This is a genomic window from Azospirillum sp. NS33 (genome assembly GCF_059703765.1).
The window spans coordinates 110454-165700 of sequence record NZ_BAAKJB010000006.1 but is presented as its reverse complement, the minus strand read 5'-3'; the positions used below and the strand labels follow the sequence as shown (position 1 = coordinate 165700).

Here is a 55247-nt window from a genome sequence, read left to right as displayed (position 1 = left end):
GACGACCTTGAACTCGCGCTTCAGGCCGTCGGTGCTGGTTTCGGTAATCTGCATTGGAGCGGAAGCCTGTTTCGTTGTCGGCCCGGCGGCGCCCCCTGGGAACGGCCCGGAACCGCGGTCTGCGATCGATTCAAACACTGCCGTGGTGCGGGCGAAGGGACTCGAACCCCCACGACCGAAGTCACCGGAACCTAAATCCGGCGCGTCTACCAGTTCCGCCACGCCCGCCTCGGCCGTGACGGCGCAAGCCCGGCCATCGCCCGGGCCCGACCGCCAGCGTGAAGCGGTCTATAGCATAACGGTTTCCCGGCAAACACCCAAAATGGCCACGCCCCGGCGCCGCGCCCGGGCGCCGCCGGGGTCGCGCCGAGGCCGGCCGGGGCGTGGGCCGCGCCTCCGGCGACCATCACCCCGTTGCCACCCCTTACCCCTGGGCGCCCTTGGCCAGGGAGCGCAGCGCCGACGACGCCGTGACCCGCCCCTCGCCGGTGTAGGCCTCGTGGTTGGACTCGATGTCGCCCAGCCGGTAGCGGTAGTTGATCATCAGGCCGCAGGACTGGGCGATGCCCTTGGCCGAGCGGTCGCCCATCCAGTTCAGCCGCTCCATCCGCGCCCCGTTGGACAGATGGAAGTGGGCCACGGGATCCCGCGCGCGGGGCCGGCCGCCGTCGCGCGACGGGCCCGGCACGGCCGTCAGGTAATGGGCGCACAGCCGGGTCAACGGCGGCTTCACCGCCTTGCACAGCGCCTCGTCGTCGGGCCATCCGGGCAACGCCAGGGCGGCCGCCAGGGCGCCGGCCGGCGGCGCGGTGAGTCCAGCGTCGCTCTCCCCGCCGCTTTCGCGGCTGTCCCGTTCGGCCCACCCGTCGGACAGGCGCTCGGCGATGCGCTCGGCCTCGCTCCCGCTCAGCACCGCGTCGCCGCGCGCCGCCAGCTCCCCGTCGAGCCAGCGGCGGAAACCCGGGATCGGCGACAGGGTGGCGAAGGTCTTGAGGTTGGGGAACTCGGCGGTCAGCTCGTCGGCCACGCGCTTGATGAGGAAGTTGCCGAAGCTGATTCCGGCGAGCCCCTTCTGGGCGTTGGAGATGGAGTAGAAGATGGCGGCGTCGGCGGATTTCGGGTCGCACACCGGGGCGGACGGGTCGAGCAGCGCCTGGACGTTGTCGGACATCCCCGCCACCAGGGCGACCTCGACGAAGATCAGCGGCTCGTTGGGCATGCGCGGGTGGAAGAAGGCGAAGCACCGGCGGTCGCTGTCCAGCCGGTCCTTGAGATCCTGCCAGCTCCGGATCTCGTGGACCGCCTCGTAGGCGATCAGCTTCTCGAGAAGCGACGCCGGGCTGTCCCAGGTGATCCGCCGCATCTCCAGGAAGCCGACGTCGAACCAGCGGCGCAGCAGGCTCTTGAGATCGTCCTCCAGGGCCTGCAGCAGCGGCTCCCCGGGCGCCATGCCGAGCAGCTCGGCACGCCGGTCCACCAGGAACTTGACGCCCTCGGGCAGGCCGTTGAACTGGGTCAGCAGGGTCAGGCGCGGCGGTTCCAGCGCGGCGCGCAGGGCCCGCTCCGCGCGGCCGCGCGCCACCGGGTCCTCGGCGGCGTGGAACGCCTGCACGGCGGCGTCGACGGTCGCCCGGTCGACGTCGAAGTCGCGGGCCAGCACCATCAGGAAGTTGCGCCGTCCCTCGGCGTCGAGCGCCAGGTAGGTGCGGCCGAGCTGCGCCGCCCGCGCCCGCGCCGACACCTCGCCGCCGCGCGATTCCAGGCAGGCCTGCATCTGCGCCCTCAGGCGCTCGGCGTCCTCCTTGGGCAGGTGGGGGCGCGGCGCCGCGCCGACCGCCACGCGCGCCGACGCCGCGATGTCGCGCCAGCGCGCCCACAGGCTCTCCCAGGCGCGGTCGAGAAGGCCGGCCGCCGCCTCGTCGCCCGACGGCGGCGGCGGACCGGCGGGTGGCGGGGCCACCGGAGAAGTGCGGTCGTCCATGGCCGGGACTCTGCGCTTTGCCGCCGGTGCGGGCAAGTGCCAAGCACACCGCCCAGCCGTGCGATCCCCGCCGCACCGCCGGCCGCCGCCGGCACCGCCCAGTATCCCCGCCCGCGACGCCCGGCGCCCGGCGGACGGCCGTCGGAAGGACCTGGCCTCGAGAAATACCCCGCACCCGGAGCGCCTATTTCTTTTGCGCCCGATGCAAAACCCCTCGCCATGGATCATACTTCGGCAGGTCCGGGTGTGGTGGCGCGTGAATTTTTGCTTGCCGGTACTTCGGACCTAGGACTTTGGTCGAAGCCCTTTTAGCGAGAGAGATAGTGCACGTCAAAGTAGATATCGAAGTAGGTAGTGCCTTGCGATGAATGCAGCCGCGGCCGCCGGACGCTATGATGCAACGGTCGGCTGCACCGCACCGGCCCCCCCGCTCCGGCCCCCCGCTCCGGCCCACAGCCGCGGGACGCCGGCGGCAGCGGACGAAACGAGGAATGGACGCCCGCCGCGAACGCGGGCGGACCGGGGGGGACGAACCCCTCCGCACACACAGGGAGAAGCACGATGGCGAGCCACACCTTTCACGCGCTGCCCGGCCCGGCGCTGTCCGGTCCGGCAATGGTCGAGCATTTGCTCGACGACCCCATCCTCGACCTTCTGCTCGCCCGTGACGGGCTGAGCCGGGCGGATGTGCGCGTCGTCATCGCCGCGGCGCGTGCCGGGCGGGCCCGGGCGGCGGCGGCCCCCTGTGCCCTCGCTCGCGCCGCCTGATGGCGCCGGCGCCCCCCTTCCCGTTCCTTGCACCCCGCGGCACACGCCGCGGAAGGAGCCGTGTCGTGCCACTCCACAGCGATCCCGCGACCTTCTCCATCACCGCCCTCCTGGCCGACCAGGTGACGCTCATCGCCCGTCACGAGGGGGTTCCGCCGGGGGCGGCTCGGCTCCTCTTCGACCGGCTGGCGGCCACCCCGGAGGGGCGCCATCGTCTCCTGCGCATCTTCGAGCGCGAACAGCGCCGCGAGCCCGACCCGCGTGAGATCGCCAAGATCGCCCAGGTGCGGGCCCACACCGCGGGCTGGTTCGCCACCGACGACGGGGCGCCGGGGACGCGCGCCGCGGCCTGACCGCGATCACCGGCTGCGCCCGCCGGCCCGGGCGCCCCGATCCGTGCGCCTCGGCACCGGCGCCCCGGCTCAGGCGGCCGGGCCGGCCGGCCTCGGGCGGCGGATGGTCGGGCTCACGCCGCCTCGGACAGCGCGCGCAGCACCGTCGGCAGGGCCTCCGGCAGGTCCTCCGCGATCAGGCCGGGGCCGACCGCGCGGGCCGCTTCGCCGTGCAGCCAGACCGCCGCGCAGGCGGCGTCGAAGGCGGCCATCCCCTGGGCCAGCAGCCCCAGCGCCAGCCCCGCCAGCACGTCCCCCGATCCCGCGGTGGCCAGCGACGGCGGGGCGTTGGCGTTGATGACCGCCCGCCCGTCGGGCGAGGCCACCACCGTGTCGGCCCCCTTCAGCAGAACCACCGCACCGCACCGCGCCGCCGCCGCGCGGGCGCGCGCCAGCTTGGCCCCGGTGAGGTCGAACAGACGCGCGAACTCCCCCTCGTGGGGGGTGATCAGGCAGCGCTCGTCGAGGCGGTCGAGCAGGTCGTCGGGAGCGTCGGCGAACACCGTCAGGGCGTCGGCGTCGAGCACGCAGGCCTTCTCCGCCGCCAGCGCCGCCAGCACCCGTGAGCGGGTGGCCGGCTCCGTGCCCGCCCCCGGGCCGAGCAGCACCGCGTTGCGCCGGGCGTCCTTCAGCAACGCCGCGAACGCCTCGGGCGGGCAGGCCACGGACACCAGCCCGGCGCCGGTGCGCAGCGCGGCGCGCGCCGCCAGCCGCGCCGCCCCGGTCATCCGGCCGCCGCCCAGCACCACGGCATGGCCGCGCGCGTATTTGTGGGCGTCGAGGGCGGGCCAGGGAAAGGCGGCGCGCCACAGGGCGGGCCCGTTCTCCCATTGGCGCGGCTTGATCTCGGCCAGCACCCCCGGGGGAATGCCGATGTCGGCCACCACCGTTTCGCCGCAGAGCCCGCGCCCGGGCAGCAGCAGATGGGCCGGCTTCTTGCGGAAGAAGGTGACGGTCAGCGCCGCCTGGGGCGCCACCCCCGGCTCGGCTCCGCCCAGAACGGCGCCGGTGTCGCCCAGCACGCCGCTGGGAACGTCCACCGCGACCACGGTCGCCCGGCGCGCCACCAGCGCCTCCACCAGCGCCCGCGCGCCGCCCTCCAGCGGGCGCGACAGGCCGGCCCCGAACAGCGCGTCGACCACCAGCGGGTCGCCGTCCAGAAGCGCGACCGCGGGCTCCTCCACCGGCCCCGTCCACCGGGCGGCGGCGGCGGCGGCATCCCCCTTCAGGGCGTCGCGCTCTCCGGCCAGCGCCAGCGCCACCGGCCAGCCCGCCTCCTGGAGACGCCGCGCCACGACGAAGCCGTCACCGCCGTTGCTGCCGGGTCCGCACAGCACCACGGTGCGCCGGGCCGGCCACCGCGCCTGGATCTCCCGCGCCACCGCCGTGCCGGCGTTCTCCATGAGCACGCCACCGGGCACCCCCGCGGCCACGGCGAGGGCGTCGGCCCGGTACATCTCGGCAACGGTCAGCAGCGCGCTGTCGAGGCCCATGGCGCGATCCCCCCGTGGCGGTCCTCTTGGTTCCTTGGCCGGCAGCGTGCGGCACGTGGCGCCCAGAATCAAGGAAGGGCTGCCGCCGCCCCTGCCCGTCCAATGGGCAGATCACGCGCGGCCGCGCGGCCGCGACGACGGCGCAACCGCCTGCAAGGGCGCGTCACCGCGACAGGGCCCCTGACGCGGACGGGCGGCCACGGGACCGCGATGCGGATGGGGAGGGGAAAGGGGACTGGGGCGACGGATGGGATTCGAACCCACGACCACTCGGACCACAACCGAGGGCTCTACCAACTGAGCTACCGCCGCCGCAGTGGAGGCGTTCTATGCCCCAAGCCCGGCGCCCCGGTCAAGGGGGTTTTTGCCGGGGCCCGGTGTTTTTTCCCGTGGCCCCGGCGACCGGCGGTCCGCCCCGGGGCGGCGTGGCCCGGCTTGCGTCGGCTGCCCAAATATCGTTCACTTTGCCGCGTTCGGAAGCAGGCACATGCCGTCTCCTTTGGCATCGCCCGAAAGGAGGAGGCGATCGGTGCCGTTCGAGTGGCCCCCCGCCGCTGGCACGATCCATGCTTACCCGAAGGTTCGCTGGCGGTGCGCGGACGGCGCCTGCCGGCGTTGGCACCTCGTACACGAGAGACCCATGAAGAAGATCGAAGCCATCATCAAGCCGTTCAAGCTCGACGAAGTGAAGGAGGCGCTTCACGAGGTCGGCATCAAGGGCATCACCGTCACCGAGGCCAAGGGCTTTGGCCGCCAGAAGGGCCATACCGAGCTCTATCGGGGCGCGGAATACGTGGTCGACTTCCTGCCGAAGGTGAAGATCGAAGTGGTGATGGAGGACGCCCTGGTCGAACGCGCGATCGAGGCGATCCAGCAGGCCGCTCACACCGGCCGGATCGGCGACGGCAAGATCTTCGTCACCCCCGTGGAGGAGGTGATTCGGATCCGCACCGGCGAAAAGGGCGCCGACGCGATCTGATCGGTGGCGCCTGCGGGCGCCCGATCGGCCGACCCCTCCTTTACCGTTCGTGACGAGCCCATCGGTCATGCCACTCCTCGCCGCCACACACCGTCCGCCTTGTGCCCCGACGGTGACATCCCCGGATCCGAGACGGTGCCTGCGGGCCATCCGAACGGTGCCGGATTGTGCGGGGCGGGGAGCCGTGACATAAACAACGCCGCCAGCGCCGCACCCGCCCCGCAAGGCCGGACCGACGTTCGCGGGAACCAAACCTTCTAAAGCGTGGAAGATACGATATGTCCGACATCAGCAAGGTCTTCGACCTGATCAAGGAGCACGACGTCAAGTACGTGGATCTCCGCTTTACGGATCCGCGGGGCAAGCTGCAGCACACGGCCCAGCACGTGTCGACGATCGACGAGGACGTCTTCGAGGACGGCATCATGTTCGACGGGTCGTCGATCGCCGGCTGGAAGGCCATCAACGAGTCGGACATGGTCCTGCAGCTCGACGCGACGACCGCGGTCATGGACCCGTTCGCGGCGCAGCCGACGCTGAACATCATGTGCGACGTCTTCGAGCCGTCGACCGGCCAGCCCTACGACCGCTGCCCGCGCGGCATCGCCAAGGCGGCCGAGCGCTACATGGCGCAGGCCGGCATCGGCGACACGGCGTTCTTCGGCCCCGAGGCCGAGTTCTTCGTGTTCGACGACGTGAAGTTCCAGGTCGACATGCACAAGGTCAGCTACTCCTTCGACTCCGAGGAAGGCCCTTACACCTCGGGCAAGGAGTACGAGGACGGCAACCTGGGCCACCGCCCGGCGATCAAGGGCGGCTACTTCCCGGTCCCGCCGATCGACTCCGCCAACGACCTGCGCGCCGAGATGCTGAGCGTGCTGGCCGAGATGGGCGTGCCGGTCGAGAAGCACCACCACGAGGTGGCGCCGTCGCAGCATGAGCTGGGCATCAAGTTCGACACGCTGGTCCGCACCGGCGACAACATGCAGCTCTACAAGTACGTCGTCCACAACGTGGCCCACGCCTACGGCAAGACGGCGACCTTCATGCCGAAGCCGGTGTTCGGCGACAACGGCTCGGGCATGCACTGCCACCAGTCGATCTGGAAGGAAGGCCAGCCGCTGTTCGCCGGCTCGGGCTACGCCGACCTGTCGGAGCTCGCGCTGTTCTACATCGGCGGCATCATCAAGCACGCCAAGGCGTTGAACGCCTTCACCAACCCGACCACCAACAGCTACAAGCGTCTGGTGCCGGGCTACGAGGCCCCGGTGCTGCTGGCCTACTCGGCCCGCAACCGCTCCGCCTCCTGCCGCATCCCCTACGCGACCTCGCCGAAGGGCAAGCGCGTCGAGGTGCGCTTCCCGGATCCGGGTGCCAACCCGTACCTGGCGTGCGCCGCCATGCTGATGGCCGGCCTCGACGGCATCCAGAACAAGATCCACCCCGGCGACGCGATGGACAAGAACCTGTACGACCTCCCGCCCGAGGAGCTCGCCCAGGTCCCGACCGTCTGCGGTTCGCTGCGCGAGGCCCTGGACAGCCTGAAGGCCGACAGCGCCTTCCTGCAGAAGGGCGACGTCTTCTCCGCCGGCATGATCGACGCCTACATCGATCTGCGCATGGAGGAGGTCATGGCCTTCGAGACCAGCCCGCACCCGATCGAGTACAAGATGTACTACTCGATCTAATGGTCTGCCGCCGCGGCTTTCCGGGCAGCCGGAGCGCCGCGGCGCAGATCTCGGTCGCCTCCCCGGCGGCACGACAACGCCGGAGCGGGTTCGCCGCTCCGGCGTTTTTGTGCGTCCGGTGTTGTCGTGCGTCCGGTGTTGTCGTGCGTCCGGCGCTGTCGTGTGGCCGGCGTTTCAGACGAACGCGATGTCGCCGTCGTCCAGCGCCCGCACGCCGACGATGCGGATCGCCAGCAGTTCCCCGTCGTAGCCGTGCACATAGGCGGTGAGCGCGTCGGCGCCGGCGTCCGCGGCGTAGGCGATGGTGCCGGGGGTGGAGCGGAAGCCGCCCGCCGCGACGATGGTGGCGGTGCCACCGCCGAACCCGGTCAGCTCGATGCGGTCCTCCCCGTCCACGAAGTCGGTGATGGTGACGCCCGGGTCGGTGCGGGTCGGATCGGACTCCCCGGCGCCAGCGACGATGAACCGGTCGGCACCGTCGCCGCCGGTCACCGTCGGCCCCCATGGCGGTCCTGAGTAGGGAGCCAGGGAGGCCGCGATGTGGAGGTCGTCACGGCCGGCCCCGCCGTCCATGACGTCCTGGCCGCCACCCCACAGGGTGTCGTCGCCATCGCCACCGTGCATCCAGTCGATCAGCGGCGACCCCTTGAGCAGGTCGTTGCCCTCCCCGCCCTCCATCCGGGATCCGTAGCGGGCGAAGCGGGAATAGGGCAGGTCGTCCCACGCCGGCGCCCCGGTCGCATCGATGGTGTCGTTGCCGGCGTCGCCGTGGATCCCGCCGATCCGCGTGCCCGTCAGGTCCAGCCAGCCGCCCATGGTGTTGACGATGACGAGGTCGTCGCCGGCCCCGCCGTAGACGGTGTCGGCCTGCTCGCCGACGCTCATCACCGTGTCCGCCGTCCAGATGGTGTCGTCGCCGTCGCCGCCCAGCAGCAGGTCGCTGCCGTTGCGCCCGAACAGGAAGTCGTTGCCGACGCCGCCGTCCAGGGTGTCGGCGACATCGCCGCCGGCCAGCCCGTCGTCGCCCTCCTCGCCGAACACCAGGTTCGGCTCGCTGGTCAGATAGCCGCCCTCCAGGATGTCGTCGCCGGCGCCGCCGTAGATGGTGTCGGCCCCCGTGCCGTCGAGCACCCAGTCGTTGCCGTCGCCGCCGTAGGTGAGGTCGTCGCCGCGGTTGCCGCACAGCCAATCGTCGCCGGCGTCACCGACGATCGTGTCGTTGCCCTGGCCGCCGAAGATGGAGTCCACGCCGTCGCCGCCGACCACCAGGTCCGACATCATGTTGCCGTAGAGCGCGTCGTTGCCGAGCCCGCCGGACACCAGGTCGTCGCCCTGGCCGCCGAACAGGGTGTCGTCACCGGCGTCCCCCAGCAGGGTGTCGGCCGCGACGTTGCCGTACTGGACGTCGTTGCCCTCGGCCCCCGACAGCAGGTCGTTGTCGTACCCGCCCCACAGGGTGTCGTCGCCGCCGCGCCCCAACAGGGTGTCGTTGCCGTCGGCCCCCTCGATCCAGTCGCCGTCCGCGCTGCCGTTCAGCCAGTCGTCGCCGGGTCCGCCCGTGATCGTCGCCATGCCCCGTCCTTCTCCCGCACCGGGCGACCGCCCGCCTTCGGGGAGAGATTATCGTATGCGTGCGGTTCTTCAACCCTGGGCCGCCGTGACCAAACGCCGGGGGCCGTGGCATACTGCGGCGGTCCGGTCCCCAACAGCGTCTGCCCTCGGCCCCATGCCCCACCGCTCCCGCTCCCCTCGCACCCCCGCCCTGATCGCCGCCCTGTGCGCCACCCTGTGCGCCACCGCCGGTCCCCCGACCGCCGGGGCCGCCAGCGTCTCGGCCGCCCAGGCCGAGGCCAAGGAGGCGGCGCGCAGCGGCAACTGCACGCCGACCAAGGTCGAGGTGCTGCGCTACGCCGTCGGCCGCGAGGCGGAGACGGTGTTCAAGGTGAACTGTTCCGAGGACAAGGACGCCTTCGTGCTGGTGCAGTGCCGCTCGCGCACCTGCGTGCTGCTGCGCTGAGCGCATTCACCCCTTGTTAACGCGGGGCTGCGCGCAATGGCCCGATCCCGTCCCCAGCGCCCGCGCACCGGAGGTTCCATGCCCCTGCCCCGCCGCTTCGCCCGCTCCGGTCCGGCCGGCCTGCTGGCCGCCGCGGCGCTGCTGGCGGGCTGCACCACCCCGGTCGTGGTCGCCGGCACGGCGGCCGACGCGGTGTCGCTGACCTCCACCAGGAAGACGCTGGTGGATCACGCCGCGTCGGCGGTGACCGGGATGGACTGCTCGGTCATCGGCCTCAACGAGACCGGGCGGTACTGCACCGAGGCGATGGTGGTCGACCGCTCCAACGTCTACTGCTACCGCACCCTGGCGGACGTCGACTGCCACCACATCCCCGACCCGTTCCGCAACGGGCAGACCGCGCTGGCCAGCCCGCCGCCGGTGCTGAAGCCGGCGGGCGAGCGCGGCATCTTCGACTGAACGGCCGCCCCGCCGGACGCCGGGGCGGCGCCGTCAGTCGCGGTGCCGGTGGGAATAGACGAAGTTCTCGAACGTGTTCTCGGCGACCCGGAACCACAGGTACTCCTCCTCCCGGAACGCCTTCCAGGACTGGTACAGGGTCCGGAACCGGGGATTCTCCGCGGCGATCTCGTCGTAGAGAGCGAACGCCGTGTCGTGCGCCGCCGCCATCACCTCGCGCGGGAACGGCCGCAGCACGGCGCCGCCGCCGACCAGCCGTTTCAGGGCCGCCGCGTTCAGCGCGTCGTATTTGGCCAGCATCCAGGTGTTGGCCTCGGCACAGGCCTGCTCGAGCACCGCCCGGTAGGGCGCCGGCAGCGCCGCCCAGGCGTCGAGGTTGATGAGCAGCGGGATCTGCGCCGACCCCTCCCACCAGCCGGGATAGTAGTAGTGCTTCGCCACCTTGTGGAAGCCGAGGCGCTCGTCGTCGTAGGGGCCGACGAACTCCGCCGCGTCGATGGTGCCGCGCTCGAGCGCCGGATAGATGTCGCCGCCGCCGATCTGCTGCGGCACGACGCCGAGCCGCTCCAGCACCCGGCCGGCCAGGCCGCCGATGCGCATCTTCAGCCCCTTGAGGTCGTCGAGCGAGGCGATCTCCTTGCGGAACCAGCCGCCCATCTGCGCCCCGGTGTTGCCGGCAGGGAGCAGGGTGACGTTGTAGTCCTTCAGGAAGGCCCGCACCATCGCCAGCCCGCCGCCGTGGATCTGCCACGCCATGTGCTGGCGCGCCGTCAGGCCGAACGGCAGCGCGGTGTCGAAGGCGAAGGCCGGGTCCTTGCCGACATAGAAGTAGCTGGCGGATTGCCCGCACTCCACGGTGTTGTTCTGGACCGCGTCCAGCACCTGGAGCGGCGGCACGATCTCGCCCGCCGCGTAGGCCCGGATCTGGAAGCGCCCGCCCGTCGCCTCGGCCACCCGGCGGGCCACCATGTCCGCGGCGCCGAAGATGGTGTCGAGGCTCTTGGGGTAGCTCGACGCCATCCGCCACCGCACCTCCGGCCCGCCCTGGGCCGCCGTCGGCCCGGTCACCGCCATCGCCCCGGCCATCGCCCCCGCGGCCGCGCCCGCCCCGGTGCCGAGAAACGCCCGTCTCTTCATCCGTCGCCTCCTGCCGTTCCACGCCCCGCTGCGGAGTCTTCAGCGCCCCGCCCTGGCCGGCCATTAGGAAAGCTGGCGCGCGCCGGCGCAAGGGAGAACGCCTCCCGAAAAAGACATTATGTACGTGTTGAATATTTTCGGGTTGACGGAATTTCACACACTGCTTAGAAGTGGTTTCACGCGCCGATTTGAGCAAACAGCTTGCGGGCGCGCTACAAATGCAGCTAAAGCGCCGGGCGACCGCCCAGCCGCCGGGCTGCGGCGGGCGAGATCCTTCCCCCGCCTCCCGACAACGACCAACCGGCCGCCGCCCAAGGCGGCCGGACCTCCGGAGGTTACCCCCATGTCCCTGTTGCTGTCCCGCCGCGCCCTGATCGCCGCGGCCCTGGCCGCCGCCGCCACAGCCGCCGCCCCGTTTCCCGCCGCCCGCGCCGGGCAGCCGGACGAGATCCGCCTGGACTACGCGTACTACAACCCGGTCTCGCTGGTCCTCAAGGAGAAGGGCTGGCTTGAGGAGGCGTTGGCGCAGGACGGCATCGGCGTGCGCTGGGTGCTCAGCCTCGGCTCCAACAAGGCGCTGGAGTTCCTCAACGCCGGCGGCATCGACTTCGGGTCGACGGCGGGCGCGGCGTCGCTGATCGGGCGCATCAACGGCAACCCGATCAAGTCGATCTACGTCTATTCCAAGCCGGAGTGGACCGCCCTCGTCACCCGGCCCGACACCGGCATCGCCCGCGTCGCCGACCTCAAGGGCAAGCGCATCGCCGTCACCCGCGGCACCGACCCGCACATCTTCCTGGTGCGCGCCCTGGCCGACGCCGGTCTGACCGACCGCGACGTCAAGCTGGTGCTGCTGCAGCACCAGGACGGCCGGCTGGCCCTGGTCAACGGCAACGTCGACGCCTGGGCCGGGCTCGACCCGATGATGGCCCAGGCCGAGCTGGACGGGGAAGGCACCCTGTTCCACCGCAACGCCGCCGCCAACACCTGGGGCATCCTCAACGTCCGCGAGGCCTTCGCGGCCGAGCATCCCGAGCTGGTCGCCCGGGTGCTGGGCGCCTACGAGAAGGCCCGCGCCTGGTCGCTGGCCAACCCCGACGGGCTGAAGGCCATCGTCGCCGCCGCCGCCCGCCAGCCCGAGGCGGTCATCGCCCGCCAGCTCGAGCGCACCGACCTGACCAACGCCGCCATCGGCGCCGCCCAGGAGCGCACCATCGTCGACGCCGGGCTGGCGCTGCAGCAGGCGGGGGTGCTGACCGCCGACGCCGACGTCAAGGCGGCCGCCGCGGCGCTGATCGATCCTTCCTTCACCGCCGGCCTGAAGCCGTAAGGGGGGCGCGGCGGTGACGATCCTGACCGACAACGGCGCCGCCGCGCCGGCCGGGCGGGGGGAGGCGGCGCCGGCACCGGCGCGCGGCCGCGCCCTGCCGGCGGCGCTGGCCGGGCTGATCGTGCCCGCCGCCCTGGCCCTGGGCTGGGAGGCGGCGGTGGCGCTGGGCTGGAGCAGCGGCCGGCTGCTGCCACCGCCCAGCCGCATCGCCGCCACCCTGTGGGACCTCGCGCGCTCCGGAGACCTGGTGGTGCACGTCGCGGCCACCTTGTGGCGGGTCGGCGCCGGCTTCCTGTTCGGGGTGCTGGCCGGCACCGCCTTCGGCGCGCTGACCGGCTATCTGGCCTCGGCGCGCCGCCTGCTCGACCCGACCTTCCAGGCGCTGCGCTCGATCCCGTCGATCGCCTGGGTGCCGCTGTTCATCCTGTGGTTCGGCATCTTCGAGACGTCCAAGGTGATCCTGATCGCCGTCGGCGTCTTCTTCCCGGTCTACCTCGCGCTGTCCGGCGCCATCCTCGACGTCGACCGCAAGCTGGTCGAGGTCGGCCGCATCTTCCGCCTGTCCGGGCCGGCGCTGGTGTGGCGGGTGCTGCTGCCGGCCACCCTGCCCAGCTACGTCATCGCCCTGCGCACCGGCCTGGGGCTCGGCTGGATGTTCGTGGTGGCGGCCGAGTTCATGGGGGCCAGCGAGGGGCTCGGCTTCCTGCTGGTGGACGGACAGATGACCGGCCAGCCGCAGACCATCATGGCCGCCATCGTCGCCTTCGCGGTGCTGGGCAAGCTGACCGACGGCCTGCTCGCCGCCGCCGCCCGCCCGTTCCTGCGCTGGCAGGACGGCTTCACGCCGGGAGGCTGAGCCATGCTGACCGTGGAGGCCCTCTCCAAGCGCTACCCCAACGGCCACCTCGCCCTCTCCGGCATCGACCTCCAGGTCCGCCCGGGCGAGATCCTCGGCGTGGTCGGCGGCTCGGGCTGCGGCAAGAGCACGCTGCTGCGCGTCATCTCCGGCCTCGACGCCGCCACGACGGGCCGCGTCGTGCTCAACGGCGCGCCGGTCGCCGCGCCGCGCGCCGAGATCGGCATGGTCTTCCAGGAGCCGCGGCTGATGCCGTGGCTGCGCATCCGCGACAACGTCGCCTTCGGCATCCGCCACCTGCCCAGGGCCGAGCAGGTGGCGCGCACCGAGGAGGCGCTGCGCCGGGTCGGGCTGATCGACGCCGCCGGGGCCTGGCCGCGCGAGCTGTCGGGCGGCATGGCACAGCGCGTGGCGCTCGCCCGCGCCCTGGTGGGGCGGCCGTCGGTGCTGCTGCTGGACGAGCCGTTCAGCGCGCTGGACGCGTTGACACGCTACGACCTCCAGGACCACCTTCTGGAGCTGTGGTCGTACGAACGGCCGACCATGGTGCTGGTCACCCACGACATCGAGGAGGCGCTGGTGCTGTCCGACCGGATCGTCGTCATGCAGCCGGCCCCGGGCCGCATCCAGACCGTGGCGACCCCGCCCCTGCCGCGGCCGCGCGACCGCGTCGACCCGCTGTTCGAGGACTGGAAGCACCGCCTGCTGGGTGAGTTGAGCCGGTCCTTCCGCGAGCGCCACCACGGCGACGAGGCCTTCCCGGCCGCCGCCATCTGAAGAAAGGTCCGAGGAGAGGAATGGACGCCCAAGCCCTGCGTGCGCTGCAAGCGCCGCTCAAGGAGACCTACAAGGACAACCCCGAGGCCGCCGTCGTCACCCTGAGAGCGAAGGGGGAGCTCGACGGCGCCGCCATCGCCTGCAAGGTCGAGACCGGCCGCGCCCTGGTGGAGGCCGGCCTGCACCCCGCGACCGGGGGGCCGGGCACCCAGGCCTGCTCGGGCGACATGCTGCTGGAGGCGCTGGTGGCCTGCGCCGGCGTCACCTTGAAGGCGGTGGCCACGGCGCTCGCCTTCGATCTGCGCGGCGGCACCGTGTCGGCCGAGGGCGACCTCGACTTCCGCGGCACGCTCGGCGTCTCCAAGGAGGCCCCGGTGGGCTTCCGCGCCATCCGCCTGCGCTTCGACCTCGACACCGACGAGCCGCAGGAGCGCATCGACAGCCTGACCAAGCTGACCGAGCGCTACTGCGTGGTCTTCCAGACCCTGGCCAGCCCGCCGCCGCTCTCCCTGGCGATCGCAACGGGGGCCGGCGGGACGGCGTAGCGCACGGCCCCGGGGGGTGGCGCCGCGCCGCCCCCCGGTCAGAACAGCCGGCCGCCGTTGGGCACGGCGAGGTCGGGCCGGATCAGCACCACCGCGCCGTCGGCGTCGGGCACCCCCAGCACCAGGCATTCGGAACGGAACTTGCCGATCTGCTTGGCCGGGAAGTTCACCACCCCCATGACCCGGGTGCCCACCAGGGAGTCCGGGGTGTAGTGCACGGTGAGCTGGGCCGAGGAGCGCTTGGTGCCGATCTCGGGCCCGAAATCGACGGTCAGCTTGTAGGCCGGCTTGCGCGCCTCGGGATAGGGCTCGGCGGCGACGACGGTGCCGACGCGCACGTCGACCTTCAGGAAATCGTCGAACTGGATCGTCTCGGTCACGGCGCACCCCCTCCTGCGGTTGTCCTTCGCACGAGATCCTGTCGCGCCGGTGCCGGGATCGCAACCGTCTCGGCGGCGCCGGCCGCCGATTTCCGCTCCCGGGCATGCGAAGGGCCGCCCCGGAGGGCGGCCCTTGCGTCGCGCGCCGGGGCGCGCTGGATCACTTCTTGGCGTGGGCGATGGCGCTCTTCAGCTCGTCCAGGCTCTCCGACACGCGCTTGGACAGCACCTCGGCCGCCTCGGCGTTGGACTTCGCCACCATCTCCGACAGCTCCTTGGTGTTGGACAGCGTCTTCTCGAAGGCGGCCTTGATCAGCTCGGCCTGCTTGGCGACCTTCTCCTCCGGCGAGCCGGCGGCGGCCATGTCCGACATCATGCTGCCGGCCTCCTCCAGCGCCTGGCGCATGATCTCCGCCTGGCGGCGCAGCACGGCCTGGAGGCCCTCCATGGCGAGCTGGTTGGCGGCGGTCACCGCCTCGATGTTCTTGCGCTGGCTGGCCAGCATGGACTCCATGTCGACGCCGGGCACCTTCATCTCGCCCAGCATCTTCGAGAAATTCATGTCCAGAAACGGATTTCCGGTCTGCATCGCCATAGTGCTCATCCCCGCATGAGAGGTGTGCCGGTTCCCCGGCACCGCCGCCGGTTGCATCCACCCCGCCCATCCGCGCGCGGCTTCAGCGATCCGCACAAATTATAGACAATCTTGCTGCATTGCAACAACGAACGATCGGCATCGTCCGCCGCGGCATCCAGCCGCATCGTCCGCCGCGGCATCCGGCCGCATCAGACGGCCGCGGCGGCCGGGTCGGACGGCGGCGGCGGGGCGGGCGCCGCGGGCGCGGCGGCGCGGCACAGGGTGGTCGCCCACGACTCGGCGCGGCGCAACTCGGCGTCCAGCGCGGCCATGGTGCGCCCGAGGTCGGCGGAATCGTCCTTGAGGAACACCCGCGCGGTCCGCGCGTACACGCCGCACAGCCCGGCCACCAGGACCGGCCCGCCGCGCCCGTCGGGGTCGATGCCGGCGGCCCGCAGCATCCACGCCATCGACCGCGCGAGCTGGCACGAGACCGCCAGCGCCGTCAGCGGCTCGGCGGGAAGGCCGCGGGCCACCGCGGCCAGGCCGGGGCGGTGCGGAACAAGCGCGTCGAAGCGCCGCATCAGCGCATCGAACAGGCGGTCCCGCGCGCTGTCCTCGCCACCCCCGGCGCCGTCCGCCGCACCGCCATCCACCGCACCGCCATCCATCCCACTGCCATCCGCCAGCACGGCCGCGTCGGCCTGGCGGGACACCCCGGCGAGAAGGGCGGCGCGGGTGGGGAAGCGGCGGTACATCTCGCCCAGCGGGACGCCCGCGGCGGCGGCCACCGCGACCAGGCCGGTGCGGCGCCAGCCGCGCTCCGCGGCCATGGCCATGGCGTGGTCGAGAATGCGGCGGGAGAGCGCGTCGTCGTGCGTGGCGGCGTCCATGGCGGGCTCCTCGGCTGGCGCAAGCGTCACCGCACCATCTGGGGCGGCGGCGGCGGCGCGGCAAGCGCGGTTGGCTGCGCCGGCCGCGATCTGCTATGGGAACGGTCCTCCTCACCGTGCCCAGGCCCCATGACCGAGACCCGCGGCTTCCTCAACGTCTCCCGCTCCCTCACCGGCCGGCTGTGGCAGGCGCGCGCCTGCGACGAGCGCATGGCCTGGGCGCTGGCCCAAGGACGGGGGCTGCCGGAGATCGTCGGCCGGGTGCTGGCGGCCCGCGGCGTGACCGAGGAGGCCTGCGACGACTTCCTCGCCCCCACCCTGCGCGCCCTGCTGCCGGATCCGTCGCGCTTCCATGACATGGACGCCGCGGCGGCGCGCATCGCCGCCGCCATCACCACCGGCGAGGCGGTGTGCGTGTTCGGCGACTACGACGTGGACGGCGCCACCTCGGCGGCGCTGCTGCGGCGCTTCTTCCGCGCCGCGGGCCGCGACCTCAGGGTCTACGTGCCCGACCGCATCACCGAGGGCTACGGCCCCAACGCCGCCGCCCTGCTGCGCCTGAAGGCCGAGGGCATGCGCCTGGTGGTCACCGTGGATTGCGGCGTCGCCGCCTTCGCCCCGCTGGAGGCGGCCGCGCAGGCCGGGCTGGACGTCGTCGTCATCGACCACCACGCCGCCGAGCCGCGCCTGCCCCCGGCCCTGGCCGTGGTCAACCCGAACCGCCTGGACGAGGACGGGAGCTACCGCACCCTGTGCGCCGCCGGGGTGACCTTCCTGGCGGTGGTCGCGGTGAACCGGGCGCTGCGGGCCGCCGGCTGGTACGGGCCGGACCGGCCGGAGCCCGACCTGATGGCGTGGCTGGACCTGGTGGCGCTGGGCACGGTGTGCGACGTGGTCCCGCTCACCGGTCTCAACCGCGCCCTGGTGTGCCAGGGGCTCAAGGTGATGGCGCAGCGCCGCAACCCCGGCCTGGCCGCGCTGGCCGACGTGGCCGGCGTCAAGGAGCGGCCCGACGCCTACCACGCCGGCTTCGTGCTGGGGCCACGGGTCAACGCCGGCGGCCGGGTCGGCGCCGCCGACCTCGGCGCGCGCCTGCTCTCCACCGACGACCCGACGGAGGCCCTGGAGCTGGCCCGCCGCCTCGAGGACCACAACGGCGAGCGGCGCACCGTCGAGGCGGCCGTGCTGGAGGACGCCATCGCCCGCACCGAGGCGCTGGGCGCGGCGGACGGCGGGCTGGTGTTCGTCGCCGGCGAGGGCTGGCACCCCGGCGTCATCGGCATCGTCGCCAGCCGCCTGAAGGAGCGCTACGGCCGCCCGGCCTGCGTCGTCGCCCTGGTCGAGGGGCCCGACGGCCGCGTGCTGGGCAAGGCGTCGGGCCGCTCGGTGCGCGGGGTCGACCTCGGCGCGGCGGTGATCGCGGCGCGCCAGGAGGGATTGCTGCTGGCCGGCGGCGGGCACCGCATGGCCGCCGGCTTCACCGTCGCCGCCGAGCGGATGGCCGAGCTGCGCGCCTTCCTGGCCAGCCGGGTGGCCGAGCAGATCGCCGCCACCCCCCTGGTGCCGACCCTGGAGCTGGACGGCGCGCTGGCGGTCGGCGCCGCCTCGGCCGGATTCGTGGAGACGCTGGCCCGCCTCGGCCCCTTCGGCACCGGCAACGCCGAGCCCCGCTTCGCCGTCGCCGACGCCCGGGTCGTGCGGGCCGATGTGGTCGGCACCAACCATGTGCGCTGCATCCTCTCCGGCAGCGACGGCGGCCGTCTCAAGGCGATCGCCTTCCGCGCCCTGGAGAGCGAGCTGGGCCGTGGCCTGCTGGCCTCGGGCGGGGCGCCGCTGCACGTCGCCGGCGTGCTGCGCGCCGACCGCTGGAACGGGCGCGAAGGGGTGCAGCTCCTGATCGACGACGCGGCGCGGCCGTAGCGGCGCGGCCCGGCACGCCCCTGGTCAGGCGAAGCGCCGGGCGCCGGCCACGCAGGCGACCACCACCACCGTCGCCCCCACCATGCTGCCGGCGACGGGCTCGCCCAGCACCAGCCCGGCAAGCGACAGGCCGAGGAAGGGCTGAAGGAGCTGCAACTGGCCGACGCCGGCGACGCCCCCCAGCGCCAGCCCGCGGTACCAGAAGACGAAGCCGACCAGCATGCTGAAGACGCAGACGTAGGCGACACCGAGCCATGCCGGCGCGCCGACGCCGGCCAGCCCGGCCGGCACGGTCCACACGGTCAGCGGCGCCATCACCGGAAGCGCCACGACCAGCGCCCAGCAGATCACCTGCCAGCCGCCCAGGCGGCGCGCCAGCCGGGCCCCTTCCGCGTAGCCGAGCCCGCACAGCACGATGGCCGCGACCATCATCAGATCGTCCCCGCCCCACGCGCCGGACCCGTCGCCGCCCCCACCACCGAGGCCGAGGGCGAAGCCCGCGACCGTCGCCCCGCCGACCGCCGAGAACAGCCAGAAGGCGGGCCGCGGCCGTTCGCCGCCGCGCAGCACGGCGAACAGCGCCGTGGCCAGGGGCAGCAGCCCCACAAACACGGTCGAGCGCGCCGCCGTCATCGTCTGGAGCGCACAGGCCGTCAGCAGCGGGAAGCCCACCACCACGCCCAGGGCCACCAGGACCAGGGCCGGAAGGTCGCGGCGCGCCGGGCGGGGCTGGCGCAGGGCGGCCAGCAGCGCCATCGCCAGCAGCGCCGCGACCACCGCCCGCAGGGAGGTCAGGAACAGCGGCGGGAGATCGGCGACCGCCACCCGGGTCGCCGGGAGCGAGCCGCTGAAGATGACCACGCCGACCAGCCCGCTGCCCCAGCCTGCAGCCCTCCCCCCGCTCCGCCCCTCGGTCCCCTGTGCCATCCCCGCGCCCTGCCCCGTGTCCGTTCCGTCGGTGCCTCCGGAGTACCGGGTCGGGCGTGGGGGCGCCAGAAACAGTGGCATACAATTTTGACAATCTGTATGGGTAGACTGTTCAGCACACTTTGCCGAGGTCACCCATGGCCGAGCGCGACGGAACCCGCACCGCGGCGGTGATGGACGCCGTCCGCCGCAAGATCGCCAGCCGGGCGCTGGGGCCCGGGGACCGCCTGCCCTCGGTGCGCCGTTTCGCCGACACCATGGCCGTGTCGCCGTCCACGGTGGTCGAGGCCTATGACCGGCTGGCCGCCGAGGGGGTGATCCGCGCCCGCCGCGGGTCCGGCTTCTACGTCACCGGCAGCGACCTGCCGCCGCTCGCGCTGGCCGGGACGGGAGGGCCGCGCGAGCGCGCGGTCGACCCGTTCTGGGTGTCGCGCCAGTCCCTCGACGCCGACTCCGCGCTCGCCAAACCCGGCTGCGGATGGCTGCCGGCGGCGTGGATGCCGACCGCCGCCCTGCGGCGCGGGCTGCGCGCGCTCGCCCGCGCCGACGACCGCGTCCTGTCGGAGTACGGCGGCGCGCGCGGGTCGCCGGCGCTGCGCCGGCTGCTGCTGGGCCGCTTCGCCGAGGAGGGGATCGCGGCGACGGCGGACCAGATCCTGCTGACCGCGTCGGGCACCCAGGCCATCGACCTGGTCTGCCGCTTCCTGCTGCGGCCCGGCGACGCGGTGCTGGTCGACGACCCCTGCTACTTCAATTTCCAGGCGCTGCTGCGCGCCCACCCCGTCCGCCTCGTCGGGGTGCCGATGACGCCGGAGGGCCCCGATGCCGCGGCGTTCGAGCGCCTCGCCGCGGCCGAGCGGCCGCGTCTCTACGTGACGAACGCGGCGTTGCACAACCCGACCGGCGCCAGCCTGTCGCCCCAGACCGCCCACCGCGTGCTCAGCGCCGCGACGGCCCACGGCGTCACCATCGTCGAGGACGACATCTACGCCGATTTCGAGCCCACGCCGTCCCCGCGCATGGCCGTGCTCGACGGGCTGCACCGCGTCATCCGCATCGGCAGCTTCTCCAAGACGCTCTCCGCCTCCCTGCGTTGCGGCTACATCGCCGGCCGGGCCGAGTGGGTCGACGGGCTGGTCGATCTCCAGGTGGCCACCGGCTTCGGCGGCCCCAGCCCCGTCGCCGCGGAGGTGGTCGCCGGCGCGCTCGCCGGGGGTGGATACCGCAAGCACATGGAGGCGCTGAGGCACCGCCTGGCCCGGGCCCGCGCCGACGCCGTCGCGCGCTTGGCGCCCCTCGGGCTGGTGCCCTGGACGCTGCCGCGCGGCGGATTCCTGTTGTGGTGCCGCCTGCCCGACGGCCGGGATTCCGCGGTCCTGGCGCGGCACGCCATGGCGCATGGGGTGCTGCTGGCGCCGGGCAACGTGTTCAGCGTCTCCCAGGCGGCGGCCGGCTTCCTGCGCGTCAACGTCGCCCAACTGGACGCGCGGACCATCGCCGTGCTGCGGGCGGGGCTGGCGATGCCTCAGGACGCCATCGACGACACCCCGGCGGCGGAATCACGGTAGCGCAGGGGCTGCTCGGCCGCCGCGTCCGCCTCGGCCAGTGCGGCGACCCGGTGGTGCAGGGGCGACAGCTCGCACACCGGGTCGGTCTGCCCGGCGTCGCCGGCGATGGCCAGCGCCTGGCAGCGGCAGCCGCCCCAGTCGATCTCCTTGCGGTCGCACTCGCGGCAGGGCGAGGGCATCCAGTCGGTGCCGCGGTAGCGCACGAACGCCTCGCCGTCGCGCCAGATGGCGCCCAGCGACCGCTCGTGCACCGTCTCGAACGGCAGCCCGGGGATGGTCTCGGCGGCGTGGCAGGGCAGCACCTTGCCGCTGGGGGTGATGTTCATGAAGCGGCGCGCCCAGCCGCCCATGCACGCCTTGGGACGCCGCGCGTAATAGTCGGGGACCACGTAGTCGACCACCAGGCGCCCCTTCAGCGCCGGCAGCCGCGCCCGCACCCGCTGGTCCATGTGCACCAGCTGCTCGCGCGACGGCATCAGCGCCGCCCGGTTCTGCAGCGCCCAGCCGTAGTACTGGACGTTGGCCACCTCGATGCGGCCGGCGCCGAGGTCCAACGCGAGGTCGAAGAAGTCGTCGACCCGCTCGATGTTGTGGCGCTGCACCACCGCGTTGACGGTCAGCGCCACCCCCGCCTCCACCACCTCGCGCGCCGCGCGCAGCTTGCGCGCGTGGGCGCCGGGCATGCCGGCGATGCGGTCGGCCTCGCCGTGGGTCGGGTCCTGGAAGCTGATCTGGACATGGGACAGGCCGGCGTCGCGCAGCCGCTCCAGCCGCGCCCGGTCCAGGGTGACGGCCGAGGTGATGAGGTTGACGTAGAGCCCGGCCTTGGCGGCGTGGCCGACCAGCACCTCCAGGTCGCGGCGCACGCAGGGCTCGCCGCCGGAGAAATGGATCTGCAGGGCGCCGAGCGCGGCCGCCTCGTCCAGCACCCGGCACCAGGTGGCGGTGTCCAGCTCACCCGACGTCGGCTCCAGGGCCAGCGGGTTGGAGCAGTAGGGGCAGTGCAGCGGGCAGCGGTGGCTCAGCTCCGCCAGCACCGCGACCGGCGGTTCGAGGCCGGGAGGGGTGGCTCGGTCGGTCATCGGATCACGAATCCCCGGTTGCGCAGGTCTTCCAGAAGTTCCAGCACGTCGCCGGCGATGTCGCCACGCGGCGCGTCGAAGGCACGGGCCAGCCGGTCGATGCCGGCGCCGACATCGGCGCCCTCGGCCTCGGCCGCGCAGGCCCGCACCGCCTCCAGCGAGGTCTCGTCGAGAACGACGACGCGCTCCGGCCCCAGCAGCACCCATTGGCCGCGGGTGCGGTCGTGGCGCAGGATGACTCCGGGCGCCAGGCGGACGCGGTCGCTCTCGGCGACCGGCGTGGCGGCGTTCACCGCCGGTACTCCGTGGCCGTCCGCCCCTCGGGCACGAAGGCGCCGGGCGGAATCAGGCCCGGCGTCACATAGGCGTGGTGCAGCGCGTCGAGCTGCGCCCACAGCACCTCGGTCTTGAAGCGCAGGGCGGCGATGCAGGCCTGCTGCTGCTCGGCGGTGCGGGCGTGCTCCAGCACGTACTCGAGCCCGAACTGCACGTCGCGCGGCGCCTCGTCGAGGCGCTTGCGGAAGTAGGACAGGGTGCTGGGGTTGGCGAAGGCGTAGTTCTGCTCGAACCCGGCGATGCGCTCGCGGTGGATGCCCGGCGCGAACAGCTCGGTCAGCGAGGACGCCACGCCCTCCAGCAGGGTGCGGTAGCGCACGAGGGAGACGTAGGCGTCCACCGCGAAGCGGGTGGCCGGCAGGATGCCCTGCAGCGAGCGGACGTAATCGCGGTCCAACCCCAACCCGTCGGTCAGGCGCAGCCACCGCTCGATGCCGCCGACCTTGGTCTCGTCGGCCTGCCCGTCCTCGCCCAGCCCGTCGTGGTCGAGCACCCGCTGCATCCAGTTGCGGCGCAGCGCCGGGTCGCTCATCCGCGCCATCAGGGTGAGGTCCTTGCGCGGAATCGACACCTGGTAATAGAAGCGGTTCAGGGCCCAGGCCTGGACCTGCCCGTGATCGAGTTCGCCGCCGTGCAACAGCCGGTGGAACGGGTGCAGATCATGATACTGCCGCTCGCCGACGGCGTAGAGGGCGCGCTCCATCTCCTCGCGCGAAAGCAGGCGGGTCATAGGGTCAGCTCCATGCCGTCGTGGGCGATCGTCCATCCCGCGTCCTCGGCGGCCCGGCGCTCGGCCGAATCCTCCAGCAGCGCCGGGTTGGTGTTGTTGATGTGGATGAACACCTTGCGGGCGACGTCGAGGCCCTGGAAGGCGGCGATGCTGCCATCCGCGCCGGACATGCACATGTGGCCCATGCGCTGGGCCGACTTGGTGCCGGCGCCGGTGCGGGCCATCTCGTCGTCGGTCCAGGTGGTGCCATCGAACAGCACCAGGGGCGCCCCGTAGAGGCGGTCGGCCAGCCAGGGCGGCAGCGCCGCGCAGCCGGGCATGTAGTAGAACGCCGTGCCGGCGGCGGGGTCGGCGACGCGCAGCGCCACCGTGTCCTCGGGCACGGAGCCGAAGCCGGGACCGGCGCCGGCGTCCTCCAGATAGAGCGCCACCTTGCCCGGCACCGCGAAGGCCTCGACCTCCAGCCCGAGCGGTTCGCCCGCGGCGTCGGCCGGGTGGAACGGCGTGCCCAGGGCCACGCCGCGGCGTGGCACCAGATCGGCGTTCAGAACCTGGAACACGGTGTTGGCGGCCAGCACACCGTGGACCCGGGCGGTGGCGTAGACGGCGAAGGGCTGGCTCTCCCGCAAGGACAGGAGACCGGCGACGTGGTCGATGTCGGCGTTGGTCAGCAGGGCCGCGGCGATCGGGCTGTGGCGCAGGCCGGCGCCCGCGGCCGGGTGCATCGACGGGTTGGCCTGGATCTGCGCCCGCAGGTCGGGCGACGCGTTGAGCAGGAGCCAACGCGCCCCGTCGGCGGTCACGGCCAACGAGGACTGGGTGCGGGGCCGGGCCAGCGGGTCGCCGGCCCGCGCCCGCCGGCAGCCGGGGCACGCGCAGTTCCACTGCGGGAAGCCGCCGCCGGCGGCCGACCCGAGGACGAGAATCTTCATGAACGCGTGTCCCGTGGCGTCGGGTCTCCGGTGCGGGCTGCCCGCCGGTCCATGGCGACCGGGACCGGCGGGCGGCCGCGCGGCTCGGGCGGCTCGGGCGGGATCAGAGATCCGCGCAGGCGTAGGCGTTGATCTCGTTGCCGACGGCGATCTCGACGATGGTGGGCTTGCGCCAGGTCTTCATGATGGTCGCTCCTTCCTCTGGGTGCGGCCGCTGCGGCGGTGACCGGATCGGACGGCCGCGCGGTGTTGTCCGGTCAGCACCAGTTAAACGCACGCGGGCGCATCGATCCATGCGACTTTGGTACGACCCCGTAAGTTAAGCTTGCAACACTGAGCAGGTGCAGCACAGTCTCCGCCGCCGCCGTGGCCGGCCGTATCGCCCGGTCCCGAGCAATGTCGGGGCCCGCCGCGCGTCAGTGCCTGGACGTCACGGCAGGATTTCAATCGGCGTTGCGTGGGGAACGACCCGCAAAATTGCCAGAACTTCCCGGTCCGTGATGGCAATACATCCCGCCGTCCAGTCCAGAAGGCGGTGCGGGGAGGCGCGCCACGGTGCGGTCGGCGCGCCGGACCGCGGCGAGGAGCCCCCCGTCACGCGCGACCGCCGTCGCGCCATGCGGCCTCCGTCAGAAGGCCTGCCCGAGGCTGAGGTAGAGCTGCCACGTCGCGTCCTGCGGCTCCGGATTCAGGGGGACGGCGACGTCGACCCGCAGGGGACCGAAGTCGGTGTAGTAGCGCAGACCGAGGCCGGCACCGTATTTGAGGTCACCGAAGGTCGGAAAGGCGCTGTCGTAGACCATGCCGGCGTCGAGGAAGGGGACGACGCCGATGCTGTCGGTGATCTTGACCCGCATCTCCACACCCAGTTCCAGCAGCGAGCGCCCACCCACGGGATCGCCGTCGGCGTCGCGCGGGCCGACCTTCTGGAAGCCGTAGCCGCGCACCGAGCCGCCACCGCCGGCGTAGAGGCGTTTGTCCGGCGGGATGTCGTCGACGCCGGCCCCGAGCACGCTGGCGAGGTTGGCGCGGGCCGCCGCGACGTAATTCCCGTCGCCGCCGATGTCGTGGTAGGCCGAGCCGGTCAGGCCGGCCGCGTAGAACGGGCTGTCGAGGTTGCCCCCCACCGGGACCCAGGGCGTGGCCGCGGCGGACACCCGGAAGCCGGTGCTCGGGTTGAGCAGGCTGTCGGACGCGTCGTAGCTGACCGACAGCGGCACGCCCAGCAGCGCGGTGTCGTAGCTCCGGGTGTTGTTCTCCACGGTGCCCCATTCCCCCGCCACGCCGTAGCTCACCGTCAGGTCGTCTGTGATGCGGCGCTCCAGGGCGCCGGTCAGGGAGGTGACGACCCGCTCGTAGGCCGGCGGTTGCTCGGCCACCACCGAGACGTTCACCGCCAGGGTCTGGTGCACCGACAGGAAGTCGGGCTTGCGGAAGCGCACGTTGAACTGGAGGTCGGGAAGCTCCAGGTCGCTCGACCCCGCGGTCTGGGCGTTGAGGCGGCCAACCTGGGCCTGGACGCGCAGGTACTCCGCCCCGCCGAACAGGTTGCGGTGGCCCCAGTAGGCCTGGGTGCCCAGCCCCTCGGAGGTCGAGAAGAAGACGCCGGCGCCGAGGAAGCGGCGCTTGCGCTCGATCAGGGTGAGGGTGACAGGGGTGACGCCATCCGGCCCCGGCTCCTCCGCCAGGTCCACCCGCACCGTGTCGAACACGTCGAGCTGGGCGATCTCGCGCTGCGCCCGCTCCATCAGCTCCGGCCGGTACTCCTGCCCCGGCGTCCAGGGCAGACGGCCGCGCACCAGGGATTCGTCGACGCCCTCCAGCCCCTCGATGCGGGTCTCGCCGAAGCGCACCAGCGGGCCGGGGTCGACGGTGTAGGCGATGTCCATGGTGCGGTCGGAATGGTCGACCACGACGCGCCGTGCCACCGCGTCGGCGTGGGCGTAGCCGATCCCGGCGAGGCCGGCCACCAGACGGTCCTCGGCGGCCACCACCAGCGGCGCGCGGGCGCGCGTCCCGGCCACCAGCCCCAGCTCGCCCTGGGACAGCGGCGGACCGGGCAGCGGGCCGCCGTCGGCGTCGCGCACCGTCACCGTATCGAAGGTGTAGGGCGGCCCGGTGTCGATGGTGATGGTCACCGCCGCCGGCTGCGCCGCCCCGTCGATGCCGATCGCCACGGTGGCGTCGTAGTACCCCGCCGACCGAAGCGCCGCTTGCAGCGCCTCGCGATCGGCGTCGGCACGCCGCTCCAGGCCCAGCAGGGTCGGCGGCGGGTCCTCGCGCAGGCCGAACAGGGTCGAGGTCTCGCGCAGCACCCCGGCCAGATCCTCCTGGTCGGCGACCCCGGCGAGCGTCACCGTGTACGGCAGGGAGGGCGGGACCACCGGCGCCGGGGCGGGCGCCGGAGCGGGCGCCGGGGCGGGCACCGCGGCCGGCTGGGCGAGGACGGGAACGGGAACGGCGGGCGGGATCGCGTAGAGAGCACCGGCCAGGAGGTAGGCGGAGCGGGCGGCAAAGGTCATCGTCCGTCGGGATCCCGGTCGTGGTTCTTCGTTGGGCACGGCACCGGCGGCCCGGGCGCGCCGGAGCCACTGTAGCGAAACCGCCGGAACGCCGCGCCGGAAATTCGCCATATGACGCTCGGCACGACGACGACTTGCCGAAACGGCGAAAATCACTATATTGCGACGCAAACCAACCCCCCGGCGGCTCACCAAACCGATTTGGCGAGCCGTTTTGTCATGGGGGGACGGTGCTTTCGCTGGGGCCCGATGTCGGTGGGGCCCGCAAGCCGCCTTGGCCCGACCGACCCTGAGAACGGTACTTCATGACCCTCCGCAACGTCGCGATCATCGCCCACGTCGACCACGGCAAGACCACGCTGGTCGATCAGCTCCTGAAACAGGCGGGATCTTTCCGCGAAAACCAGCAGGTGGCCGAGCGCGCCATGGACTCCAACGACCTGGAGCGTGAGCGCGGCATCACCATCCTCGCCAAGTGCACCTCGGTCCTGTGGAAGGACCTGCGCATCAACATCGTCGACACCCCCGGCCACGCCGATTTCGGCGGCGAGGTCGAGCGCATCCTCTCCATGGTCGACGGCGTGGTGCTGCTGTGCGACGCGGCCGAAGGGCCGCTGCCGCAGACCAAGTTCGTGCTCGGCAAGGCCCTGAAGCTCGGCCTGCGCCCCATCGTCGTGGTCAACAAGGTGGACCGCTCCGACGCCCGTCCCCACGAGGTCCACGACGAGGTCTTCGACCTCTTCGCCTCGCTCGACGCCTCCGACGACCAGCTCGACTTTCCCACCCTGTTCGCCTCGGGGCGCAACGGCTGGGCGACCACCGACCTGGAGTCCGGCGCGCGCGACAGCCTGGAGCCGCTGTTCGAGCTGATCCGCGATCACGTCCCCGCCCCGCGGGTCGGCGGCGAGGATGAGCCGTTCCGCATGCTGGCCACCACCCTGGAAGCCAACCCGTATCTCGGCCGCCTGCTGACCGGCCGGGTGCAGTCGGGCAAGGTGAAGTCCAACATGGCCATCAAGTCGCTGTCGCGCGACGGCAAGCTGCTGGAGCAGGGCCGCGTCACCAAGGTCCTGGCGTTCCGCGGCCTGGAGCGGGTGCCGGTGGACGAGGCGGCGGCGGGCGACATCGTCGCCCTGGCCGGCCTGTCGGAGACCACCGTGGCCGACACCATCTGCGATCCCGCGGTCACCGAGCCGCTGGCCGCCCAGCCCATCGACCCGCCGACCCTGGCCATGACCTTCTCGGTCAACGACAGCCCGCTGGCCGGTCGCGAGGGCGACAAGGTCACCAGCCGCATGATCCGCGACCGCCTGCTCCGCGAGACCGAGGGCAACGTCGCCCTGCGCATCACCGACACCGAGGGCGGCGACGCCTTCGAGGTGGCCGGCCGCGGCGAGCTGCAGCTCGGCATCCTCATCGAGACCATGCGCCGGGAAGGCTACGAGCTGTCGATCAGCCGGCCGCGCGTGCTGTTCAAGGCCGACCCGCTCAACGGCCAGCGCCTGGAGCCGATCGAGGAGGTCGTGGTCGATGTCGACGAGGAGTTCTCCGGCACCGTCGTGCAGAAGATGGCGGAGCGCAAGGCCGACCTGATCGAGATGCGGCCCGGCGGCGGCGGCAAGAGCCGCCTGGTGTTCCACGCCCCCTCGCGCGGCCTGATCGGCTACCAGAGCGAGTTCCTGACCGACACCCGCGGCACCGGCATCATGAACCGCCTGTTCCACGGCTACGCCCCCTACAAGGGCCCGATCGCGGCGCGGCGCACCGGCGTGCTGATCTCCAACAGCGACGGCACGGCGGTGGCCTATGCCCTGTGGAACCTGGAGGACCGCGGGCCGATGCTGATCGATCCCGGGGTGCCGGTCTATCAGGGCATGGTCGTCGGTGAGCACACCCGCGGCAACGACCTCGAGGTCAACGTCATCAAGGGCAAGCAGCTCACCAACATCCGCACCACCAGCAAGGACGAGGCCGTGCGCCTCACCCCGCCGATCCAGATGAGCCTGGAAAAGGCGCTGTCCTACATCGCCGACGACGAGCTGGTCGAGGTGACGCCCAAGTCGATCCGCCTGCGCAAGCGCTATCTCGATCCCAACGAGCGCAAGCGCCACCAGCGCGCCATGGCCGACGCCGGCTGACCAGTGGCCGGACCGGTGGCCGGACCGGTGACACCAGACCGTTGATGCGCACGACACGGGGGCCGCTTCGGCCCCCGTTCCTGCGTCCGGGGCCGGCGTCCCGCCCCGGCGGCAGGGCGGGGTGCCGCGCCGCCGCTCACCACCCCAGCCGGTCGAGGACGGGGAAGAGCTCTTCCTCCTCGCGCCGCAACCGCCCGTCGAGGCGGGAGAGAACGGCGCGCGTTTCGGCACGGAAGGCGGGAAAGCGGCCAGCCATCGTCGGCAGGTCCGTCCAGGCGTCGCGGTATCCGCGGAACACCCGGTGCATGCCGCCGGAGGCCTCGCGGCAGCGCGCCGCGGCGCGGCGCAAGTCCGCGTCGGGGTGGGCGAGCAGACGCGGGTAGAGCACATGGTCCTCCAGGACCAGCTGCGTGTCGACCGCGGCGTCCAGGGCCGCCAGCACGGCGCAGGCGTCGAGCAGGCATGAGGGCGCGTCCGCCCGGCCGAGCAGCGCGAGGAGCCTGTCCGCCAGGGTGGCGATCTCGGCGTGGTGGCGCCGGTAGGCGCGGGTGGTGTCGTCGGTCGGCATGGGGCGCCTCCTTCCCCGGCCATCGATGGCCTTGCGGAAAGCGTACACCCAAGATGGTTGGTCCGGGGATCGGACATCTCCGCGCACCTCCAAGGGGGTAGGCGCGCGACCCGGGAGGGGGCGGAGGGCGTCGGGGTCACCCCGACTGCCCTCCGCGGGCTCAATCGGCCTTGCGGACGGCGTCCTTCACCTTGCCCGCGGCCTTGTCGACCTTGCCTTCGGCCTTGTGCCCGCGGCCCTTGTCCTCCAGGTCGCGGTTGCCGGTCATCTCGCCGGTCTGCTTCTCGGCCTCGCCGGCCACTTCCTTGGCGGCGCCCTTGATGCGGTCCTTGTCCATGCGGTCCTCCACGGGTTGGTTGAGCCTTCCCCAACAGCGCAGCCCGCGCCGAGTCGCGGTGCGGCCGACGTTCAGGTCGACAAGATCGGCGAAAGGTCCGCGGCAAGCCGCCGCGCCAGGGCGTCGCGATCACCGGCCGGGTACCGCCCGCCGTGGCCGGATCCCCACACCGGGCCGGGCCATGCGGGATCGCCGCGCCACCGGCCGACGACGTGCACGTGAAGCTGCGGCACCACGTTGCCCAGCGCCGCGACGTTGATCTTGTCGATCCCGCCACGCTGCTCCAGCAGCCTGGAAGCAAAGGCGACGTCCTCGATCAGACGGATGCGGTCGTGAGCCGCGAGATGGTGCAGCTCGACCACGTCCGGGCGCTCCGGCACCGGGATGAGCCAGGGCCACGCGCGGTTGTCCATCAGCAGGACCCGGCACAGCGCGGTGCGGCCCAGGGGAACCGTATCGGCGGCGAGGCGTTCGTTGAGGCGGAACATGGCTGGCTCGGCTGGTTTCGCGATCGCGGAATAAAGCGGCGGGGCCCTGTGTTCATGAGCTGTGGTTGCGATGCAACGAAAATTGTATAGAATGCGCCGGACGATCTCGGATGGATCGTTCGGCGTGCGACACCGCCGGACGCACCGCGAAGGTCGTTTCGCCCAACCCCCGGCCGGAGGCCGGGGACGCACAGGGCGGACGGGTTTTGCGACGGGGTTGTCCGTTCAGCGACCACAGTGAGTGCCGGGGTTCGGTCCGAGGTTTGGTTCGGGGCGGAAACGCCTTCCCTGCGCCAATCCTGGATGGCACTGGAGCGACCGGGGCAACCGCGCCTGCCCCGGATGGACACGTGCGGGGAATGCACACACCAATGCGCAAGTCAGCGATCGCGGTTCTCTTCCTGGTCATCCTCGGCAATGTCGGGGCCTGGGCCCTGTGGAACCGCCCCGTTGCAGAGCGGCCGTGGGCCGGCGTCATCAACGGCGTCAGCTATACCCCCTTCCACCCCGGCAAGAGCCCCACCCGGGGCGACCGCCCCTCGGCCGACGACATCGAGAAGGACCTTCTGGCCCTTGAGGGATCGGTCAAGGGCGTGCGCACCTATTCGGCCGTGGACGGCTCCGAGATGGTCCCACCCATCGCCCGCCGGCACGGCATCCCCGTGACCGCCGGCGCGTGGGTGCAGGGCCAGCCGGAGGTCGACGAGCCGGAGATCGCCGGCCTGATCAAGATGGCCCGCACCTATCCCAACGTGCGCCGGGTCATCGTCGGCAACGAGGCCATCCTGCGCGCCGACGTGACGGTCGAGCAGATGGTCGAGTACGTCAAGCGGGTGAAGCGCAAGGTGACCGTGCCGGTCTCCACCGCCGAACCGTGGCACGTCTGGCTGGAGCACCCGGAGCTGGTGGAGGCGGTCGACTTCCTGGCCGTGCACCTCCTGCCCTACTGGGAAGGCGTGCCGATCGAGGGCGCCGTCGACTACGCCATGTTCCGCTACAACGAGCTGAAGACCAAGTACCCCAACAAGCACATCCTGATCTCGGAGATCGGCTGGCCGGCCGACGGGCCGTGGCGGCGCGGCGCCGAGGCCAGCCAGGTCAATCAGGCGAAGTTCATCCGCACCTTCCTCAACATCGCGGCGCAGAACCGGCTGGACTATTTCATCATGGAGGCCTTCGACCAACCGTGGAAGCGGGAGATCGAAGGCACCGCCGGCACCTCGTGGGGCCTGTGGGACGCCTGGCGCAACCCCAAGTTCCCGATGATCGGCGAGGTCCATGAGCTGAAGGACTGGCCGACGCTGTGCGCCGTCTCCATCGGCGTGGCCTTCCTGCCCCTGGTGTTCTTCCTCTCCCGGCGCACCGACCTGCGGTTCGGCGGCAAGCTGTTCTACGGCGGGCTGATCCAGGCCGTCGGCTCGGTGCTGGTGTTCACCGTCACCGCGGCCTCGGTGGCCGGGCTGGCCACCACCACCGAGGTCGCGTGGGGCGTGCTGATCTTCTGCCAGCTGGTGCTGCTGGCGGTGATGCTGATCGACGGACTGGAGCTGACCGAGGTGGTGTGGCAGGAGCGCTTCCGGCGCAAGTTCCAGCCCTGCCAGGCGGCCCCGGCGCCCGACGCGCCGAAGGTGTCCATCCACGTCCCCTGCTACAACGAGCCGCCGCACATGGTCATCCAGACCCTGGACGCCCTGGCCCGTCTCGACTACCCGAACTTCGAGGTGCTGCTGCTCGACAACAACACCAAGGACCCCGAGGTGTGGAAGCCGGTCGAGGCCTACTGCAAGCAGCTCGGCGAGCGGTTCCGCTTCTTCCACCTCGAGAACTGGCCGGGCTACAAGGCCGGCGCGCTGAACTTCGGCCTCGACGTGACGGCGGAGGACGCCCAGTTCGTGGCGGTGATCGACAGCGACTACCAGGTCCACCCGGACTGGCTGAAGGCCACCATCCCCCACTTCGCGCGGCCCGAGGTCGGCTTCGTGCAGTCGCCCCAGGACTACCGCGACTGGATCGCCGACCGCTTCCAGCGGATGATCAACTGGGAATACGCCGGCTTCTTCCACATCGGCATGGTCCAGCGCAACGAGCGCAACGCGATCATCCAGCACGGCACCATGACCATCATCCGCAAGGACGCGCTGGTGAAGGTGGGCCGCTGGGGCGAATGGTGCATCACCGAGGACGCCGAGCTGGGCCTGCGCCTGTTCGAGGCCGGCTACGAGTCCGTCTACATGCCGGAGACCTACGGCAAGGGGCTCGTGCCCGACAGCTTCTCCGCCTACAAGACCCAGCGCTTCCGCTGGGCCTACGGCGCGGTCCAGATCCTCAAGCGGCACTGGCGCGAGCTGCTGCCCGGCGGTCGCCGGCTGAGCAGCGGCCAGAAGTACCACTTCGTCACCGGCTGGCTGCCCTGGTTCGCCGACGCCGCCCACATGGTGTTCGGCCTGGCCGGCATCGTCTGGTCGCTCGGCCTGCTGCTGTTCCCCAAGCACTTCGAGTTCCCGCCCAACGCCTTCATGATCCCGACGCTCAGCGTCTTCGCGTTCAAGGTCGCCGCGTCGCTCTGGCTCTACGAGGCGCGGGTGCGCTGCGGCTTCTGGGACAAGGTCGGGGCGGCGGTGGCCGGGATGGCGCTCACGCACACCGTCGGGCGCGCCATGTGGCAGGGCATGTTCACCTCCGGTCGGCCGTTCGTGCGGACGCCGAAATGCGAGCACCAGCCGGCCTTCATGCAGGCCGTGCTGATGGCCCGCGAGGAGATCGGCCTGCTGGTCGCCCTGTGGGGTGCGGCCACCGCGATCGTCGTGGTGTTCGGCCATGAGAACCGCGACGCCTTCATGTGGGCCGGCCTGCTGGTCGTACAGTCCCTGCCCTATCTGGCGGCGCTCATCACCTCGCTGACCAACGCGTTCCCCGACTTCCGCATCGGCCGCCGGCGGGCGCAGACGGTGGCGCTTCCCGGCGCCGCCGACTGACCTGCGGGAGCACCGGCCGGACGTCCAACCGGGCCCCTTCGGGGGCCCGGTTTTTTTGCGCCACGCGGGGGGCCGGGGCTGCCGGCCCCCGACGCAGGGTCGTGCACGTACGGTGTTGACTCTGTTTGCCTGTTTGCTACGCTGATTGCAGCGTCGCCGTCGTGCGACCGCCGTTGTCGGGATCGCCGTGCCATGGCCGACTCCAGCATTGGCCGCTCAGAGCCCCTGATCCGGTCGACGACGATGATCGAGCGGGCGGGGACGGCTACCGACCGCCAGCCCCGCCAGCGCGAGCAGCCCGACCGCCGCAACGGGGACAAGGACGGCACCAAGCGGCGGCGCATCCACGATCTCCTGTTCGACGAGATCGACCAGATCGACGCCCTGGAGCCGGGACAGCGCGAGCGGGTGAAGCGCAACATCCGCAATCATTTCGCCAGCGCCACGCCGGCCACCCCGGCCCATTACGGCCGGCCGTCGCATCACCCCCATGACCCGGCGGACGCACCCGACGAGGGGGATGGCTCCGGCGACGACGCCGCCGCCGAGGATGCCGACCGGATGCTGGCGGGGGAGGCCGAAGCCGCCGTCGACGGCGAGCAGTTCCTCCGCGTCGCCGCCCCGGCCCATCCCAATATGCCGCCGGAGGAGGTGGAGGAGAACGCCCGGCTGGCCCGCCAGCTGCGCGACTGCCTGGCCCAGCAGACCGAACGGGCGCGGAAGATCGCCGTCTACCTCCATCTCCTGCTGGCGCTGCACGGCGCCGGCCGCCCCCGCTTCATCCTCGACGTCTGAGGCCGCCCACCCTCCGGCCACCCGCTCCAAGTCCGCGTTCCCCGGGACGGTCATTGCGACCCTTCGAAGCCCCCAATATTACCAAAGACCCCTAGTCATGCGCAGTATTGCCTACGCCATTTCACAATAAGAGGCCGATCCGTCTCATCGGTTATCCTTTCCCATGGACGCAGTGTTGCCGACGGCCACCGTCTTGATCTCGGTCCGCGAGGGTTGACCGGGCCCGTGTCCTGCGGCATGCTGGCGCCTTGAGTTCGGACAGCAACCGGAGGGCGCACATGGCGTTCATCGAGCTGACGGCGGTCGACGACGCCAGCAAGGTCGACGGACCGGTCTACGTCAACAAGGACAACGTGCTGTGGTTCAAGGCCCAGGCGGGTCCGCGGCCGGGCCGCAGCCTGGTCACCTTTGCCGGCGGCGTCACCCTGGCGGTGGCCGAGCCGGTGGACGTCCTGCGCACCCGGCTTGCCGGCGCGGCCGCCCAGCCGGATGCCAAGCCGGCCGGCCAGCCGTCCCCCGTGCCGGCCGCCGTGCGCCGCATGAGCGCGGTGGGCTGAACGGTCGGGGCCGGGGAGCCCCGGCCCCGCCGCCCCGTCGCGCCCCCCATCCCGTCGCGCCCGTCGTGGGACGGTGCCTTGCGCCGCGGCAAATCATGTTACTCTCGCGCGGCCCATCTGCCGTCCCAGAGCGCCGTGCATGACCGTTGACGCCCCCATCCCCGACTCCTTCCTCGCCCCCTTCGAACCGGGCACCGTGTGGCTGGCCGGTGCCGGCCCCGGCGATCCCGGCCTGCTGACCCTGACCGCCTGGCACGGACTGCGCCATGCCGACGCCATCGTGCATGACTCGCTGGTCGACGACCGCATCCTCGGTCTTGCCGGCCCCGGGGCCATGCTGATCCACGCCGGCAAGCGCGGCGGGCGCCCGTCCGCCGCCCAGGACGACATCAGCCGCCGTCTCGTCGAACTGGCCCGCGACGGCCTGCGGGTGCTGCGCCTGAAAGGCGGCGATCCCTGCGTGTTCGGCCGGGGCGGCGAGGAGGCGGAGACGCTGGCCGCCGCGGGCATTCCCTTCCGCTTCGTTCCGGGGATCACGGCCGGCATCGGCGGCCTCGCCTACGCCGGCATTCCGGCCACCCACCGCTCCGCCAACCAGGCGGTCGTCCTGGCCACCGGCTATTCCCGGGACAACCCGACCGACTGGCGGGCGATGGCCGCCACCGGCGCGCCGCTGGTGCTGTACATGGCCTGGCGCACCCTGCCCGACATCGCCGCGCAGCTGATGGAGGGGGGGCGGCCCGGCACCACGCCGGTGGCCATCGTCGCCGACGCCACCACGCCACGCCAGCGGGTGCTGGAGACCACCCTGGCCGACGCCGCCGCGGATCTCGCGGCCAGCGGGCTGGAGCCGCCCACCGTGGTTGTCGTCGGCGAGGTCGTGCGCCTGCGCGGCGCCCTGACCTGGTTCACGCCACCGGCGGAGGACGGCGGTGGATGACCAGCCGCCGGCGATCCGCGGCACCGCCGGGCTGATCGTCGCGTCCCCGGCCGCCGGCGCCGGCAAGACGACGGTCGCGCTCGGCCTGCTGGCGGCGCTGCGGGCGCGCGGCGTGGCGGTGGGCGCCGCCAAGGCCGGACCCGATCTCGCGGACGCGGCCTGGCTTGCCGCCGCATCCGGGCGCCCCTGCCACAACCTCGACCCGTGGGCGATGGACGGCCCGCTGCTGGACCACGTCGTGCGCCGCGCCGGCGGGGACGTCGACCTCCTGCTGTGCGATGGGCAGATGGGCCTGTTCGACGGCCTGGCCGGCCCCGGCGGCCACGGCGCCGGCACCACGGCCGAGGTGGCGCGCCACGGCGGGTGGCCGGTGGTTCTGGTGCTGGACGGGCGCGGCATGGCGCAATCGGCGGCGGCCCTGGTGGGCGGCTTCGCCGGGCACGCGCCGGGGGTCCGGGTGGCCGGACTCGTCCTCAACCGGGTCGTCGACGCCCGCCACCAGCGCCTGGCGACGGACAGCATCGCCGCGCTCGGCATCCCCGTCCTCGGCGCCCTTCCCGACGACCCCGACATAGCCCTGCCCGCCCGCGCCGCCGGCACGGTGGTGGATGCGACCGCGGGCGACGCGGTCCGCCGTCTCGACGGCCTGGGCCGGCTGCTTGCCGCCAACGTGGACATCGACCGCCTGCGCACGGTCGCCGTGCCGTGGTCGGCGACGGGCGCCGCGGCGCCGCGCCTGGTGCCGCCACCGGGGCAGCGCATCGCGGTGGCGCACGACGCCGCCTTCGGCCGGCTCTACCCCCACGTCCTGGACGGGTGGCAGGCGGCGGGGGCGGAACTGATGATCTTCTCCCCGCTGGCCGACGAGGCGCCACCCCCTTACGCCGACGCCGTGTACCTGCCCGGCGGCACCCCCGAGCGCCACGCCCCGGCGCTGGCCGCGGCACGGCGCTTCCGCGACGGGCTGCGCGCGCTGGCCGCGCGCGGCCCGGTGTACGGCGAGGGGGGCGGATACGCCGTCCTGGGCGAGGTGCTCCACACCGCGGCCGGCGGCTTCCCTATGGCCGGACTGCTCGGCCTCCACACCCGCGCACCGGGCGGGTCGGGGGCCGGCGCCGGGGCGCGGCCCACCGGCCACCGCCGGGTCCGCCTGCTGGTCGAGCACGCGCTGGGTGCCGCCGGAGCCGAGTTCACGGCCCACGAGGATCGCCACCTCGCGGTGAGCGACCCTGGATTGGACGACCCCCTGTTCGCCGACCCGTCCACCGATCGGCCCGCCGACCGGTCCGGTGACCGCTCCGGTGACCGCTCCGGTGACCAGGGCAGCACCGTCCACCGCACGCTGGGCAGTCGCCGCGGCGCCGTCTCCGGGTCCTTCCTCCACCTGTTGGCGCCCGCCGCTCCGTGCTAGCCTGCGCCATCCGGGGGGTGGGGTCGGTGGCGCGGTGGACCGGGACGAGTTGGAGGGGATGACGGCGTTCGTCGCCGTGGCCGAGCGGCGCAGCTTCACCGCCGCGGCGGCCGAGTTGCGGGTGACCCGCTCGGCGGTGAGCCAGACCATCCGCGCCCTTGAACGCCGCATCGGCGTGCCGCTGTTCGCGCGGACCACCCGCGACGTGGCGCTGACCGAAGCCGGGGAGATGCTGTACGCCAGGGTCGCCCCGGCGGTCCGGACGATCGGCGCCGCGGTCGAGGCCGTCGGCGATCACGCCGGCCGGCCCACCGGCCTGCTCCGCCTCAACGTGCCCCGGCTCGCCGTGTCGACCATCCTGGCACCGCTCCTGCCGGCCTTCGCCGAGGCCTATCCCGAGATCGTGGTCGAGGCCTGCGTCGACGACCGCCTGATCAACATCGTCGAGGCGGGATTCGACGCCGGCATCCGCCTCGGCGAGAAGCTCGAGCGCCAGATGGTGTCGGTCCGCCTGACCCCGCCGCACCGCTTCGTCGTCGTCGGCGCGCCCGGGTACTTCGCGCGCCACGGCCGGCCCGGCTCGCCGGCGGACCTGGCCGGACACCGCTGCGTCAATTTCCGCATGAGCTCGACCGGCGCGCTCTACCGCTGGGAGTTCGAACGCAACGGCGAGGAGTTCGCGGTGGCGGTCGACGGGCCGCTCATCACCAACGACGCGGACCTTCTGGTGCAGGCGGCGCTCGACGGCATGAGGCTCACCTACATGTTCGAGAGCTGCGTCGCCCCCCTGCTGGCGGAGGGCGCGCTGGAGGTGGTGCTGGAGGAGTACGCGGTCTGCACCCCCGGTTTCTTCCTCTATTTCCCCGGCCGCGCCCAGGTCGCGCCGAAGCTGCGGGCCTTCATCGACTTCGCCGTCGCGCGGCGGTGAGCCCGCTACGGCCGGATCGGACGATCGGCCGGAGGTGCGGTGGCGGCCGGCCGACCGTCATGGCCGCTCGACCAACGGACGGGTGCCGACCGTCTTTGGTGCGGACTGACGCGGCGCCGCCGCGGCCCCATATGCCCTGACAGACGTGCCTCTTCCGCTGGGTCCCGCCCGTGCCAATCCTCCCCATCGCCGGTCACTACGATCCCCTTCTCGTCACCCTGTCGGTGGCCGTCGCCGTGTTCGCCGGGTACACCGCGCTGGACCTGGCCGCCCATGCCCGGGCGTCGCGGTACGGCGGCCACGCCGCCAACGCCAACGCCTGGCTGGGCGCCGCCGCGCTCACCCTCGGGGCCGGCATCTGGACCATGCATTTCATCGGCATGCTGGCCTACCGCATGCCCATGCCGGTGACCTACGACGCCGGCCTGACCGTGCTGTCCCTGCTGCTGGCGGTGGCGGTGGCCGGGGCCGGGCTGTTCGCCGTGGCCAACGGCGTGCCGCGGCGCGTCACCGTTCCCGCCGCCGGGACGCTCACCGGCCTGGGCATCGTCGCCATGCACTACGTGGGCATGGCGGGCCTGCAGATGGAGGCGCGCCAGAGCTACGACGCCGCCCTGGTGGCGCTCTCGGTGGCGGTCGCCATCGGCGCGTCCACGGCGGCCCTGTGGCTGGCCTTCCGCACCCTCGGCACGCGCCAGCGCCTGCTGGGCGCCGCGGTGCTCGGGCTGGCCATGGTGGCGATGCACCATGTCGGCATGGCCGCCGTCACCTTCCACGCGCTGGAGATGCCGCCGCCGGTGACCCGCGGCGAGGTGGCGCTGGGACCGTCCCTGCTGGCGGTCGGCCTGTCCTTCGCGACCCTGGTGATGCTGGCGACGGCACTGATCTCGTCGGTCGCCGACCGCAACCGCGCGGCGGAGCGGACCGCCGAGCAGGAGGCGCGCTACCGTGCCGTGGTCGACAGCGCGGTCGACCCGATCGTGCTGATCGACGCCGGCGGCGGCGTCGTCTCGTTCAACCCGGCGGCGGAGCGGACCTTCGGCTACGCCGCGGACGAGGTGGTGGGACGCAACGTCGCCATGCTGATGCCTGAGCCCGACCGCTCCGCCCATGACGGCTACATCCAGCGCTACCAGGCGACCGGGGAACGCCGCATCATCGGCATCGGGCGCGCGGTCACCGGCCGGCGCAAGGACGGCTCGACCTTCGCCCTGGAGCTGGCGGTGGCCCAGTGGCGGGCCGGCGGCGCCCTCTACTACACCGGCATCATGCGCGACATCTCCGAGCGCAAGGCGGCGGAGGAGGCCCTGCGCACCGCCACCGCCGCGGCCGAACGGGCGCGCGAAGAGGCGGTCCAGGCCCGCGACACGGCCCTGCGCGCCGACCGCGCCAAGTCGACCTTCCTGGCCGCGGCCAGCCACGACCTGCGCCAGCCCGTCCAGTCGCTGTTCTTCTTCGCCCACGCCCTGTCGGAACGCCTCGACGGGCATCCCGCCGCCGCGACGGTGGCGAGCATGAGCGGGTCGCTGGACGCGTTGAAGGGGCTTCTCGACAGCATCCTCGACGTCTCGCGGCTGGACGCCGGGGTCGTGCAGGCGAACGTCACCACCTTCGCCCTGGGCCCGCTGCTGGAGCGTCTGGCGGCCGAGTACCGGCCCCGCGCGGCCGACGCCGGGCTGCGCTTCGCCGCGGTGGCGACCCGGACCTGGGTCCGCAGCGATCCGGCTCTGCTGGAACGGGCGCTGCGCAACCTGATCGAGAACGCCCTGCGCTACACCCCCGCGGGCGGCGTCGTGCTGGGCTGCCGCCGCCAGGACGGCGGGGTGCGGGTCACCGTGGCGGACAGCGGCCTCGGGATTCCCGACGACCGGCGGGAGCACATCTTCGAGGAGTTCACCCAGCTCGCGAACCCGGAGCGCGACCGGCGCAAGGGGCTGGGGCTCGGCCTCGCCATCGTCCGCCGCCTCGCCCGCCTGCTCGACCACGAGGTGACGGTGCGCTCCGTCCCGGGGCGTGGCAGCGCCTTTTCCCTGACCGTGCCGGCCGCGGCGCCGCGCGCCCTGCCCCGCGCCACCCATGCCCAGCCCCGGCCGTCGGGGAGCCGCGGCCTGGTGCTGGTGATCGACGACGACAGCGTCATCCTGGTCAGCATGCGCGCCATGCTGGAGCAATGGGGATACGAGGTGGTGGCGGCCATGTCGGCGGACGAGGCGGTCGAGCTGCTGCTCGGCCTCGGCCGGCGGCCCCAGGCGATCCTTGCCGACTACCGCCTGCGCCAGGGGCGCACCGGCATCGAGGCGATTCGCGACGTCTTCGGCGTGTGCGGGGTGCGGGTGCCGGCGGTGGTGCTGACCGGCGACACCGCGCCCGAACGGATCGCCGAGGTGGAGCGCAGCGGCTTCCGCCTGCTGCACAAGCCGGTGCCCCCCGCACGTCTGCGTGCGATCCTGGACGAGGCGGCCTGAGCGGCGCGCCATCGGGCGCGCCGCTCAGGCCTCGGGGTCAGGCCGCCGGGGTCAGGCCGACAGCCCCCGGTCGAACGGCAGGGTGCGCACCCGCCGGCCGGTGGCGGCGGCCAGGGCGTTGGCGACCGCCGGTCCGATCGGCGGCACCCCCGGCTCGCCGATGCCGCTGGGCGGGTTGGCCGAGGGCACGATGTGCACCTCCACCGCCGGCATCTCGGCGAAGCGCAGCACCTGGTAGGTGTCGAAGTTGGTCTGGTCGACGCGCCCCTGCGTCAAGGTGGTCTCCGAATGGAGCACGGCCCCCAGCCCGAAGCCGACACCGCCCTCGACCTGGGCGCGGATCTGGTCGGGGTTCACGGCGATGCCGCAGTCGACGGCGCACACCACGCGCTCCACCGTGAAGGCGTCGCCCTCGCCAAGGGCGATCTCCGCCACCTCAGCCACCACCGTGCCGAAGGACTCGTGGACCGCCACGCCGCGGAAGCGGCCGGCCGGCAGCGGGTCGCCCCAGCCGGCCTTCTCCGCCGCCAGCGCCAGCACCCCGAGGTGGCGCGGGTGGTCGCGCAGCAGCGCGCGGCGGTAGGCGACGGGGTCGCGCCCGGCCAGCGCCGCCAGCTCGTCGATCATGGTCTCCATGACGTAGGCGGTGTGGGTGTGCCCCACCGAGCGCCACCACAGCACCGGCACCCCAACCTGCGGCGAGGTCAGCTCCACCAGCATGTTGGGCACGGCGTAGGGGGTGTCGGACACGCCCTCCACCGACGTCGCGTCGACGCCGTCGCGGATCATCGCGGCGAACGGCGTGCCGGCCAGGATCGACTGGCCGACGATGCGGTGCCGCCAAGCCAGCGGCAGGCCGGCCTCGTCGACGGCCACCCGCAGCGTGTGCAGGAACATCGGCCGGTAGCGGCCGCCGGTCATGTCGTCCTCGCGGGTCCACAGCACCTTGACCGGGGCCGTCCAGCCGATCGCCTTGGCGCATTCGACCGCCTCGACCACCACGTCGGCGTCGCCGACGGCGCGCCGGCCGAAGCCGCCGCCGGTCATCATGACGTGCATGCGCACCTGGTCCGGGGCGATTCCCGCGGCCTTGGCGGCCAACGCCTGGTAGAGGTCGGGGATCTGGTGGCCGCCCCACACCTCCAGCGTCGCGCCGTCGCCACGGGCCACGGCGTCGAGCGGCTCGAGCGCGGCGTGGGCCAGATAGGGGAAGGTGTAGGTCGCCTCGATCGTGCGCCCCCCGCCTTCGGTGGCCGCCGTGTCCAGGATCGCCTGGGGCTCGCCCCGGCGTTCGGCGACGACCATCGCCGGCTCCGCCGCGAGACGGCGGTACTCCTCCAGGAGTTCGGCCGAGCCGCGGGTCTCCGCCGCCGCGGTGTCCCAGTCCACGGTCAGCGCCTCGCGGCCCTGGATCGCCGCCCAGGTCGTCTCGGCGATCACCGCGACGCCGCGGGAGATCGCCTCCACCGCCACGACCCCCTTCACGGCCTTCGCGGCCGCGGCGTCGAAGGAGCGGACGGTGGCGCCGAACAGCGGGGGATGGGCCACCACCGCGGTCAGCATCCCCGGCAGCGAGACGTCGATGGTGAAGGTTTGGCGGCCCGTCGACTTGGCCCGGCTGTCGATGCGGCGGAACGCGTCCGTTCCGATCAGCCGCCAGTCCTTGGGGTCCTTCAGGGAGACATCCGCCGGGACCGGGCGGGTCGCCGCCGCCTCGGCCATCTCGCCGAAGGTGGCGCGCCGGCCGGCCGGGTGGCTCAACACGCCCCCGGCCACCCGGACCTCGCCCGCCGGGACGCCCCAGGCGGCCGCCGCGGCGTCCACCAGCATGGCCCGCGCCGTCGCCCCGGCGGTGCGGTAGCGGTCAAAGGACGCGGCGATGGCGGTCGAGCCGCCGGTGCCCTGGACCGTGCCGCCCCAGGCGGGGTTGCCGTAGAGCGCCGGGTTGCCCGACGCCCCGGTGGCGCGCAGCTGGGCGGGGTCGGCGTCCATCTCCTCGGCCACCAGGGTGGCGATGCCGGAGTAGATGCCCTGCCCCATGTCCATGTGGGCCGACAGCACGGTGATCGTGTTGTCGGGGGCCACGGTGAGGTAGCCTTCGAAGGGCGAGGGCACGCCGGCCGCCGTGGCCGCGGTGCCGGCGGCGGCACCGGCGGCCCGGAAGCCGACGGTGAGGCCGGCGCCCGCGGCGCCGGCGGCGGCGAGGAAGCCGCGGCGCGACAGGCGGGGCGCCGGAAGGGACAGACGGTGGATGAACATGGGTCAGCCCTCCAGCAGGCGGGCGGCTTCGTGGATGCCGGCCCGGATGCGGTGATAGGTGGCGCAGCGACAGAGGTTGCCGTCCATGGCCGCGTCGATGTCGGCGGCGGCGGGCTTGGGATTCTCGGTCAGCAGCGCCACCGCCGCCATCACCTGACCGGATTGACAGTAGCCGCATTGCGGCACGTCCAGCGCCACCCAGGCGCGCTGCACGGCGTCGGCCACCTTGCCGTCGACGCCTTCGATGGTGGTGATGCTCTGGCCCTCGGCGGCGGCCAGCGGTGTGACGCAGGCGCGCACCGGCGTGCCGCCCATGTGCACCGTGCAGGCGCCGCACTGGGCCATGCCGCAGCCGAACTTGGTGCCGGTCAGGCCGAGATGGTCGCGCAACACCCACAGCAGGGGCGTTGCCGGATCGGTGTCGACCTCGTGGTCGCGACCGTTTACGGTCAGTCTCATGTGTGCTCTCCCCGATGGGCGCCGGACGGCGCGGGCGCGGGATGGCCGGACGCTGTGCATTCGCGTTTTTTGTTGGTGTGGCCACCGATCGCCGACCATCAAACTGGATGACCGGCCGACGCCGTCAAGGCGGCGCCCGCCCGCGCGCGCCAACGCAAGCGGAGCCACTGTGCACCGCGGAAGGCGGGGTGATAATCCACCGGATCACGCACACCCTGTACAGCCACGCTTAACAATGCGCGGCACGACCCCGGTGACACCCGCGCGCCGGACATTGTAACGTGGGGCCTTGTACGATGCCCGGTGGCCGGCGCGCTGGCGCCGGCGCCATCATCCACGGACGCGCCGATGGATCTCCTGCTCACGGGCCGGCATGCGCTCATCACCGCGGCGAGCGAGGGTCTGGGCTGGTTCGCCGCCCAGGCGCTGGTCGACGAGGGATGCCGCGCGACCCTCTGCGCGCGGGACGCGGCAAGACTGGACGCGGCGGTGCGGCACCTCAACGGACGGGCTGCGGCGTCGGCGTCGGCGTCCGCGGTCTGCTGCGATCTGTCCGGCGGCGACGATCTCCGGCGGCTGGGCGACGCGGTGCTGGCGAGCGGACCGCCCGCACCAACCATCCTGGTGTTGAGCACCGGGCATCCACCGACCGACACGTTCCACAACACCTCCGCCGCCGACTGGGACCTGGGCCGCCGCCTTCTCCTGGACCCCGTGCTGACCCTCTGCAAGACGGTTCTGCCGGGCATGGTGGCCGCCGGATTCGGCCGGATCATCGTCGTCGGCTCCATCTTCGCGGTCGAGCACGACGAGGGGTCCGTCATCCAGAGCACCTACCGGCGCGCCTTGCTCGGCCTGGTCAAATGCATCGCGCGCGACTACGCGTGCCATGGGATCACCGCCAACGCGGTAAGCCCCGGCTACTTCGACACGCCGCTGGTCCAGCGGCATGCCGACCTGTACGCGGGGCGCACCGGGCAGGATCGCGACCACGTTCTCGACGGGTGGCGCCGGGCGTCGCCGTGCCACCGCTTCGGCACGGCCCAGGAGTTCGGGGCACTCGTCGCCTATCTGGCGTCGCCCTTGAGCGGGTTCACGAGCGGCGCCAACATCGTGATCGATGGGGCCGCCACGCGGTCGCTGTAGCCCCGGTTCCGCACGGCCCCCGCGCCTACCCGCCCGGCGGCGCCACGCCGGTCCATCCGATACCGAAGTGCTTCGCGCTCAGCAAGAAGACCATCACCGATGAGCTGATGGCGGCGATCATCAGGAACACCACCCGGTAGAACCGGATGTGAGGATGAATCGTCACGAGCACGAGCTGTCCGGCCTCGCCGGTCGTCCTGACCTGCACCGGGCGATCGACGTCGGGGTACTGCTCGGTGTCGACCATGCCCGAGGGAACGTAGGGCGACAGGCCGATGTGCTCGAAGATGCTGAACTGGCAGGCCAGACGCTCCAACGTGATGTGCTCCTGATCGACGTCGAGGTCGCGCACCGTGAAGATGAGAAACGCGATCCCCGTGCCGATGGCGATCGCCGCGATGTCGCCGCCAAAGGAGTTGTCGCGCGACACCGTCACCAGGAGGAAGGTCGTCACGCCCAGGAGGACGATCGCGAGCTGCTCCCCCAAGGGCATCCGCTCCGCCTTCAGAAGCAACCAGCGATGGAGGGCCGAGATCAACCGGTCGGTGTGCCGGCGCAGGCGCTCCGATTCCTGGTTGGCGCGGCGCAGCCGCTCCATCCCCGACAGCAGGCCCATGAACTCCGCGCGTCCGTTGCGGCTGGAGACCGCCAGCTCGAGGTTGGTGGCCTGGCACAACACCTGGTCGATGCGCTCCAGAACCGCCCGCCGCTCGTCGGACGGTGCCGGTGGCAGGTCGTTGCTGAGGTCCAGGATCGACGCGTAGACGCTCGAGAACTCCCGGTCGCGCTCACGGTGCTTGGTCGCCAGGCGGTTCAGGGAAAACCCCACGGTGATCGAGAACAGCACCCCGAGCACACCGGCGACCACGCCGATGTCGGAATGGCGCAGGGGGTCGGTGGTGGCGCAGACAAGGCCGGTCATCACAAAGGTGACCAAGGCGCCCTGTGTCGCGCGGACATGGCGGTACCGGCTGTGGAGAAGGAAATTCGCGACGACGATCAGAACGCCGCCGAGCAGCGTGTCACCCGTCACCTCCTCCCCCAGAAGGAGCAGCCACACCGTCGTGAGGACCGGAGTCAGGTAAATGATCGAGGCGAGGGTGATCGACGGATAGTTCTGAATGGAATACTGCCACAGAAGATAGCCGATGCCGAAGACGAGCCCACCTTCGATGACGATCAGAAGCAGCACGTCCGGGCGGAAGGGCGGCAAGAGGGTGGCATCGAGCAGGGAGAATGTGGCGACAAGAACGACGAGGGCGGTCGAGACGGCGAGGAAATAGGAATGGACCGGCGACGCCATGTAGGCCCGGGTTTGCCGCAGCAGCGCCATGTGCGCCCCGACCAGCAGCGCCCCGAGGAAGGCGGCGAGATAGACGCCGTACGCGTCCGCCCATCCGGTCGACGTCAGGCGCGACCCCGCGGTCAGGCCGGCGCCCCAGAACGCCATGGCGACCAGCGCCAGTTCCCAGACCGACAGGCCGCGGCGCTGCGCCGGATCGAGCAGTACGGTGAACACGATCAGCGCGATGGGCCACAGGTAATTTATGACGTTTGCCTCGACGATCGGCCCCTCGAACAGAGCGTAAAAGAAGAATATCTCGTATCCGGCGAGCAGGGCCCCACTCATGGCAAGCACAGAGACTTGCTTGCCCGATAGGTTCTTCACGCAACGAACGAAGGCGCGGCGATCCCACAGCACCAGGACGGCGAACAAGCACCACGCCACGGCGACCGGAATCGTCGCAAACACCGAGAACGGTATGTCTCCCTTGACCACCGAGACGATCGGGGCCGCGAACGACCACAAGAACACCGCGGCGATTCCCGACAGGCGGGACTTCGGCGCATAGGAGGAAACCGGCGCGGCCGGCTGGGAGTCGGCCACGTCACCCTCTTTCCATCAGCAACGTGATTGAATGTTCCGTCGACTCCTTGCAAAGAGTGGCGACGCCCAGGCATCCCTCGAGGTGACGCTGAAAGGACGCCTCGTCGTAATAATGAACGACCGACAGGGTTGAATTCCGGAACACCGTCCTGTCGATCTCGACGGCATCGTAGGTGGCGGTGACGCTCACGGTGTCCGGGATCCCGCTCAGGCCGACGGACTGGCGGTAAGCCATCCGCTCCGGATCGTAGGGAACCCCGAGTTTCCGCAGCGGCCCGAAATCATGCGACCGGTTGGCCGCGGTGTCGTAGGACGCGAGGGCCACCGGCGTCCCGGACTGTTTCCTGACATTGACAAGCAGAAGATCATGGTGCTTGAGGGCGTTGCGCAGCCCTTCGAGCAGCGCGCCCTCTTCGCTGTTGCCCAGGGTGTTCCCCGCCAGCACCAGGCACCGGGGGGTGCGGCGCGCCGGCAGGATGCGGTCGAGCGCCGCGAGGTAGGGAGGCTGCGGCACGACGGCGTTGAGGCGTGCGGGGCTGTCCCCCAGGGCGCCGGCGATGGCCTGCAGCGCGATCGGGAGGAGGTACGGGCACACGTCGACGACGGTGCACTCCGTCAGCAGGCCACGGTTGGCGAGCGCCCGTGCGCACCGCGCCTCCTTCTCGCCGTCGCCGGCGCCGAAGGCCAGGAGCGTGTAGCCGGCCGCGGCGGTGGCGCCGTGCCCGAGCACCGTGTCGATGCGCTCGAAGACGGCGGACGACTCGCGGCGGAACGCGTCGTCATCGACCGACAGCGCCAACCAGTCGTGCGCCGCGCGGAGATCGCTGTAGAGCAGGTAGCCCGGCAGCGGCCGCCCCGCCACCAACGACGCCAGGAGGTGGCTCTTGAAGTCGTAGTGCGTCCGCGGAAACGTGACGCGTGTGTCGACGTACCGACCCTCGTCCATGCGATGGCAGGCCCCCGCGGTGTCCAACGCCCCCGCCGCCGTCCCGCCGGCGGCCACCCGGACGCCACGCCCCTTCGGACGGTGGCGTCCCCTCCCGGGGTGGCCGGACCCGTGGCGCGCATGCGGCGCCGCCTCGCGCCGGACGCGTGCCGCCCGACGACGGGCCGCCATCCCCGGGAAACTCTGGCATCATCGCGCCCGGATATCAACGGCGCCCGCCCATGCGTCGCGGTCCGCGCGCTCTCCCGCCCGCCCGCCCCCCCTGCCGGGTGCGGGCGGTCAGAGCGTGCCCGGGTAGTTCCCGCCGTCGACCACCAGGTTCTGGCCGGTCATGTAGCCGGCGTGGACCGAGCACAGGAAGGCGCAGACGCTGCCGAACTCGGCGGGGTCGCCGTAGCGCCTGGCCGGGTTGGTCAGACGCCGGGCGTCCATGATCTCCTCGACCGGGCGGCCCTGGGCCTTGGCGGCGCCCTCCATGGTCGCGCGCAGGCGGTCGGTCTCGAAGGGGCCGGGCAGCAGGTTGTTGATGGTGACGTTGTGGGCCACGGTCTGACGGGACAGGCCGGCGATGAAGCCGGTCAGCCCGGCGCGCGCGCCGTTGGACAGGCCGAGGGTGGGGATCGGCCCCTTCACCGCCGCCGAGGTGATGTTCACGACCCGGCCGAAACGGCGCCCGATCATGCCGTCCACCGTCGCCTTGATCAGCAGGATCGGCGCGATCATGTTGGCGTCGAGGGCACGGATCCACGCGTCGCGGTCCCAGTCGCGGAAATCGCCGGGCGGCGGGCCGCCGGCGTTGTTGACCAAGATGTCCGGCTCGGGACAGGCCGCCAGCGCCGCCGCCCGCCCGCCGTCGGTGGCGATGTCCCCGGGGGCCGTGGTCACCGTCGCCCCGGTGGCCGCGCGGATCTCCGCCGCCGCCGCCTCCAGGGCGTCGCGGCCGCGCGCGGTGATGGTCACCGCCACCCCCTCGCGCGCCAGCGCCATGGCGCAGGCCTTGCCCAGCCCCTTGCTGGCGGCGCAGACGAGGGCGCGGCGCCCGGCGAGTCCCAGATCCATCTCACTCTCCCTGTTGCGAACCGTTTGCCGCGTTCATCTCGCCGAGCACGGCGCGGACCAGCGGCACCGTGATGCGCCGGTGCGCCGCCAGCGACGCCCGGTCGACCGCCGCCACCACCCGGCGCGCGGCGTCCAGCGAGCGTTCCATGCGCGCCAGCAGATAGGCCACCACCTCCTGGCTCGGCATGATCTGGCGGTCGGCGAACAGCTTGACCAGCACCGCCGCCAGCAGCGCGTCGTCGGGCGGTGCGACGGACACCGCCGGGGCGCCCTTGACCCGCGAGCGCAGGTCGGGCAGCCGCACCCGCCAGCGGGCCGGCGGCTGGCGGGCCAGCAGCAGGAGATGGCCGCCGGCGTCGCGCGCCATGTTGTAGAGGTGGAACAGTGCCTGCTCCCGCCCCTTGCGTCCGGCGACCTGGTCGGCGTCGTCGACGGCCAGCGCCGCGGTGGCGCCGAGCAGCGCCGGCAGGTCGGCGCCGGGAAGGTCCGGCGCCCGCACCAGGCCGGCGCCGCTGCGCGCCCGCCAGACCTGGGCCAGGTGGCTCTTGCCGCAGCCCGCCGGCCCCCACACCGTCAGCGCCGGCGCCGGCCACGACGGCCAGCGGTCGAGCCACGCGACCGCGTCGGCGTTGCTGGCCGCCACCAGGAAGTCCTCGCCCCCCATGGCCGGCCGAAAGCCGAGGTCGAGGGGCAGCTGGGCCACGTCGATCACCGCTCCCCCGCCAACCCGGCGGGAGTGCGCACGCCGCGGTAGTACGGGCTGTCCAGGTACTGGCGCAGCGCGAACCGCGTCAGCACGCCGATCACCGCCGCCACCGGCACGGCGATCAGGACGCCGAGGAACCCGAACAGGCTGCCGCCGGCCAGCAGCGCGAACATCACCCACACCGGGTGCAGCCCGACCCGCTCCCCCACCAGGCGCGGCGTCAGGACGTTGCCCTCCACCGCCTGGCCGAACAGGAAGATGCCGACCACCAGGGCGATGCGCCACCACTCGTCGAACTGCACCAGCGCGAGCCCGGTCGACGCGACGAAGCCGAACAGGGTGCCGACATAGGGAATGAACGAGAGCAGGCCGGCCAGGAGCCCGATCACCAACCCGAAGCTGAGGCCGGCCAGCGACAGGCCGACCGCGTAGAATCCGCCCAGCGCCAGGCACACCGTGGCCTGCCCGCGCAGGAATCCGGCCAAGGTGGCGTCGACCTCCCGCGCCTGCTCGCGGATGGTGTCGGCGTGCATGCGCGGCAGCCAGCGGTCGACCGATGCGACCAGGAGATCCCAATCCCGCAGCAGGTAGAAGGCCACCACCGGGGTGATGAACAGGACGGAGAGCACGTCGAAGAAGGCGAGCCCGCCGGTCAGGATGGTGCGCAGCACGCGGCCGATCCACACCACGGCGTCGCCGGCGTACTCGCCGGCTGCGGTGCGCAGCCGTGCCACGTCCTCGGCCGAGATGTCGGCGACCAGCCGCTCCACCAGCGGCTCCACCCGCTCGCGCAGCTTGGCGGCGTAGGCCGGCAGGCTGTCGATGAGCTGGACCACCTGGGCCTGGACCAGCGGCACCAGCAGCAGCAGCACGACCACCAGGACAAGCAGGAACGACAGCAGCACCAGCGTCGTGCCCAGCCAGCGCGGCAGGCGCCACGTCTCCAGCCGGTCGACCATGGGGTCGAGGAAATAGGCGATGGCGAGGCCGGCGACGAAGGGCAGCAGCATGCCCGAGAGCAACCAGAGCGCCGCCACGAACAGGGCGAAGCCGACCAACCAGAAGCGGATCTGCTTCGCGGCGTTCACGACAGCCCCCCCAGCCGCTCGAACAGCGACCGCCCCCGCAGGACATAGGCCACCCCCGACAGCACCGTCGTCGCGGCGCAGACCCACACCAGCACCGCCACCACGTCGACCCCGTAGAACACCGGCTCCGGCAGGGACAGGCCGGCCGGGGCCAGCACCGCCGCCGCCAGCGCGATCTGCACCGCGGTGTTGACCTTGCTGATGCCCAGCGGCTGCATCGCCAGGGATTCCTTCAGCGTGTACAGGAGCAGCACCCCGCCGACGATCATCGCGTCGCGGAACACGACCATGATGACGAGCCACAGCGGCAGTTCGCCCATGTGCCCCAGCGCGACGTAGACGCTGACCAGCAGCGCCTTGTCGGCCAGCGGGTCGAGATAGGCGCCCAGCATGGTGCGTGACCGGAACATGCGGGCAATGGCACCGTCGAGGGCGTCGGACACGCCGGCCGCGACGAACACCCAGAACGCCCAGCCGAGATCGCCCGCGAGGATCCAGTAGACGGCCAGCGGCACGGCCAGCAGCCGTCCGAAGGTGATGATGTTGGGTATGCTCACCGGATGCCGCTCCCTCCTCGGCGGTCGGACGGGGGCCGCGTCAGCGGTACCCCGGCGCCGGCAGCGGCGTGCCGACGATCCCCGACCCCGCCGGAGCGGCCGGCGGGTACGCCGCCGCGCCGCCGGCCCCGCCCTGGGGAGCGGCACCAGAGCGGCCGCCCAGCAGGATCGTCCAGACCGGCAGCGCGGCCGGTGCGGCGGCCGGCTGGCCCGGCACGGCGGGCGGAACCGCCGCCGCCGGCACCCCGGCCGGGACGACGGACGGCGCCGGCTCGACCAGCGACAGGTCGCGGCGCGCCAGGGCCGTGCGCAGGGTGTCGAGGTCGCCGCGGTAGTGCAGCGCCACCGTGGCCTCGTCGCGGGACAGCGACAGCACATCGGCCCGCCGCACCGCACCGACGCCGTCGAGGCGGCGGCGCGCCTCCAGCCATTCCTGCAGCGACCCCACCGGGATGCGCGCGGTCAGGCTCTGCTCCGGCCCGGCGGACACCGTGTTGTCACGCCGCCAGGCCTCGTCGATCGCCGCCGCGGTCTGCACCACGGCGCGGTTCAGCACGTCCTCGGGCCGGTCGGCGGCGTCGGCGCGCACGGCGACCGTCTGCTGGTCGCGGCCACCGCCCGGGGTGTAGCGGGTCATCTCCACCGTCAGGTCGCCGGCGGTGGTGGCGCCGCCCGCCGGCAGGGTGATCTTGGCGACCACGACGCCGGCGGCGTTGTGGCGCCCGGCAATCCGGGCGAGGGCCGCGGCGTCGCCGTTCAGCGCCTCGCCCACCCCGACGGCGGCGATGTCGTCGAGCTCGCCGTAGGGGACCGCCAGGGGCACCAGCGAGCCGCCCGGCTCGCGCGCCTCCCAGACCTCGCGCCACGCCGTGCGGTCCTCCCACAGCACGGGCCGGCCGTCGACCTCGGTCACCGGCAGCACCACCAGGGGCTGGGTCGGCGGCTCCACGTAGGTGGCGGTGGTTCCCGCCAGCATGTCGCGCACCGCCTGCGGCCGGAAGCGCACGCTGTAGGTGCCGACGTACCGGGTGGCCGAGGCCTTCTCGTTGGCGATCTCGAATCCCTGGACGAGGCGGAAGAGGTCGCCGTCCGACACCGCCGGGGGCGTTCCGCCGCCCGGGACCAGGCGGCCGTACAGCGTCGTCCACGCCTTGCGCTGGGCGTCCTGGATGGCACGGTCGCGGGCGGCGCTGGCGTCCCCGGCGGACACGTCGACGTCGATCCCCGACACCGTGAAGGCCGGATCGCCGGCGGCGTCCTGGGCGCGCGCGGGGTGCGGCGCGGCGAGCGCGGCGACCAGCACGAGGACGGCGGCGAGGCCCGGCCAAAGGGTCCGGCAGCGGCGGTGGAGCATTGCAATGCCTTCCGATTCGAGTATGTTCGGCCCGTTTCGTTGGCCCGGTATATAGCCCAGCCCAAGCGAGGATACCATCAGCACCCAGCCCAATAACACGTCCGACGCCTACAAAGAGGCCGGCGTGGACATCGACGCCGGCAACGCGCTCGTCGACGCGATCAAGCCGCTTGCCCGATCCACCGCGCGCACCGGGTCCGACGCGGGACTCGGCGGATTCGGCGCGCTGTTCGATCTTCGGGCGGCCGGCTTCTCCGACCCGCTGCTGGTCTCGACCACCGACGGCGTCGGCACCAAGCTAAAGGTGGCCATCGCCGCGGGCAAGCACGACACCGTCGGCATCGACCTCGTCGCCATGTGCGTCAACGACCTCGTTGTCCAGGGCGCCGAGCCGCTGCTGTTCCTCGACTACTTCGCCACCGGCAAGCTGGAGGTGGAGGCGGGGCGCGCCATCGTCTCGGGCATCGCCGAGGGGTGCCGCCAGGCCGGCTGCGCGCTGGTGGGCGGCGAGACCGCCGAGATGCCGGGGATGTACAGCCACGGCGACTACGACCTCGCCGGCTTCTCGGTCGGGGCGGTGGAGCGCGCCCAGGTGCTGACCGGGGCCGGGGTCGCCGCCGGCGACGTGGTGCTGGGCCTGGCCTCGTCGGGCGTCCATTCCAACGGCTATTCGCTGGTCCGCCGCCTCGTGGAGACGGCCGGCCTCGGCTACCACGACGACGCCCCCTGGGCGCCCGGGCGGACGGTGGGCGAGGCGCTGCTGACGCCGACCCGGATCTATGTGAAAGCCGCGCTGGCCGCGGTGCGGGCCGGCACGGTGCGGGCGCTCGCCCACATCACCGGCGGCGGGTTGATCGAGAACATCCCCCGCGTCCTGCCCGACGGACTCGGCGTGACCCTGGACGCCGCCGCCTGGACGGTGCCCCCGGTGTTCGGCTGGCTGGCGTCCACCGGCCGGCTGTCGGCCACGGAGATGGCCCGCACCTTCAACTGCGGCATCGGCATGGTCGCGGTGTGCCCGCCGGACCGCGCGGCCGAGGCCGCGGACATCCTGCGGGCCCACGGCGAAACGGTGTTCGAGATCGGCCGCGTCGTCGCCAGCCCGGCGGAGGGTCCCCGCGTCGCCGTCACCGGGACCGGACCCGCATGGCCCGCCTGAAGCTGGGCGTCCTGATCTCCGGACGGGGCAGCAACCTGCGGGCCCTGATCGACGCGGCGGCCGACCCCGCCTACCCCGCCGCGATCGCGCTGGTGCTGTCCAACCGGCCCGACGCCGAGGGGCTTGCCCACGCCACGGCCGCGGGCATCCCCGGCGTGGTGGTCGACCACCGCGGCTTTCCCGGCGACAAGCCCGGTTTCGAGGCGGCCATGGACCGTGCGCTCGAGGCGGCCGGGGTCGAGATGGTGTGCCTGGCCGGCTTCATGCGCCTGCTGTCGGAGGGGTTCGTGGAGCGCTGGCGGGACCGGCTGGTCAACATCCACCCGTCCCTGCTGCCGTCGTTCAAGGGGCTGGACACCCACGCCCGCGCCCTGGCCGCCGGGGTGCGGGTGCACGGCTGCACCGTGCACCTGGTGCGCCCGGCGATGGACGAGGGACCGATCGTGGCCCAGGCCGCCGTGCCGGTGCTGCCGGGAGACGACGCGCAGGCGCTGGGACGGCGGGTCCTCGCCGCCGAGCACCGGCTCTATCCCCTCGCCGTGCGCCTGCTGGCCGAGGGCCGGGCACGGGTGCGCGGCGATCGCGTGGAGGTGGGGGATGCGGGCGTCGACGGCGCGGCCTGCCTGATGGTTCCGGCACCGCGATAGGGCTTGCCGAAACCCTCGGCGCGCTCCACTATCCAGCGCAAAAATCAATCAGAGGAGGGGTAGATGACGGCAGTCGACAACGGTCACGGCGAGGGCATGCACTTTCCGGCGGATCCCCGCGTGAGCCCGGAGTTCGTGCGCGACCGCGCCACGGAATGGCATGCGTTCACGCGCTTTTCGACCTACGGGATCGCCAGCGTGATCGTGCTGCTGGTGCTGATGGCGCTGTTCCTGCTGTGAGCACCCGCCCCTCCCCCGGCGGACCGGGGGAGGGGCCACTCGGCGGCCGCCCGTAAACTCGCGGCCTTCAAGGCGTCGCCTTCAGCCCGTCGCCTTCAGCCCGCCGGCGTCGAAGCCCGGGCCGTTGGCCAGGGTGTAGAGCCCGCGCTGCCCGTCCACCGGGCGGAAGCGGTTGGTGATCCCCAGAACCGTCTCGGCGCCGCCGAGGTACAGCACGCCGTCCGGCGGCATGACCCGGGCGATCGATTCCAGCACCCGCTGCTTGGTCGGCTGATCGAAATAGATCAGCACGTTGCGGCAGAAGACGATGTCGAACTGCCCCAGCCCGCCCAGGTCCTGCAACAGGTTCCACTCGCGGAAGCTGACCATCTGGCGCAGGTTCTGGTTGATCTGCCACTTGTCGCCCATCTGCTTGAAATGCTTGACCAGCATCTGGATGGGCAGGCCGCGCTGCACTTCGAACTGGGTGTAGATGCCGGCCTTGGCGCGCTCCACCATTTCGGTGGAGATGTCGGTGCCGACGATCTCGATCCGCCAGCCCGCCACCTTGGCGGCCTCGTCCTGCAGCAGCATGGACAGGGAATAGGCTTCCTGTCCGCTGGAGCAGGCCGCCGACCAGATGCGGAACTGCCGCTTGGTGGCGCGCGCCGCCAGCACACGCGGCAGAACCACGGTGCGGAACTGGTCGAACGGCTTGGTGTCGCGGAAGAACGAGGACTCGTTGGTCGTCATCGCGTCCGTGATGTCGCGCAACAGCGCTTCATCCTTGCGCGTGCGGACGGTCGACGCCAGCTCGTCCAGCCCCTTCATATTCCACTTGCGCGCGACGGGCATCAGCCGCGACTCGAGCAGGTACGCCTTGTCCTTGGTCAACACCAGGCCGGAGCGTTGCTTCAGCAAGGTGGCGAACATGTCGAAGTCTTCGACCCTCATGCTGCCGTCCTCAACGCAAACTTGCGGATGTAAGGCCCGATTTCTTTCAGTGGAAGAACCGCGGTGCACAGGCCGGCCTGCGCCACGGCTCCCGGCATGCCCCAGACGACGCTGGACGCCTCGTCCTGGGCGATCAGCGTGCCGCCCTGGTTGACCAGTTCGGTGCAGCCCTTCAGCCCATCCTGTCCCATGCCGGTGAGGATGCAGGCGAACACCTTGCGGGCACCGTAGGCCCGCACGATGGAGCGCATCATCGGCTCGACCGACGGCCGGCAGAAGTTCTCCGGCGGGTCCTTGGTGAGTTGGACGACGTTGGTGCCGCCCCGGTTGGCCACCAGCATGTGGAAGTCGCCGGGGGCGACGTAGCAGCGGTTCGCCACGATGGGCTCGCCGTCCTTCGCCTCGGCGGCCACCAGGCCGCACTGGCGGGAGATGTGCTCGGCCAGGATGGTGGTGAAGGTGGCCGGCATGTGCTGGGTGATCAGGATCGGCTGGGTGACGCCGCCCTTCATGTGGGCGAGCACCTCGAACAGCGCCTGCGGTCCGCCGGTGGAGCTGCCGATGGCGATCACGTCGGGCCGCGGCGGGGCCGCCGCCGCCGGGCGGACCGTGACCGTCGCCGGCTCGCGCGGGCGCAGGGTGGTGGCGCCGACCGTGGCCGGACCGCCGCCCACCGGGCGGACCGGTGTGAGCGGCCGCATCTCGCCGCGCGAACGCGATCCCGCGCGCCGCGCCGCGCCGCCCAGCGCCTTCACCTTGGAGACCAGCTCGCGCTTGAAGTCGGCGGCGTTGCCGACCTCGCGCGTCGAGGTCGGCTTGGGAATGTAGTCGGCCGCCCCCGCCTGCAGGCACCGCATGGAGACGTCGGCGCCCCGGAGCGTCAGCGTCGACGCCATGATGATCTTCACCTGCGGC

53 protein-coding genes, 2 tRNA genes and 1 riboswitch (2 of these 56 cut by a window edge) are annotated in these 55247 nt (G+C 72.5%); of the genes, 24 read left to right on the top strand and 31 right to left on the bottom strand.

What is annotated here, in order from left to right; all coding sequences use genetic code 11:
- The 3 genes from tig to AC6H2I_RS08190 all read right to left on the bottom strand — a co-directional run.
- Positions 1-54, bottom strand: partial view of a trigger factor gene (gene tig / locus AC6H2I_RS08200; protein ID WP_497500103.1) — the 5' end (the start) only. It extends 1284 nt beyond the left edge of the window; 54 of the gene's 1338 nt are visible here — the first part of the coding sequence; the start codon lies at positions 52-54; the stop codon falls past the left edge of the window.
- 89 nt (positions 55-143) lie between these two features.
- Positions 144-228, bottom strand: a tRNA-Leu gene (locus AC6H2I_RS08195).
- 196 nt (positions 229-424) lie between these two features.
- Positions 425-1981: a malonyl-CoA decarboxylase gene (locus AC6H2I_RS08190; RefSeq protein WP_497500102.1), complete on the bottom strand. Its 1557-nt coding sequence runs from the start codon at positions 1979-1981 to the stop codon at positions 425-427.
- 561 nt (positions 1982-2542) lie between these two features.
- On the opposite strand from AC6H2I_RS08190, the gene AC6H2I_RS08185 reads away from it, so the two are divergent.
- Together AC6H2I_RS08185 and AC6H2I_RS08180 are read left to right on the top strand one after the other, a co-directional pair.
- Positions 2543-2749, top strand: coding sequence for a hypothetical protein (locus tag AC6H2I_RS08185; RefSeq protein WP_497500101.1), 207 nt, complete (start codon positions 2543-2545; stop codon positions 2747-2749).
- Positions 2750-2814: 65 nt separating this feature from the next.
- Entirely contained in the window at positions 2815-3102 is a 288-nt protein-coding gene (locus tag AC6H2I_RS08180; RefSeq protein WP_497500100.1) for a hypothetical protein, read from the top strand.
- Between the two features lie 113 nt (positions 3103-3215).
- Here AC6H2I_RS08180 and AC6H2I_RS08175 read toward each other — a convergent pair whose 3' ends face one another.
- Entirely contained in the window at positions 3216-4634 is a 1419-nt protein-coding gene (locus AC6H2I_RS08175; RefSeq protein WP_497500099.1) for an NAD(P)H-hydrate dehydratase, read from the bottom strand.
- A gap of 236 nt (positions 4635-4870) precedes the next feature.
- Positions 4871-4946, bottom strand: a tRNA-His gene (locus AC6H2I_RS08170).
- Between the two features lie 328 nt (positions 4947-5274).
- On the opposite strand from AC6H2I_RS08170, the gene AC6H2I_RS08165 reads away from it, so the two are divergent.
- Positions 5275-5613 (top strand): P-II family nitrogen regulator, encoded by a 339-nt coding sequence (locus tag AC6H2I_RS08165; RefSeq protein ID WP_445599612.1) that lies wholly within the window; start codon positions 5275-5277, stop codon positions 5611-5613.
- A gap of 278 nt (positions 5614-5891) precedes the next feature.
- On the top strand, positions 5892-7301 hold the full coding sequence (glnA, locus tag AC6H2I_RS08160) for a type I glutamate--ammonia ligase (protein WP_497500098.1): 1410 nt from the start codon (positions 5892-5894) through the stop codon (positions 7299-7301).
- A 174-nt stretch (positions 7302-7475) separates the two neighbouring features.
- Here the strand turns inward: glnA and AC6H2I_RS08155 are convergent, their stop codons facing one another.
- On the bottom strand, positions 7476-8873 hold the full coding sequence (locus tag AC6H2I_RS08155) for a calcium-binding protein (RefSeq protein ID WP_497500097.1): 1398 nt from the start codon (positions 8871-8873) through the stop codon (positions 7476-7478).
- A gap of 154 nt (positions 8874-9027) precedes the next feature.
- On the opposite strand from AC6H2I_RS08155, the gene AC6H2I_RS08150 reads away from it, so the two are divergent.
- Together AC6H2I_RS08150 and AC6H2I_RS08145 are read left to right on the top strand one after the other, a co-directional pair.
- Complete coding sequence (locus AC6H2I_RS08150) at positions 9028-9318, top strand: hypothetical protein (RefSeq protein ID WP_497500096.1); 291 nt, start codon at positions 9028-9030, stop codon at positions 9316-9318.
- Positions 9319-9396: 78 nt separating this feature from the next.
- Entirely contained in the window at positions 9397-9777 is a 381-nt protein-coding gene (locus AC6H2I_RS08145) for a hypothetical protein (RefSeq protein WP_497500095.1), read from the top strand.
- A 33-nt stretch (positions 9778-9810) separates the two neighbouring features.
- Here the strand turns inward: AC6H2I_RS08145 and AC6H2I_RS08140 are convergent, their stop codons facing one another.
- On the bottom strand, positions 9811-10914 hold the full coding sequence (locus tag AC6H2I_RS08140) for a TRAP transporter substrate-binding protein (RefSeq protein ID WP_497500093.1): 1104 nt from the start codon (positions 10912-10914) through the stop codon (positions 9811-9813).
- Between the two features lie 170 nt (positions 10915-11084).
- Positions 11085-11162: riboswitch (SAM riboswitch) on the top strand.
- 95 nt (positions 11163-11257) lie between these two features.
- Here AC6H2I_RS08140 and AC6H2I_RS08135 point away from each other — a divergent pair.
- Genes AC6H2I_RS08135 through AC6H2I_RS08120 form a run of 4 tightly spaced genes read left to right on the top strand, consistent with a single transcriptional unit; the run spans position 11258 to position 14422 of the window.
- Positions 11258-12244: an aliphatic sulfonate ABC transporter substrate-binding protein gene (locus AC6H2I_RS08135; protein WP_497500092.1), complete on the top strand. Its 987-nt coding sequence runs from the start codon at positions 11258-11260 to the stop codon at positions 12242-12244.
- 13 nt (positions 12245-12257) lie between these two features.
- Positions 12258-13100 (top strand): ABC transporter permease, encoded by an 843-nt coding sequence (locus tag AC6H2I_RS08130; RefSeq protein ID WP_497500091.1) that lies wholly within the window; start codon positions 12258-12260, stop codon positions 13098-13100.
- Positions 13101-13103: 3 nt separating this feature from the next.
- A complete protein-coding gene (locus AC6H2I_RS08125; RefSeq protein ID WP_497500090.1) occupies positions 13104-13877 on the top strand; it encodes an ABC transporter ATP-binding protein in 774 nt (257 codons plus the stop codon).
- Positions 13878-13897: 20 nt separating this feature from the next.
- Positions 13898-14422, top strand: a complete 525-nt coding sequence (locus tag AC6H2I_RS08120; protein WP_497500089.1) for an OsmC family protein — start codon at positions 13898-13900, stop codon at positions 14420-14422.
- Between the two features lie 38 nt (positions 14423-14460).
- Here AC6H2I_RS08120 and AC6H2I_RS08115 read toward each other — a convergent pair whose 3' ends face one another.
- From AC6H2I_RS08115 to AC6H2I_RS08105, 3 genes are all read right to left on the bottom strand, one after another.
- Positions 14461-14802, bottom strand: coding sequence for a tRNA-binding protein (locus tag AC6H2I_RS08115; protein ID WP_497500088.1), 342 nt, complete (start codon positions 14800-14802; stop codon positions 14461-14463).
- 160 nt (positions 14803-14962) lie between these two features.
- Positions 14963-15397 (bottom strand): phasin family protein, encoded by a 435-nt coding sequence (locus AC6H2I_RS08110; RefSeq protein WP_497500087.1) that lies wholly within the window; start codon positions 15395-15397, stop codon positions 14963-14965.
- A 191-nt stretch (positions 15398-15588) separates the two neighbouring features.
- A complete protein-coding gene (locus tag AC6H2I_RS08105) occupies positions 15589-16272 on the bottom strand; it encodes a TetR family transcriptional regulator (RefSeq protein ID WP_497500086.1) in 684 nt (227 codons plus the stop codon).
- 129 nt (positions 16273-16401) lie between these two features.
- Here AC6H2I_RS08105 and recJ point away from each other — a divergent pair, with 129 nt between their 5' ends.
- On the top strand, positions 16402-18192 hold the full coding sequence (gene recJ, locus AC6H2I_RS08100; RefSeq protein ID WP_497500085.1) for a single-stranded-DNA-specific exonuclease RecJ: 1791 nt from the start codon (positions 16402-16404) through the stop codon (positions 18190-18192).
- A 24-nt stretch (positions 18193-18216) separates the two neighbouring features.
- Here recJ and AC6H2I_RS08095 read toward each other — a convergent pair whose 3' ends face one another.
- On the bottom strand, positions 18217-19119 hold the full coding sequence (locus tag AC6H2I_RS08095) for a DMT family transporter (RefSeq protein WP_497500084.1): 903 nt from the start codon (positions 19117-19119) through the stop codon (positions 18217-18219).
- A 137-nt stretch (positions 19120-19256) separates the two neighbouring features.
- On the opposite strand from AC6H2I_RS08095, the gene AC6H2I_RS08090 reads away from it, so the two are divergent.
- On the top strand, positions 19257-20687 hold the full coding sequence (locus tag AC6H2I_RS08090) for an aminotransferase-like domain-containing protein (protein ID WP_497500083.1): 1431 nt from the start codon (positions 19257-19259) through the stop codon (positions 20685-20687).
- Here AC6H2I_RS08090 and pqqE read toward each other — a convergent pair.
- The 6 genes from pqqE to AC6H2I_RS08060 all read right to left on the bottom strand — a co-directional run bounded on the left by pqqE (position 20645) and on the right by AC6H2I_RS08060 (position 26289).
- Positions 20645-21769: a pyrroloquinoline quinone biosynthesis protein PqqE gene (pqqE, locus tag AC6H2I_RS08085; protein ID WP_497500082.1), complete on the bottom strand. Its 1125-nt coding sequence runs from the start codon at positions 21767-21769 to the stop codon at positions 20645-20647. The genes AC6H2I_RS08090 and pqqE overlap by 43 nt on opposite strands.
- A complete protein-coding gene (gene pqqD, locus AC6H2I_RS08080; protein ID WP_497500081.1) occupies positions 21766-22062 on the bottom strand; it encodes a pyrroloquinoline quinone biosynthesis peptide chaperone PqqD in 297 nt (98 codons plus the stop codon). The genes pqqE and pqqD overlap by 4 nt, the downstream gene beginning before the upstream one ends.
- A complete protein-coding gene (gene pqqC / locus AC6H2I_RS08075) occupies positions 22059-22835 on the bottom strand; it encodes a pyrroloquinoline-quinone synthase PqqC (protein WP_497500080.1) in 777 nt (258 codons plus the stop codon). Before pqqC ends, pqqD begins: the two co-directional genes overlap by 4 nt.
- Entirely contained in the window at positions 22832-23767 is a 936-nt protein-coding gene (gene pqqB / locus AC6H2I_RS08070; RefSeq protein ID WP_497500079.1) for a pyrroloquinoline quinone biosynthesis protein PqqB, read from the bottom strand. Before pqqB ends, pqqC begins: the two co-directional genes overlap by 4 nt.
- Positions 23768-23870: 103 nt before the next feature.
- Positions 23871-23951 carry a pyrroloquinoline quinone precursor peptide PqqA gene (gene pqqA, locus AC6H2I_RS08065; RefSeq protein ID WP_497500136.1) on the bottom strand — a complete coding sequence of 27 codons (81 nt, stop codon included), beginning with the start codon at positions 23949-23951 and terminating at the stop codon, positions 23871-23873.
- A 445-nt stretch (positions 23952-24396) separates the two neighbouring features.
- Positions 24397-26289, bottom strand: a complete 1893-nt coding sequence (locus tag AC6H2I_RS08060; RefSeq protein ID WP_497500078.1) for an autotransporter assembly complex protein TamA — start codon at positions 26287-26289, stop codon at positions 24397-24399.
- Between the two features lie 305 nt (positions 26290-26594).
- Between AC6H2I_RS08060 and typA the strand changes: the two genes are divergently transcribed.
- Positions 26595-28427 carry a translational GTPase TypA gene (gene typA / locus AC6H2I_RS08055; RefSeq protein ID WP_497500077.1) on the top strand — a complete coding sequence of 611 codons (1833 nt, stop codon included), beginning with the start codon at positions 26595-26597 and terminating at the stop codon, positions 28425-28427.
- A gap of 136 nt (positions 28428-28563) precedes the next feature.
- Here the strand turns inward: typA and AC6H2I_RS08050 are convergent, their stop codons facing one another.
- From AC6H2I_RS08050 to AC6H2I_RS08040, 3 genes are all read right to left on the bottom strand, one after another.
- Complete coding sequence (locus tag AC6H2I_RS08050) at positions 28564-28995, bottom strand: hemerythrin domain-containing protein (RefSeq protein ID WP_497500076.1); 432 nt, start codon at positions 28993-28995, stop codon at positions 28564-28566.
- 160 nt (positions 28996-29155) lie between these two features.
- Positions 29156-29332, bottom strand: a complete 177-nt coding sequence (locus AC6H2I_RS08045) for a CsbD family protein (protein WP_497500075.1) — start codon at positions 29330-29332, stop codon at positions 29156-29158.
- Between the two features lie 71 nt (positions 29333-29403).
- The gene (locus AC6H2I_RS08040; RefSeq protein ID WP_497500074.1) at positions 29404-29820 is read right to left on the bottom strand and encodes an HIT family protein; all 417 of its coding nucleotides are present in this window, start codon (positions 29818-29820) and stop codon (positions 29404-29406) included.
- A 371-nt stretch (positions 29821-30191) separates the two neighbouring features.
- On the opposite strand from AC6H2I_RS08040, the gene AC6H2I_RS08035 reads away from it, so the two are divergent.
- From AC6H2I_RS08035 to AC6H2I_RS08005, 7 genes are all read left to right on the top strand, one after another.
- A complete protein-coding gene (locus AC6H2I_RS08035) occupies positions 30192-32795 on the top strand; it encodes a glycosyltransferase family 2 protein (protein ID WP_497500073.1) in 2604 nt (867 codons plus the stop codon).
- A gap of 192 nt (positions 32796-32987) precedes the next feature.
- Complete coding sequence (locus AC6H2I_RS08030; RefSeq protein WP_497500072.1) at positions 32988-33590, top strand: hypothetical protein; 603 nt, start codon at positions 32988-32990, stop codon at positions 33588-33590.
- 278 nt (positions 33591-33868) lie between these two features.
- Positions 33869-34147 (top strand): hypothetical protein, encoded by a 279-nt coding sequence (locus tag AC6H2I_RS08025; protein ID WP_497500071.1) that lies wholly within the window; start codon positions 33869-33871, stop codon positions 34145-34147.
- A gap of 139 nt (positions 34148-34286) precedes the next feature.
- On the top strand, positions 34287-35087 hold the full coding sequence (gene cobA, locus AC6H2I_RS08020; RefSeq protein WP_497500070.1) for a uroporphyrinogen-III C-methyltransferase: 801 nt from the start codon (positions 34287-34289) through the stop codon (positions 35085-35087).
- Positions 35080-36498, top strand: coding sequence for a cobyrinic acid a,c-diamide synthase CobB (locus AC6H2I_RS08015; RefSeq protein ID WP_497500069.1), 1419 nt, complete (start codon positions 35080-35082; stop codon positions 36496-36498). Before cobA ends, AC6H2I_RS08015 begins: the two co-directional genes overlap by 8 nt.
- A 58-nt stretch (positions 36499-36556) precedes the next feature.
- Positions 36557-37426 carry a LysR family transcriptional regulator gene (locus AC6H2I_RS08010; RefSeq protein ID WP_497500067.1) on the top strand — a complete coding sequence of 290 codons (870 nt, stop codon included), beginning with the start codon at positions 36557-36559 and terminating at the stop codon, positions 37424-37426.
- 170 nt (positions 37427-37596) lie between these two features.
- The gene (locus AC6H2I_RS08005) at positions 37597-39891 is read left to right on the top strand and encodes a hybrid sensor histidine kinase/response regulator (protein ID WP_497500066.1); all 2295 of its coding nucleotides are present in this window, start codon (positions 37597-37599) and stop codon (positions 39889-39891) included.
- 51 nt (positions 39892-39942) lie between these two features.
- On the opposite strand, the gene AC6H2I_RS08000 is transcribed toward AC6H2I_RS08005, so the two are convergent.
- Together AC6H2I_RS08000 and AC6H2I_RS07995 are read right to left on the bottom strand one after the other, a co-directional pair.
- Positions 39943-42150 carry a xanthine dehydrogenase family protein molybdopterin-binding subunit gene (locus AC6H2I_RS08000; protein ID WP_497500065.1) on the bottom strand — a complete coding sequence of 736 codons (2208 nt, stop codon included), beginning with the start codon at positions 42148-42150 and terminating at the stop codon, positions 39943-39945.
- Positions 42151-42153: 3 nt separating this feature from the next.
- Entirely contained in the window at positions 42154-42609 is a 456-nt protein-coding gene (locus AC6H2I_RS07995) for a (2Fe-2S)-binding protein (RefSeq protein WP_497500064.1), read from the bottom strand.
- Between the two features lie 348 nt (positions 42610-42957).
- Here AC6H2I_RS07995 and AC6H2I_RS07990 point away from each other — a divergent pair, with 348 nt between their 5' ends.
- Positions 42958-43755 carry an SDR family oxidoreductase gene (locus tag AC6H2I_RS07990; RefSeq protein ID WP_497500063.1) on the top strand — a complete coding sequence of 266 codons (798 nt, stop codon included), beginning with the start codon at positions 42958-42960 and terminating at the stop codon, positions 43753-43755.
- A gap of 25 nt (positions 43756-43780) precedes the next feature.
- Here the strand turns inward: AC6H2I_RS07990 and AC6H2I_RS07985 are convergent, their stop codons facing one another.
- From AC6H2I_RS07985 to AC6H2I_RS07955, 7 genes are all read right to left on the bottom strand, one after another.
- Positions 43781-45643 carry a DMT family transporter gene (locus AC6H2I_RS07985; protein WP_497500062.1) on the bottom strand — a complete coding sequence of 621 codons (1863 nt, stop codon included), beginning with the start codon at positions 45641-45643 and terminating at the stop codon, positions 43781-43783.
- 1 nt (position 45644) lies between these two features.
- Positions 45645-46589, bottom strand: a complete 945-nt coding sequence (locus AC6H2I_RS07980; protein ID WP_497500061.1) for an L-histidine N(alpha)-methyltransferase — start codon at positions 46587-46589, stop codon at positions 45645-45647.
- A 279-nt stretch (positions 46590-46868) separates the two neighbouring features.
- Complete coding sequence (locus AC6H2I_RS07975) at positions 46869-47648, bottom strand: SDR family oxidoreductase (protein ID WP_497500060.1); 780 nt, start codon at positions 47646-47648, stop codon at positions 46869-46871.
- A 1-nt stretch (position 47649) separates the two neighbouring features.
- The gene (locus AC6H2I_RS07970) at positions 47650-48357 is read right to left on the bottom strand and encodes an HdaA/DnaA family protein (RefSeq protein WP_497500135.1); all 708 of its coding nucleotides are present in this window, start codon (positions 48355-48357) and stop codon (positions 47650-47652) included.
- Entirely contained in the window at positions 48357-49442 is a 1086-nt protein-coding gene (locus tag AC6H2I_RS07965; protein WP_497500059.1) for an AI-2E family transporter, read from the bottom strand. Before AC6H2I_RS07965 ends, AC6H2I_RS07970 begins: the two co-directional genes overlap by 1 nt.
- Entirely contained in the window at positions 49439-49999 is a 561-nt protein-coding gene (locus AC6H2I_RS07960; protein ID WP_497500058.1) for a CDP-alcohol phosphatidyltransferase family protein, read from the bottom strand. The genes AC6H2I_RS07965 and AC6H2I_RS07960 overlap by 4 nt, the downstream gene beginning before the upstream one ends.
- 40 nt (positions 50000-50039) lie before the next feature.
- Entirely contained in the window at positions 50040-51353 is a 1314-nt protein-coding gene (locus AC6H2I_RS07955) for a DUF2066 domain-containing protein (RefSeq protein WP_497500057.1), read from the bottom strand.
- A gap of 76 nt (positions 51354-51429) precedes the next feature.
- Here AC6H2I_RS07955 and purM point away from each other — a divergent pair, with 76 nt between their 5' ends.
- From purM to AC6H2I_RS07940, 3 genes are all read left to right on the top strand, one after another.
- Positions 51430-52512, top strand: a complete 1083-nt coding sequence (gene purM, locus AC6H2I_RS07950) for a phosphoribosylformylglycinamidine cyclo-ligase (protein ID WP_497500134.1) — start codon at positions 51430-51432, stop codon at positions 52510-52512.
- Positions 52500-53159 carry a phosphoribosylglycinamide formyltransferase gene (gene purN, locus AC6H2I_RS07945; protein ID WP_497500056.1) on the top strand — a complete coding sequence of 220 codons (660 nt, stop codon included), beginning with the start codon at positions 52500-52502 and terminating at the stop codon, positions 53157-53159. The genes purM and purN overlap by 13 nt, the downstream gene beginning before the upstream one ends.
- A 63-nt stretch (positions 53160-53222) precedes the next feature.
- Entirely contained in the window at positions 53223-53399 is a 177-nt protein-coding gene (locus AC6H2I_RS07940; RefSeq protein WP_497500054.1) for an aa3-type cytochrome c oxidase subunit IV, read from the top strand.
- An 81-nt stretch (positions 53400-53480) separates the two neighbouring features.
- Here AC6H2I_RS07940 and AC6H2I_RS07935 read toward each other — a convergent pair whose 3' ends face one another.
- Positions 53481-54332 (bottom strand): CheR family methyltransferase, encoded by an 852-nt coding sequence (locus AC6H2I_RS07935; protein ID WP_497500053.1) that lies wholly within the window; start codon positions 54330-54332, stop codon positions 53481-53483.
- Positions 54329-55247, bottom strand: the 3' portion of a protein-coding gene (locus AC6H2I_RS07930) for a protein-glutamate methylesterase/protein-glutamine glutaminase (RefSeq protein ID WP_497500052.1). 278 nt of this gene lie beyond the right edge of the window; only the last 919 of its 1197 coding nucleotides appear in the window; its start codon lies beyond the right edge, outside the window; the stop codon is at positions 54329-54331. The genes AC6H2I_RS07935 and AC6H2I_RS07930 overlap by 4 nt, the downstream gene beginning before the upstream one ends.

Bases quoted from the DNA above. Each gene is read 5' to 3' on its own strand.
- AC6H2I_RS08190 (WP_497500102.1), bottom strand. From the start codon at position 1,981: ATGGACGACCGCACTTCTCCGGTGGCCCCGCCACCCGCCGGTCCGCCG.
- AC6H2I_RS08185 (WP_497500101.1), top strand. From the start codon at position 2,543: ATGGCGAGCCACACCTTTCACGCGCTGCCCGGCCCGGCGCTGTCCGGT.
- AC6H2I_RS08175 (WP_497500099.1), bottom strand. From the start codon at position 4,634: ATGGGCCTCGACAGCGCGCTGCTGACCGTTGCCGAGATGTACCGGGCC.
- AC6H2I_RS08165 (WP_445599612.1), top strand. From the start codon at position 5,275: ATGAAGAAGATCGAAGCCATCATCAAGCCGTTCAAGCTCGACGAAGTG.
- glnA (WP_497500098.1), top strand. From the start codon at position 5,892: ATGTCCGACATCAGCAAGGTCTTCGACCTGATCAAGGAGCACGACGTC.
- AC6H2I_RS08155 (WP_497500097.1), bottom strand. From the start codon at position 8,873: ATGGCGACGATCACGGGCGGACCCGGCGACGACTGGCTGAACGGCAGC.
- AC6H2I_RS08150 (WP_497500096.1), top strand. From the start codon at position 9,028: ATGCCCCACCGCTCCCGCTCCCCTCGCACCCCCGCCCTGATCGCCGCC.
- AC6H2I_RS08145 (WP_497500095.1), top strand. From the start codon at position 9,397: ATGCCCCTGCCCCGCCGCTTCGCCCGCTCCGGTCCGGCCGGCCTGCTG.
- AC6H2I_RS08140 (WP_497500093.1), bottom strand. From the start codon at position 10,914: ATGAAGAGACGGGCGTTTCTCGGCACCGGGGCGGGCGCGGCCGCGGGG.
- AC6H2I_RS08135 (WP_497500092.1), top strand. From the start codon at position 11,258: ATGTCCCTGTTGCTGTCCCGCCGCGCCCTGATCGCCGCGGCCCTGGCC.
- AC6H2I_RS08125 (WP_497500090.1), top strand. From the start codon at position 13,104: ATGCTGACCGTGGAGGCCCTCTCCAAGCGCTACCCCAACGGCCACCTC.
- AC6H2I_RS08120 (WP_497500089.1), top strand. From the start codon at position 13,898: ATGGACGCCCAAGCCCTGCGTGCGCTGCAAGCGCCGCTCAAGGAGACC.
- AC6H2I_RS08110 (WP_497500087.1), bottom strand. From the start codon at position 15,397: ATGGCGATGCAGACCGGAAATCCGTTTCTGGACATGAATTTCTCGAAG.
- AC6H2I_RS08105 (WP_497500086.1), bottom strand. From the start codon at position 16,272: ATGGACGCCGCCACGCACGACGACGCGCTCTCCCGCCGCATTCTCGAC.
- recJ (WP_497500085.1), top strand. From the start codon at position 16,402: ATGACCGAGACCCGCGGCTTCCTCAACGTCTCCCGCTCCCTCACCGGC.
- AC6H2I_RS08095 (WP_497500084.1), bottom strand. From the start codon at position 19,119: ATGGCACAGGGGACCGAGGGGCGGAGCGGGGGGAGGGCTGCAGGCTGG.
- AC6H2I_RS08090 (WP_497500083.1), top strand. From the start codon at position 19,257: ATGGCCGAGCGCGACGGAACCCGCACCGCGGCGGTGATGGACGCCGTC.
- pqqE (WP_497500082.1), bottom strand. From the start codon at position 21,769: ATGACCGACCGAGCCACCCCTCCCGGCCTCGAACCGCCGGTCGCGGTG.
- pqqC (WP_497500080.1), bottom strand. From the start codon at position 22,835: ATGACCCGCCTGCTTTCGCGCGAGGAGATGGAGCGCGCCCTCTACGCC.
- pqqB (WP_497500079.1), bottom strand. From the start codon at position 23,767: ATGAAGATTCTCGTCCTCGGGTCGGCCGCCGGCGGCGGCTTCCCGCAG.
- pqqA (WP_497500136.1), bottom strand. From the start codon at position 23,951: ATGAAGACCTGGCGCAAGCCCACCATCGTCGAGATCGCCGTCGGCAAC.
- AC6H2I_RS08060 (WP_497500078.1), bottom strand. From the start codon at position 26,289: ATGACCTTTGCCGCCCGCTCCGCCTACCTCCTGGCCGGTGCTCTCTAC.
- typA (WP_497500077.1), top strand. From the start codon at position 26,595: ATGACCCTCCGCAACGTCGCGATCATCGCCCACGTCGACCACGGCAAG.
- AC6H2I_RS08050 (WP_497500076.1), bottom strand. From the start codon at position 28,995: ATGCCGACCGACGACACCACCCGCGCCTACCGGCGCCACCACGCCGAG.
- AC6H2I_RS08045 (WP_497500075.1), bottom strand. From the start codon at position 29,332: ATGGACAAGGACCGCATCAAGGGCGCCGCCAAGGAAGTGGCCGGCGAG.
- AC6H2I_RS08040 (WP_497500074.1), bottom strand. From the start codon at position 29,820: ATGTTCCGCCTCAACGAACGCCTCGCCGCCGATACGGTTCCCCTGGGC.
- AC6H2I_RS08035 (WP_497500073.1), top strand. From the start codon at position 30,192: ATGCGCAAGTCAGCGATCGCGGTTCTCTTCCTGGTCATCCTCGGCAAT.
- AC6H2I_RS08030 (WP_497500072.1), top strand. From the start codon at position 32,988: ATGGCCGACTCCAGCATTGGCCGCTCAGAGCCCCTGATCCGGTCGACG.
- AC6H2I_RS08025 (WP_497500071.1), top strand. From the start codon at position 33,869: ATGGCGTTCATCGAGCTGACGGCGGTCGACGACGCCAGCAAGGTCGAC.
- cobA (WP_497500070.1), top strand. From the start codon at position 34,287: ATGACCGTTGACGCCCCCATCCCCGACTCCTTCCTCGCCCCCTTCGAA.
- AC6H2I_RS08010 (WP_497500067.1), top strand. From the start codon at position 36,557: ATGACGGCGTTCGTCGCCGTGGCCGAGCGGCGCAGCTTCACCGCCGCG.
- AC6H2I_RS08000 (WP_497500065.1), bottom strand. From the start codon at position 42,150: ATGTTCATCCACCGTCTGTCCCTTCCGGCGCCCCGCCTGTCGCGCCGC.
- AC6H2I_RS07995 (WP_497500064.1), bottom strand. From the start codon at position 42,609: ATGAGACTGACCGTAAACGGTCGCGACCACGAGGTCGACACCGATCCG.
- AC6H2I_RS07990 (WP_497500063.1), top strand. From the start codon at position 42,958: ATGGATCTCCTGCTCACGGGCCGGCATGCGCTCATCACCGCGGCGAGC.
- AC6H2I_RS07980 (WP_497500061.1), bottom strand. From the start codon at position 46,589: ATGGACGAGGGTCGGTACGTCGACACACGCGTCACGTTTCCGCGGACG.
- AC6H2I_RS07975 (WP_497500060.1), bottom strand. From the start codon at position 47,648: ATGGATCTGGGACTCGCCGGGCGCCGCGCCCTCGTCTGCGCCGCCAGC.
- AC6H2I_RS07955 (WP_497500057.1), bottom strand. From the start codon at position 51,353: ATGCTCCACCGCCGCTGCCGGACCCTTTGGCCGGGCCTCGCCGCCGTC.
- purN (WP_497500056.1), top strand. From the start codon at position 52,500: ATGGCCCGCCTGAAGCTGGGCGTCCTGATCTCCGGACGGGGCAGCAAC.
- AC6H2I_RS07940 (WP_497500054.1), top strand. From the start codon at position 53,223: ATGACGGCAGTCGACAACGGTCACGGCGAGGGCATGCACTTTCCGGCG.
- AC6H2I_RS07935 (WP_497500053.1), bottom strand. From the start codon at position 54,332: ATGAGGGTCGAAGACTTCGACATGTTCGCCACCTTGCTGAAGCAACGC.